Genomic DNA, 57,671 nt, shown 5'->3' on the forward strand with positions numbered 1-57,671 from the left:
CACATCTGCAGTTCCAGCTGGCGACATCAATATGCGTTTAAAAATTTTGACCCGTAATGCATCATAACGTTGATTAGCACTCCAAAAACCATCTAAACCTTTATTATACTGCAAAGATAGAATTGGAAACTTGTTTCTTATCGGGGTTCGTTCTAAGTTGCGGTAGTAGAATTGCTCTCCTGGAGCCCATCTCAACTTAATCTGAATATCGTTGGTATTAATACCGGCAAGCGTATCTGGTGAAATACCCCCTGTGACAAATGAAAGGGTGCCTGCTGTTGCTCGCTCATGTCGCGTAATGGCTGTGCTAATGCTAACGTGATTGCCGAACTCGATCAGGTGCTCGAGTTTAAAAATATCATTTCTTAACCATTTCGTGGGTTTATTTTTTCGGAACGATTGAAAAAAGCCATCTCCTTTCAAATAGCTTAAGCCACGCCCTGGTTCCATAACATCATGCTGTATTGTTGCCGAAAGGTAATGCGCAGGAAACTGGACAATTGATTTTCCATTTAGGGTATGGGCAACATTCAAATAGTACTTTAACTCTTGATCTTTGGTACCGTATGCGGCATAGCCTTCTAAAAAAAACTTATCCGATAACAGTTCTGTTGTACGTCCACCTAACCGAATCCTACTTCCTTCTATCTCATTAAAACTATAGGTATACTCTAATGGTCCAAATTCAAATTTGCCCACATTGTAATAACTTTTTGCTAAAAAATAACCTACTGCCATTAAGCGATTAATGGACTTCATATCCGATAATGAATCAATATTGGTATAGGTATTAGCCTCGGTTTTTGTCAACGGAACGACCCTTACTTTATCCCATATAATGGAATCTTTATTTTCAAGGTAGCGCTTCTCAATTGGAATACCCGCAAAAATGACGTCATCAATAGGGTCATCTTTGTATTTCGAAAAATAGGTCTCTTTCTTTCCATATAATGCATTCCCTTTAGTAGTACCGAACAAAATCTGGAGATTGGCTCGTTTAGGCAACATCTGCCCCGCTGGGTGCTTCTCAAATTCTAAGCCGACATTGATGGCATTCACCCAATTGATATTTGCTTCTTCTCCGAGTTGCATATCGGCATGGTAGACGGCATAGCGATCATCATCGGAAACCCATAGTGACCCCTTAAAAAGTACATCCATTTTTGATTTTGCTTCAAATCCCAACTCGATAAAACGTAATCCTTGATGTACTATGGTGTCTTTAATTGTATACTTATAATAGGTAGGTGCATTGCCTGCAATGGGGCTTAAAAAGGTTTTACTAATGAGCTGAATATTATTCTCATAAAGATCAATATCTCGAAATTGATCTTGAAAATAGCTCTGGATATTGGCATTGTTAATATAGCGCTTGTTCAGCTCCGTTACCTGATGCCCTATAATTATTTTTTTCTTGCGGGAAGGCTTGAATGTAGAATATACCTCTGATACATTTTCTTCTAGATAAAAGGGTAGAATGGAGCTCCCGGGTATGCTTAAGGTATCTTTATTCTCAAATAAGAACCGCAACTTACTTGGTAACTTATTCGTCTTTACTTTTAAATCTATGGTTCCAAACTGTGATTTTTCATATTCTTCGTATTGGATCTGCTTTAATCTAGAAATATGATTCGCATCCTTATGTGCGATTACCTTTTCGATCAACGCAAGCGCAGGATCTTTATATTTCTTACTCTTACGCTCCACAAGAACTTCTCCAATATGAGTATTCTTCGCAAAAAGTAAAATATTCAGAACGGAATCTTTGGTGACATTTAGATCTACTATTTTTGCTTCATATCCGACTGCTCGAAAAACAAGCTGATCAAACTCTAATCGCAAGAAGAGATTAAAATTCCCTAATGTATCGGCCGAAGTTCCAGCCGTATTACCACTCCACGAAATACTGGTTAAAGGAATTCCTTTACCCGTATGACCATCGATCACTTGACCTTTTATATTTCGTTGTGCAAAACCTAGGCTTGTTAAAATACCCAGCACAACAGCAATAATAAATAGTCTTTTTATTGTAGTTATAATCGGCATTTTTAACATCATGAATATCAGCAATTACTTATTCTATTGACAATATACAATTTGTCTTTAAATTACAAGGCATGAAATTAAAAATAAAAATGCATCGTTTATTCAAACGATGCATCTCCTATATTTACTTATTACTCCGTCTAAATTAACTGCATCAGGCAATTTGGGTAGACACCAATTAAAATGGTCAGAACGGTGGTTACAACAAAGAGAAAAACATAATTGCCGTTTATAGCGACCGGCTTATCTTCGCCAGTCCTGAAGTACATCGCGACAACAACCTTTAAATAATAATATACGGCAATTGCTGCATTTAAGACAGCAATCAGCAACAGTACAATATGATACTGCTCCATCACAGCACTGAACATCATGAATTTACCAATAAAACCAGCTGTCAAGGGAATCCCTGCTAAAGAAAGCATCGCTATGGTCATTACAGCTGCTAAATAGGGGTTCTTTTTCGCCAGTCCATTGAATGATTCGAAATGATCTGAACCAATTGTCCTTTTCACTAGAATCAGTCCTGCAAAAGCCGTTAATGTTGCCAATGAATAGGCTGCACCATAAACGAAAACAGCATTTGCTGAATCCGGACCTGCAGCAACAACTGCAAATAATAGGTAACCAGCATGCGAAATACTGGAATAAACCAACATACGCTTAAAAGATGATTGCATTAAGGCTGAAAGATTACCAATAAATAAGGTCAATACGACAACGCCCAAGAAAATCGGTGTCCAGAAATCTTGTAAAGGTAAAAGTGAAAAGGTAAACAACCTCAATAATCCCGCAAAGGAGGCTATTTTAACAACAGTACTCATAAAGCTCGTAATCAAGATAGGGGCACCGTCATAAACGTCCGCAGTCCAGAAATGGAAAGGAGCAGCACCTACTTTGAATATCAGACCGATCATCATCAAAAGTACACCGCCATAGAACAAGGGGGATACTTGATCTGGATGATCGACGACATAATGTTTGATTTCTTCAAGGTCAAATGATCCAGATGCACCGTATAATAAGGTGATACCAAAAAGTAAAAAACCGGTAGAAAAGGCGCCCATAATGAAGTATTTCAGAGCAGCCTCATTGGACGCAAGATCTTTTTTACGTATGCCTACTAGAATATAAAGTGCAACAGACATAATCTCTATCCCTAAAAACAGCAGGGCTAGGTTATGATAACTATTGACTAGGACTGCTCCTAGTAAAGAGAATAATAATAACGTATAATATTCGGCCACATGATCGCTAGAAGAAGTGAAATACCCCTTTGAAAGTACTAGAACGAGTATGGTTACAACGGTACAGAGTACCGAAAAAGCTATTGCGTAATGATCGAATAAGATCATCCCGTTATACAAAGGGTTTGCTTCAACTGTCCAATCTCGGACCAATAAGCCTACCACAACGAGTAAACCCACTATAGACACCGGTAATAATGCTTTGTTTGCTTTAAATAATCCTAAATAAAGTACCAATAATGCTAATATTGATAATGTAATAATCGCCCCCATAATCGAATCTATTATTCGTAAAGTTTAAGTCTGTAATTATCTTCCTAAGAACGTAGCCAAGATGGACACGGACGCTGAAGAAATATGCAATAAGCTGTTTGGAAAAATTCCTAAATAAATAATTAATGCCGAGATAATCACTAAGGTATACAGTTCGACTCCCGCAATATCACTGAAGTTTTCTGTACGCTCTGAAGTAGTTCCCAACATGGTTTTTTGATATAATCGGAGCATATATACTGCCGCTAAAATAAGTGTCAAGCCACCAAAAACAGCATACCAAACACCATATTCGTAAATTCCTTTGAGCAATAAAAATTCGCCAATAAACCCATTTGTCAATGGCAGACCAATGGCGCCCATGATAATGATTAAAAAAACTAGGGCTAAGCGTGGCGCCTTTTTAGCGATGCCGCCCAAATTCCTTAAGTCTCGTGAGCCTGTTCGGTCCTGAATGATATCGAGCACAAAAAATAATCCGACAACAGATATACCATGGTTCACCATCTGCATCATAGCACCACTCAGGCCTGTGATATTCCATGCAAAAACTCCGGCACTGATCAACCCAACGTGAGCAATTGAAGAGTAAGCGATAACGCGTTTGGTATCTTGCTGTTGAATGGCGATGATGGATGCATAAACTACTGCGAAGACACACAAAATCATAACCAATTGACCGTAGCTAGCGGCGGCCTCTGGCACCACTGGCAAAAGCCAACGCATCAAACCATATACGCCCATCTTCAGCATAATACCGGCTAGTAGCATCGTTCCTGCTGCTGGTGCATGCGTATAGGTATTAGGCTGCCACGTATGAAAAGGAAAAATAGGTATCTTAATAGCAAAAGCAATAAAAAAGGCCCAAAATATCCAACGTTGTGTAACCGCATCCAAATCGAGTGAAACAAATGAGTGCCATTCAAAATCATTGGTCGCGACCTGCTGGTGCAGGTATAAAATGGCGACCAGCATAAGTAAGCTACCGAGAAATGTGTAGATGAAAAATTTTAAGTTGACGCGGATGCGATCTCCATCGCCCCATAATGCGCATATAAAATAAATCGGAATCAAAGCAACCTCCCAACCAACATAAAATGTAAAGGCGTCCAGCGCTGAAAAAACCAACATCAACCCACTTTGCATGAAAAACATCAGTGCATAAAAATTACCCTTAAAGGGTTTTCTAAAAGTCGTCAGTACAATGAGTGGAACCAAAACATTGGTCAACACCAATAATGGTAAACTAATCCCGTCGATTCCAATATGAAAATTTACACCTAAAGCAGCAATCCATGGATATGACTGCTCATAATTAAAGTCACCTGAAGCATCGAATTGACAAATAAAAGGAACTGTCAGACCCAACGTGATCAAAGACAAAATCAGTGCTGCTTTTTTTGCTATTGCATGTTGACATACAAATAGTAAAAATAAAGCACCAATAATAGGAGTTAAAATAAGTAAAAATAGGTTATCCATTGATGATCAAATAGCTATTACAATGTTAAAAACTCAATAAACCGTATATAAAGATGGCAATCGCTCCAACGACCATCAGTAAAAGATAGAAACCAACATTTCCACTTTGTAAAAGACGAACTCCTTTTCCTGTCATAAAGGACGATTTGCCAATCCCGTTGACCAAACCATCAATCCCTAAATCATCGACAACTCTTGCGAAAAATACCGATAACCTATTGATTGGTTTTACGAGCAATCGATCATAGATTTCATCGACATAAAATTTATGATAAGAAAGCTTAGCTAGACCAGTTCTTTCAACTTGATCATGTTCTGGTACGACGGCCTGCCTTACATATTTATTGTACGCGACAAATGCCATAACCAAAACGCCAACGATAGACACTCCCATCAACATGTACTCGGTACTATGTGTAATCGTATGTGCGTGCTGTAGATTTGCACCGTCAACAAACACGGGCGACAGGAAGTTTGCCAACCAGGCATTACCTCCCAAAGCTTCAGGAAGATTGAGTACACCACCGAAAATAGACAACACGGCCAATACAATCAAAGGAAGGGTCATGGAGGTTGGAGATTCGTGTACATGCTGCTTTTGTTCTTCACTTCCTCTAAACGTGCCAAAGAAAGTCAAATAAATCAATCTGAACATATAGAAAGAAGTCATCAAAGCTCCTATGAACCCCAAAACCCAATAAATCGGATTTGCAGCAAAAGCATGTGCTAAAATTTCATCTTTAGAGAAAAAGCCCGAAAAAGGTGGGATTCCGGAAATGGCGATGGTGCCAATCATCATCGTTATATAGGTAATAGGCAAAGCTTTTTTTAAACCGCCCATTTTTCGCATATCCTGCTCATTGCTCATACCATGGATAACGGATCCCGCACCTAAGAATAATAAAGCTTTAAAAAATGCGTGTGTCAATACATGAAAAAATGCTCCTGTGAATGCACCTACTCCTAATCCTAAAAACATATACCCTAACTGGGAAACCGTTGAATAGGCTAAGACCTTCTTGATATCATTCTGTGTCAATGCTGTAGCAGCAGCAAACAATGCTGTGCAGACACCTATTACCGCGATTATCTGGAGTGTCAAAGGAGAAAGTATGAATAAAATATTAGAACGCGCAATCATGTAAATTCCTGCAGTTACCATGGTTGCCGCATGGATCAATGCTGAAACGGGTGTTGGTCCAGCCATGGCATCTGGTAGCCATGTAAACAATGGAATCTGGGCAGACTTACCGGTGGCTGCTACAAAAAGTAAGAGTGTAATCGTTAATATGGTCACATCACCTACCGGAAAGTTCTTGGCTGATTGAAATACCGTAGCAAATTCTAAAGAACCAAAAGCACTAAATATAAAGAAGACTGCGAGTAGAAAACCCAAATCTCCAATACGATTCATCACGAAAGCCTTCTTAGCCGCTGCGCCATAATCACTGTTTTTATACCAAAAACCAATAAGTAAGTAAGAACAAAGTCCTACACCTTCCCAGCCGATAAACATGACCAAGTAATTGGACCCCATCACGAGTAGCAACATGAAAAAGATGAAGAGATTCAGGTAAGCAAAATATTTTGCGAAACCTGCATCTTGCTGCATATATCCAATGGAATAAATATGGATTAAAAAGCCTATGCCTGTCACAACAAGTAACATAATCGCACTTAAAGGATCCACCAGAAAGGAAAGTGAAACCTCTAAACTTCCGATTTTAATCCAATCGAAGATATGTTGCGTTATCACACCTGTTTCCCCTAGGGCTCGTGCCTGATAGATAGCTGCAAAAATACTACAACTCAACAGAAAGGAAACAAATACGGTAGCACTACCGATAAAACCTACCAAACTTTTTGAAAGCAATTGTCGACCAAGCCCATTGATCAGGAAACCAATCAAGGGTAATAAAGGAATTAACCAAATTAAATCACGCATAGCTACTATCTTTCTTTTTTTTAATGCTGTAAATTACCATCGAAGTTTATGAAGAGAATCAATATCTACTGACTTCGTATTTCGATATACCATAATAATAATAGCCAAGCCCACCGCCACTTCTGCTGCTGCTAAAGCCATAATAAAGAATACGAAGACCTGCCCTGAAGCATCTCCATGTTGTACTGAAAATGCAGCTAAAAGTAAATTAACGGCATTCAGCATCAATTCTATCGACATCATCATGATGATGACGTTACGACGAATAAGTACTCCGACCACACCAATGACGAAAATTAGGCTGCAAAAAATCAGATAATGATTTATAGGAACACCTTGTAATTGTTGAATTGCTGTTTCCATTATACTTTTCTTGTTTCTTTTTTCGCTAATAAAACTGCTCCAATCATCGCCGTTAATAATAGAATTGAAGACAATTCAAACGGGAGCAAAAACTCTTTAAATAATACCTTTCCCAAATTTTTCACTAACCCAATATCTGGATTTTTGGCGACCAAGGGACTTGATATTTCAAATACACGAAAGGCTCCAAAAAAAACGACTACCATACAACAACCTGCTATCACACCCATCATTTTCACCAATTTTGATTTCATCGGTTCGGTGTCCTTATTGAGATTCAAAAGCATCAATACAAATAAGAAGAGGACCATGATGGCTCCCATATAGACGATGAAATTGACAACTGCTAAGAACTGGGCATTTAATAGAATATAGTGAATGGTAAACGTGAAAAATGTAATTACAAGGTATAAAACGCTGTGCACAGGATTTTTCGTGAAGATGGTCATCAGCGCGAAAAATAGCGATAGAAAGGCAACTAAATAAAAAACAGTCATAGATTTTTGGTTAACTATTCAATTTTGTAATATCAAATTTTGGTTCTACCAATTTATCTTTCCCGTAAATAAAATCTTTACGGAGATAATCGGCCGTCACATGTGGGCCGTCCAAATAAATGGCTTCTTTAGGACAGGCTTCTTCACATAAGCCACAAAAGATGCAACGGAGCATATTGATTTCATATACTGCTGCATACTTTTCCTCTCGGTACAAATGCTTCTCTTCATTTGTACGTTCTGCAGCTATCATCGTGATGGCTTCTGCAGGGCAGGATAACGCACATAACCCACAGGCTGTGCAACGCTCTCGTCCCTCTTCATCACGCTTCAACGAATGTTGCCCTCTAAAATTCTTAGAATATGGTCGCTGCTCCTCCGGATATTTAATGGTCGGTATTTTCTTAAAAAAATGTCTCAAAGTAATCGATAAACCTTTTATGATAGCAGGAAAATAAATCCGCTCCATAAAGTTCATCGGTTTTTGGTCTAATACTTTTTTTCTATTACTTAATGGTTGCATAACTGTTCCCTTCTATGAAAAATATGTATCCTTAATCAATGTAATAATTCCTGTCAAAACAATATTCGCGATAGCTAAGGGGATCAACATCTTCCACCCTAGATTCATCAACTGATCATAACGGAAACGCGGTAAAGTCCAACGTACCCACATAAAGAAGAAGATAAAAGCAAATATTTTAATAAAGAAGGCCAATACTCCTAATATCGTAATCCAATTTTCCGAAAGACCTAAGTCATTCATAAAAGGAAAATTATACCCTCCAAAATATAGAGACGCCATTAACGCTGAGGAGACGAACATATTGATATATTCGGAAAACATGTAGAGTCCCAATTTCATAGACGAATATTCGGTATGATAGCCCCCGACTAATTCAGTCTCACATTCAGGCAAGTCAAAAGGAACACGGTTACACTCTGCGAAGGCACATACCATAAAGATGATAAAACCCAATGGCTGATACCAAATATTCCAATTCACAAAACCAGACTGTTGCGCGACAATCTCTTTCAATGAAAGAGACCCGGTGATCATTAATAATGCGATAATCGATAAACCCATGGCAATTTCATAGCTGATACTCTGTGATGCAGCACGAATAGCACCCATTAGGGAGAATTTATTATTCGACGCCCATCCCCCCAACATGATGCCGTATACGCCCAGCGCTATAACACCAAACATGTACAGGATACCCACATTCACATCTGCAACTTGCAACGATATGACACGATCGCCAATGGTCAACGATTGTCCCCAAGGAATCACTGCAGAACTAACACAGGCCGTGATAATCGCTATTGTCGGTCCTAGAATAAATAATGTTTTATGTGCTCCTGCTGGAATAATCTCTTCTTTAAAGAAAAACTTACCTCCATCACATAATGGTTGTAATAATCCGAAAATACCCGCACGATCTGGACCATAACGATCTTGCATAAAACCAGCTATCTTACGTTCCGCCAAAGTAGAGTACATGGCAATCACTAGTGTGATCACAAAAACTAGGGTTACTAGGGCGAATTTTTCTATGACAAATGACCACTCCATATTATTTCAATTTTTCTGTTCTAGCCAATTGTTCTAAATTTTGTTCCTGCAATACGGGATCGAGTTCGATAACAGCTGGTGGATTAAAGCGTGTGTAATGATTGGATGCAATAACGGATTGGTCGTTGATTGGAGTTGGTTCTTCCAATTTCCAATCTCGGGTTTCCTTTTTATCATAGCGGCAGGTATTACAGATAAACTCCTCAACCTCTCCATACTCATCTTTACGTGCAGTCACCCGTATCACATCTGCCCCTTTATACCATAGGGTCACTTTGCCCGAACAAGTAGGACAATCACGATGTGCATCAACGGGTTTTGTAAACCAAACCCGATTCTTAAAGCGGAAAGTTCTATCCGTCAACGCCCCCACTGGACATACGTCAATTACATTCCCCGAGAAGTCATTCTCAACTACATTCTGGATATAGGTCGAAATTTCGGAATGATCTCCACGTCCAATAATACCGTGTACACGTTTGTCTGTAATCTGATCGGCGACAAATACACAACGATAACATAAAATACAGCGGTTCATATGCAACTGTATTTTATCTCCGATATCGACCCGTTCAAACGTTCTTCTATCAAACTCATAACGGGTCTGGGCAGAACCATGCTCAAAACCTAAATCTTGCAACTTACATTCTCCAGCTTGATCACACACGGGACAATCCAATGGATGGTTGATGAGCAACATCTCGACAATAGCCTTACGTGCATCCACAACATCAGGGGAAGTAATATTCTCGACTTCCATCCCATCCATAACAGTTGTTCGACAGGATGCCACCAATTTGGGCATAGGACGAGGGTCTTTTTCAGATCCCTTTGACACTTTGACTAAGCAAGTACGGCATTTACCTCCTGTACCCTCCAATTTAGAGTAGTAACACATGGCTGGAGGAACAATGTCCCCACCAATTTGGCGTGCCGCATTCAAAATTGTTGTCCCTGGTGCTACTTCAACAGGAATACCATCTATAATAACTTTTAATTTTACCTCTTCTGCCATCTTCGTATCTCGTAAACCACAATCTAATTAAGAAACAACCGGTACTAAAGGATCCGCATAATGTGCCAATCCATAATTACGTATCAAAGCATCCGCTGGATGCTTGATATGCCATTCAAACTCATCTCTGAAATGACGAATAGCAGCTGCCACAGGCCATGCTGCTGCATCTCCTAAAGGACATATGGTATTTCCTTCTATACGCCTTTGGATATCCCAAAGCAATTCTATATCGGACAGATCACCATGTCCATTTTCTATCTTATGCAACACCTTCTCCATCCAGCCGGTTCCCTCGCGACAAGGAGAACATTGACCACAACTCTCATGATGGTAAAAACGACTGAAATTCCAAGTATTGCGCACAATACATTGATCTTCATCAAAAACGATAAACCCACCAGAACCCATAGAAGATCCTGTTTGGAATCCTCCATCAGCCAATGATTCATAGGTCATCAAACGGTTATTGCCATTTGCGGTTTTCAAAATCAAATTGGCCGGTAAAATAGGAACAGATGAACCGCCTGCGACCACAGCTTTCATTTTTTTACCATTGGCGATACCTCCACAATATTCGTCCGAATAAATGAACTCTTCCACTGGAAGACCCAATTCAATCTCATATACACCAGGTTTCACCAAATTTCCACTTGCGGAAATCAACTTAGTTCCTGTGCTCCGCTCAATACCGATCTTTGCATATTCTTCTCCACCATCATTGATTATAGGAACAGTTGCTGCAATCGATTCAACATTATTCACAACCGTAGGACACCCATATAATCCTGCTATAGCGGGAAAAGGTGGCTTTATTCTTGGATTACCTCTTTTACCTTCTAAGGATTCTAATAAGGCCGTTTCTTCACCACAGATATAAGCTCCTGCTCCTGGTTGAACATAAATTTCCAAATCATAACCCGAACCCAATATATTTTTACCTAGAAACCCTGCGGCTTTCGCTTCCTGTATGGCACGTTCCAGAATACGAATCTGTGGCATCATTTCTCCTCTCACATAAATGTAAGACGTATGAGCACCTAATGCATAACTGGAAACGATCATACCTTCTAACAGGGCATGAGGAATATGCGTCATTAAAAAACGATCCTTAAATGTCCCAGGTTCAGATTCATCGCCATTACAGACGAGATAACGAGGAACACCTTCTGGTTTAGCTAAGAAACTCCACTTCATGCCTGTCGGAAAACCTGCTCCTCCCCTTCCTCTGAGACCTGATTTTTTAACTTCTTCGACTACATCATCTGGAGACATTGTTTTGAGTGCTTTTTCCACCGAACGATAACCTCCATTTTGACGGTAAACATCAAAAGTTTGAATCCCTGGAACATCTATATGCGTTAACAAAAGTTTACGTGCCATATTAAATCGTTTTTGAGCTTAAATCATCTATTAATTGGTCGACACTATCTGCTGTCAAATTCTCATAAAAAGTATACGCTGGACCTATCTGTAGCACGGGGCCATAGCCGCAAGCAGCGAGGCACTCCACACCTCTCCAAGAGAATAAACCGTCTGGTGTAACTTCACCTTCTTTAACACCTAGTTTATGCTCAAGATGTGCCATGATTCCCTCGGCACCTACCAAACAGCAGGGACCTGTACGACATACTTCCAGCACATATTTACCTTGTGGCTGCAAGAGGTACATCGTGTAAAAAGTAGCAACCTCAAATACTTCTATAGGCTCAATACTTAAATAATAAGCCACTTTATTCATCGCGTCGGGACTTAACCAACCGAATTCAGCTTGCACCAAATGCAGTATAGGTAACAATGCTGATTTCTGCCTTCCTTCTGGAAAACGTCCGACTATATCAGCAAATTGATTTAGCAATGTTGAAGAAAATTCAACAACTTCATTGTTTTTGACACTAAGCATCTAATTCTCCTGCAATAACGTTAAGACTACTCATATTTAGTATAGCATCCGACAGCAACATTCCTGCACTCATCGGAGCAAACATTTGATAATTTATAAAGGACGGTCTCCTAAAGTGTAAACGATAAGGAGTGCGTCCTCCATCGTGAACCAAGTAAAACCCCAACTCTCCATTGGCTCCTTCCACTGCATGGTAAACTTCTGCCTTAGGCGTATCGACTTCTCCCATCACAATTTTAAAATGATAGATCAGCGCCTCCATATTCGTATAAACCTGTTCTTTTGGAGGTAAGTAGAATTCTGGTACATCGGCATGGAAAATACCCTTGGGTTCTTTTTCTATTTTTTCCAATGCTTGTTCTATAATCCGTAAGGATTGCCACATTTCTTCATTACGCACCATGTAGCGATCATATACATCACCTTTCGTTCCTACTGGAACGTCGAAATCAAACTCTTCATAAGAGCAGTAAGGATTTTGTACCCGAACATCATAATCAATACCTGTCGCCCGTAAAATTGGGCCTGACCAACTATAATCTATTGCCTCTTCCGGTGTAACTGCAGCAATGCCCGAAGTACGCTCTATAAAAATGCGATTACGATCAAACAACTCCGTAAACTCGGTCAGAACTGGTGGGAATCTTTTCAAAAATTCAGCAATTTTTGCAAAAGCAATGTCATTAAAATCTCTTTCAAAGCCCCCTATTCGACCAATATTAGTGGTTAAACGTGCACCACATATCTCTTCAAAAATCTCATAGATAAACTCCCGCTCTTGCATCAAATATAAGAAACCGGAGAATGCACCTGTATCAACACCAAGAATACCGTTGCAGATAATATGATCTGCGATCCGAGCCAATTCCATCACGATTACACGCATGTACTGTACCCGTTTTGGAATCTCTATTTTCAAAAGCTTCTCCACGGTCATGTGCCAACCCATATTATTGATGGGAGCTGAACAATAATTCAATCGATCCGTTAGCGGTGTTATTTGATAGAAGGGTCTATGCTCTGCAATTTTTTCAAAAGCTCGATGAATATAACCGATTGTTGAAACCCCACTCACGATACGTTCTCCATCAATTTGAACCACATTTTGAAACACACCATGTGTTGCAGGATGTGTTGGTCCAATATTTAAGGTGATCAACTCATCTTGTGGGTCATTATCGTCGTATACAGGTTTATTGGGAGATATATTGCTAATAAAATCGTTCATAACTGGTTTACTTTTTTAGTTTTAACGTCCAAAATAAAGATCTTTTTTGTCGACCCTATTGGGGTCTTCTAAAGGATACTCTTTCCGCATCGGGTAGACTTCCATATCGTCCACATTTAAAATGCGTCTCAAATCTGGATGACCTAAAAAACGAATCCCATAAAAATCATATGTTTCCCGCTCCATCCAATTGGCTCCTTTCCAAATGGTAGTTGCTGTTGGAATCTCTGGATCAACCCCAGCAACCTGAACCTTGACGCGAATACGTATATTATGAACCAAACTATGCACATGATAGACGATTTCAAAAGCCTTTACTTGTAGGGGATAATGAACCGCCGTAATATCTGTCAAATGAATAAATCTTAAATCCTCATCTTGTTTTAAAAAAATTAGAACAGCTGTAATGGCTTCCACTTCAACATGAATCGTTAACAGATCATATCCGTCTGCAACCTGTGAAACATCACTTCCAAATTTAGTTGCCAATTTTTCCCACAAAGAGGTGTTTTCTAACTTATCCATAAGTTTCTATTCCATATTTTTCTAATAACGCGCGATATTCAGGCGTGTTTCTTCTATTTAAGGATTCATTCTTTACAATATCTTGCAAACGTAAAACCCCGTCTAATATCGCTTCTGGTCTTGGCGGGCAACCTGGTACATATACATCTACGGGGATTATTTCGTCTATTCCCTGTAAAACAGAATAAGTATCGAAAATACCGCCACTAGATGCACAGGCGCCAACTGCTATTACCCAGCGTGGTTCGGCCATTTGTATATATACTTGCTTTAAGACTGGAGCCATTTTTTTTGCGATAGTGCCCATAACCAACAACATATCTGCTTGACGAGGAGAGAAACTCGGACGCTCAGCACCAAAACGGGCCAAATCGTAAGTTGAACCCATCGTAGCCATAAACTCGATCCCACAACAAGAAGTTGCAAAAGGTAATGGCCATAAAGAATTTGAACGCGCCAAACCAATCACTTTATCTAAACTCGTGGCAAAAAAACCAGCGCCCTCTACACCCGCGGGTGCTTTGGCCAACTTAATGTCGCTCATGGAAAATATAATTTAAAGTGGTTTATAGTTGCGTGCCTTCGCACATATCAAAACTAACATTTTCTTGGTAAATACCAAGCATTTAGCATAATTTAGAACAATTCTAATCCCAGTTTAATGCCTTCTTTTTAATCCCGTAGATAAAGCCCAAAAGCAACATCCCCATGAAGAGAAACATTTGAATTAAGCCTTCAAAACCAAATTCTCGAAAATTTACAGCCCAAGGATACATGAATATAACCTCTACATCAAAAATCACAAAGAGAATCGCAACAAGAAAATATTTGATTGAAAATGGCTGCCTGGCATTACCGATAACTTCGATACCAGACTCGAATGAACTCAATTTATTTTCTGTCCTAACTTTGGGTCCAATTAAATGCGTAATGATGATTGTGCCGATACCGAATCCAGCAGCAACAATGAATTGAAATAAAATTGGCAAATAGTCAATAGGTGCACTAGCACTAACTTGCTCCATATCAAAATGTTTATATTGGTAAAACCTAAATTTAGCAAAAAATCAGGTAAAAACAAAAAAGGGGGAAACAAATGTTTCCCCCTTTTTGTAAAAATTAACAAGCTTATTTTAAAGCATCCAAATAAGTGATAGCACTTTCATTTTCAGGATCTAATTTTAATACTTCTTGAAAACTAGCTTTTGCCTTTGCTACATCATTTTTGAAGTAGTGGTAAAAACCGATATAAGTGTTAGCATCTACTAAATATGCTTTATTCTTTTCTTGTGTACCTCTTTCATTGATTGTTACGATCAACTTCTCGAAAGGAGCTACGAAATCGCCTTTAGGTTCAACTAAATTATCAGCCGTCAAAGAAGCAAATGCTTTGTAATAAAGAGCTGAAACCAAGTATTTATCCAATACTTCTGGTTTAGTTGCATTTTCGATAACACTCAAATCTGCTTGTGCTTTCACCAAGTTAGCAATTGCCTCATCACGTAATGCTTGATTGATCACATTACCTTCTTCATCTTTACTCTCTTGATCTTTTTTGAAACCGATTTGATAATTACCTTCTCCAGCATAATAGTTTGAATCAAAATAGTAATCCGTATCTGGGTATTTAGCAATGATTTCAAATAATGCTACTGCTGTAGCAGTCTCTTGATCTTGATATTTTGCAAATGCTGTTTCTGCAACCTCTGCTAATAACTCTTTATCCTGATCAATCGCTTTTTGGATAAAAACAATACCAGATTCAACTTTATTATTGGCTACATCCGATAGACCTGCATACATGTTATCCAATGGAATAACGCGTAATGTATCCATCTTCGCAAACATTTTTTCTAAATTTTCAGATGCTTTCGAATATTCTTTATTTCTAAAAGCATTGTATGCTAAATAACGATAGATTTTTGGATCTACATCTGGATTTAAAGCTAACTCTTCAGATACAGCACCTAATTCATCATACTGTCTTGCATATACTAAGAAATCTGCATAACGAATCTTTGCTTCCAAAGAATTATCACCGTTTACTTCTAAATACTTTTTATATTGCTCAACACCTTTTTTATTCAACTCAACATATTTCTCTTCAGAAGTACCCGGAGCTTTCGACCACATATTATAGGTTTCCGCAAGCTCACGATAAGTTGGAGCATAATCTGGGGACTCTGTTGTAATTGCCGTTAATTGAGCTACCGCCTCATCAAAGGCTTGAGCTCCACGAACGATAGTTGCTAGACCGATTTTAGCACGGTTTGAATTAGGGTCTAATTCGATAGCATCACTATAACTTGTATAAGCGCTACTTGCTTCTTTTAAACCTCTATACGCATCCCCTAACGCTAATGGAATCGCTGCATCCTTTGTGTTTTTAGCTTTTGCCTGCGTTAGATAATCCAATGCTTTAGCATAGTCTGGCTCTGGAGCCTTGATATAAGCACGGCCGATTTCCAACAACTCTTCATAATCTTTTTTCTTAAGATTAGCGTTTGCTGCTGAAAATTTAGACTCTGCTGCTGCCTTATCCTTTTTCAATAAATCAATATAGCCTAAACCAACATTATTGATTAAAGATTTTGGATCAGCGGCTAAACCTTGATTAAACATAATCGCAGCTGAATCGGCTTTATCGTTAACCAAATAAATTTGACCTAAATAGAAGTAATTATCACCAACTTTAGCTTGTTTACTTACTAATTGTTGCAAAATTGTTTTTGCTTTACCGTAGTTTTCTGTTTCGATAGCCGCTCTAGCATCCTTTAAACTTTGTGCACTTGCAGTGCCAACAGAACCTGCTAATAACAGACTAAATAATAATTTACTGTTTGTCATAATCTATTGTTGTACTTTTTTATATTTTATTTTAAACTATTTTCTTCTCTAAGAACTATTTCCCGTCCTGGCATCGTCGCGGGCAATAATCCCGATTTTAAAACGATTCGCTGTCCGCGATCACCCTTTAAAAATGCACTAAATCCTACGCCTAAGCCTATGTTTGGTTGATAATTCAACACATAAATGGGTCTCGAAAAAGGATAAAGGCCTAAAGACAGATTAGACTGGGATGGTTTATAAAATAAACCATCTTTCTTATCCCCTAAGGCATTTTCAACGCTCAATGTACGAATTTTATTCAATAAATTTGATTTTTTTTGAGCAAATTCCAAAATCCAATTGTATCCGACAATACCGATTGTACCTTTATTTTCACTGACATATTTAATCACTTCTTCGTTATTGTCAAGTGCTGAAATTGCTGATGGATCAATCTTTTCTACCGATAAATATTCTTTTAGAAACCGTAACGTACTGGAATTAGCATTATCAAATACAACTTTATACTTACCCTTTAAACCACCGTTTAACAATGACTTAACGTCGGAAAGTGTAATGGTAGTATCTGCATCACCAATATTATTTATTAAAGAAACAGCATCCGTTGCAATTTGATACTCTTTTGGTATAATTTGACGATTCTTAAAACTCTGTCCTTCTGCTTCGGTTAGCTTTCTGGTCAAAATAATAATGTTTGCCGTATCAGCCAATAAAGCATTGATAGCTTTAATTTCGGGCTTAGCTAATAATTCAATTGTCGCATCGGAATAGGAGCTTTGAAAAACCTCAACTTGCTCCTTAATAATAGGGTATACAGTTTCATCTACAAGGATATTAACCTTACCACGAAGAATATCTTGACTTGGAGCGTTATGCTCTTGTTTATTTTTATGATTACAACTAACTAAAATTGAAATCCCTAAAATGGAGAATAGCGTTATTTTTAAGCTGCTTTTCATATTACAATAAATAAACTGGTGAAAATATAGAAAATTGATTACTTAAAATTATTGAACCACAATCTAACAAAACGTAGAAAAGAATAGACAATAAGGACTACACCAAATAAGGTTCTATACATAGGGTTGATTTCCAAAGGGAAATCTTTCCAAAAAATAACCAATAGGCCTAACGAAAAATAGAGGCCGAACATAAATAGTCCCAAAATGGACAGAAATCGCTTTAGAGGCGATTTCTGTCTGTAATTTGTATTATTTGAATTAAGATTCGCCATTAATTATTAATGCTTAAACGAATCGGCAATGTGTAAGCCACACGTACCGGACGACCATTTTGAACTCCTGGTCTCCATTTCTTCGCTTTTTTCAATAATCTAACAGCTGCATCTCCTGCGCCGTATTTAAGATCTCGTTTAACACTTATATCTGTTAACTGACCATCTTTTTCGACTACAAAAGAAACTTCTACTACACCGTTGATTCCATTTTCCAATGCAGCAGCTGGATACTCATAAGTAGCACCTACCCATTTCATAAATGCTGCCATCCCTCCAGGAGGTTCAGGTTGCACTTCTACCGAGGTAAAAGAAATCAATCCATCAGGATCACCATTTGGATCTCCTTTAGCAACACCAGTGATAGCACCATCTTGCTTTTTCGTTCCAAATTCACCTCTTGCTACTGAAGAACCTGCTGCACTACCCTTTAAAGTAATACGCGCTGGAGTTTTTTTATCATCCTTGAATTCGTCTTGAGCAGCAACTTCTTCTTTCACTTGAGCTGCTGGCGCTACTTTAGGCTCTGGAAAACGTACCAAATCTTCTTTTGGTATATCCATTGCTACCTGTTGAGGCTTTTCTTCCTCAATCGGAAGAGGTTCTTCTTCTTCTGGCTCAGGTGGTTTAATCTCCTCCAAATCCTCTAGAGTCACTTCAGTAATAACTGGAGCGGCTTCAATAGGTTTATCAGGAAATAGGCTACCTCCGAATAATCTAAGAAGACTCAATAGTACTACGGCAACTACAACTGCCAACAAACCAATGTTGGTAGCCTTAGGAGCAAGTTTACGAAGCTCATAAGCTCCATACTCCTTGTTTCTGCCTTGAAATACTACATCAAGCCATTCCTTTTTAAAAATATCTAATTTTGACCCAATCATATTTCTATAGTTTTCGCGATTTCTATAATAACTAACTTAGTCATTATAAATATTATCACGTTTTAAAACATCTATTTCTTCAGGACTGATTTTCGCAATCATATAGCGTTTAATATCTACAATCTTCATCTCGTCAAGAATATCAACAAGATCTTTCTGCGTAGACATATCACTAGGCCTGATAATTACGATTACATCTTTTCCGCCTGCAACACGAGGAACATAAGCTTTTTTCTCAATCAAAGCTTTACGTATTCCAGCTGCGCCGAACCCTGTAACCGTAGGACCTTCTATTGGTGCATTTATTTGTCCATAATACCAAGAAACTTTGTTGTCAGACCCTAATAAAATTGTTACTGAACGATTATCTGCAGTTAATATATCAGACTGTTCATCTTTAATTTTATTTTTATCAGGCCAAGCAACGTCCATTGCTTGTGGTTTATTTAAAGACGTAGTCAACATGAAGAAGGTAATCAATAAGAATGCTAAATCTACCATGGCTGTCAAATCGACTTTACCACCGTTTTTCTTAGCTCTTACTTTTCCGCCTTTTCCGCCCTTACCACTGTCTTGATTTAATTCTGCCATTTATTTGTTTTTATTAAATCAACATTATTTATCTTCTGCACGTAAACCAGTAATGAAACTGAATTTATTTTGCTTCTGATTACGTAATGTTTCGATTATAGCACTAATTGAAGGAAACTTCTCCGCAGCATCAGCTCTAATAGCAATTTTCAATGGTCCTGGATCAACAAAATTTTTGTTATTTTCCTTTTCCTTATTCAATTCTGCAGCAGCTAAACGTGCGGTTTGTACCCAATGGTATAATTCATTCGACAATGTTTCTGTACTATCTACAGGAACACCATTCTGAATACCTGGGGCAAGACGTTGGCTCGGCTCCATTGCCAAAACCTGCTTGATTGTTTTCATTGGTGTTCCAACATTTTCCATTAACGCAAATTGGTCATAATCTTGTTGAGAAAACTTCAAGCCGTATCGTGTCGACATTTTCTCTAAAGTCTTAACCCTAACATCCCGATCTGTTGTACCGAAGAATATTTTACCGTTGTCGCCAACCGTGATAATAGCCACGTTGGAATCTGGTAATTTATCTTTCGTTGTAGACGCTGGCGTATCAACCTCAAATGCTTCAGGTTGTTTTGCCGTTGATGTCAATACGAAGAATGTAAGAAGCAAGAATGATACGTCACACATCGCGGTCATATCAATGGATGTACTGGCTCTTTTTATTTTTGCTTTACCCATTTTAAACTTCTTTATAAATTAATTATTCAATCTCTTTAATATATGATGCAGTCGAAACTATTATTCCATAAAAAATAATTTCAAAGATCATAAAATTACTATTTGTGGTTCGCAGCGTATGTTTGTACGATTGAGAAACCAGCTTCGTCGATTGAATATGTTAATTTATCAATTTTAGCAGTCAAGATATTGTACATAACAATCGCAATTGTTGACGTACCGATACCTGTTGCTGTATTGATTAGGGCCTCAGAAATACCATTTGCTAATTTAGCTGAGTCAGGACTACCACCTGCTGCCAATGCACTGAAGGCCTTGATCATACCTGTTACTGTACCTAATAAACCTACTAATGTACCGATAGAAACTAATGTAGCGATAACGTTTAAGTTTTTCTCTAACATCGGCATTTCTAATGCTGTAGTCTCTTCGATTTCTTTTTGAATTGCAATTGTTGCTTTCTCTGTATCAACAGCGGTATCAACAGAAACTTCTTTGTATTTCACTAAACCAGCTTTGATAACGTTTGCAACAGAACCTTTTTGTTTGTCACACTCAGCAATAGCTGAATCCAAATTACCACCGTTAATTAATACTTGTACTTTTCTTACGAAATTACCAACATTTCCTGTTCCAGAAGCTTTTCCAATTACGATGAAACGCTCAATAGAGAACACCCATACCATTAAGAATAAGCCTATTAAAACCGGCACTACAGCACCTGCGTGATAAACCATACCCATATAGTTACCTGGTAAAGGTTGGTTCTCTGGATTACCTTCAATAAAGTTTGAAGGACTACCCATCACAAATTTCCATAATAGGTAACCGAGAATGAAACAAATGATAATTGCAGCTTGTGCAAAGAAAGAACCTGAATTATTGCTCTCTTGTTTTGCAGCAGGACTTGTTTTAGGTGCGTTTGCCATTTTTCTAATTTTTTAGTTTTTTACTGTTGTTAAATATAATATGTTTTTTTTAATTATATGCTTTTGTAATGGTATCGTTTTAAAATTTGTCAAGCAAATATAGTCTTTTATGCTATATTTAAAATGTTAAAGCGAAATATATTAGAAATATAAAAGATAGTTCATATTCTCTTTACAATCTCTTAATATTCAGTTATCACCTCAGCGGTTCCGACTTTTTTTAGCAATACTGTCATGCTCCTTTCAGAACAAAGCAATAAATATTTTACAATGAAAACCATTTTTTTTTTGATATGCAAGAAAACGAACGATTTAATTGCAAATTCAAGTAACCGCTCACTCACCTCTACCTATATCAAACAAACCAATTCTTCAAAGTTTAAACAATGATTATCGATTAATCTTCAACCATTTACAATAGACTCAGCTGCCAGATAAAACGAATTTTAGCTTAAAATATGCCAATACTATCCTCCAACCAATTTCACTTTGTATCCTTCGGAAAGTAACAAGTCGGCTATTTTTTGTTTAAAGTCTCCTTGAATTATAATCTCTGCATCCTTAGCACTTCCTCCTACCCCACACTTTTGCTTTAGTAATTTTCCTAAGGCTTCCAGATCTTCCTGTTTACCTTTATAACCGGTAACTAACGTCACAATCTTCCCTTTCCGCATTTTACGATCCAACTGAACTTTAAGTTGCTGCTGTTGATTAGGAAGTGTCTCCAGGTTTTCAATTTCGTCTGAAAACTGATATTCAAAACTACTATCAGTTGAATATACAACGCCCTCAAACTGCTGTTTCTTACTTTTAGTCATAACTTTAATTTAACAAATAACTTTTAATGCCTTTGGAATAATTCCAATATCGAGACAATCCCCTAAGTCAACTGGCTCACCATCAATATGAACAATCGAATTTTCTACCGCTTCTATTCTAATATTTTTTCCTGGTATTATCTCCACATAATCCGACTGATCTGCCGATTTATTAAAGAGATGAAATAACATTTTAGGCAAAATATAAAGCGGAAATTGATGCACAATACACACATCTAAAATCCCGTCATTAACGGATGCCTGAGGAGCAATATATGCGTTATTACCATATTGCGGAGAATTTGCTACAGAAATCATAAATGCCTTACGCTCATACTCCTTACCATCTATCCAAAGTTTATAATCGCTAGGTTTATATTTACTTAATACGTTTATTGCTGATTTCAAATAGCCCAAAGGGCCGCGTATATTTTCATTGGCAAAATTTTCGCTTACTGAGGCATCAAAGCCTAATCCGGCGATATTAAAAAATTTTCTATCGTTAATCGTACCGCAATCAACCTCTACAAATTCAAATCGATTGATTCTGCGAATAGCTGCCGTCTCATTTAGAGGAATACCTAAATATAACGCAAGCCCATTACCCGAACCTTCCGGAACAATCCCTAAAGGGATACCACTTTCCGCTAAAGCAGAGCCAAGCTCATTTATTGTACCGTCCCCCCCAACTGCAATTACTGCATCATACTTTTCCTTGACAGCGCGCAAACCAATTTCATAAGCATGATTTGCATATGAAGTTTCCTGAAAAGTAGGATCAAACTTCTGCATATCAAGCACATCCAAAACCTGTTTCTTGAAGGATGTTTTACTCTTCCCTCCAGAAATAGGATTGATAACAAACAGTATCTGTCTACGTTCTCCCATAGACCAAATATACAGTAATTCACTAATTTCTTAAAACAATGTCAAAATTCTTAAAGATGTCTTGTCTTCCTCGGTAATTTTAAAACAATTGTGCAAGAAATCTTTAATCTTAACAGAAAGTATTGTAGTTTTGTATCGACAATAAAAAATGTGGACTGATTTGCGTAGTTTATTCTGAATGAGAATATAACAGGAGATTGCAACCACAGTAAAAAAGTGCTAAAACCATCATATAGCTAGGCTATTTAGCACTTTTCTATTGTAGCATCCTCTCCACCGCAAATCCTTTATAATATTAAAAAAGGTAATATGGCTTACTTATTTACGTCCGAATCTGTTTCAGAAGGACATCCAGACAAAATTGCTGATCAAATTTCAGATGCATTGATTGACAATTTTTTAGCTTGGGACGAAGATGCGCGTGTCGCAATCGAAACTTTAGTGACAACTGGACAAGTTGTACTGGCGGGAGAAGTGAAATCAAAAATATATCTAGACGTCCAGAAAATCACACGATCTGTAATTGAAAGAATTGGTTATACCAAATCAGAATATATGTTTGAAGCGAACTCGTGTGGTGTATTATCTGCAATTCATGAGCAATCAGCAGATATTAACCAGGGTGTGGATCGCAAATCTAAACAAGACCAAGGAGCAGGCGATCAAGGGATTATGTTTGGTTATGCAAGTAATGAAACCGATAACTACATGCCTCTAGCATTAGATTTATCACATCGTTTGCTATTTGAGCTAGCGGCATTACGTCGTGAGAACAAGGAAATCACCTATTTACGTCCCGACGCTAAATCTCAAGTAACACTAGAATATACAGAAGATCATAAACCGTCTCGAATCGATACTATTGTAATCTCTACGCAGCATGACGATTTCTCTACAGAAGAAGAAATGCGTGAAAGAATTACAGCTGACATCAAAAACATCTTAATACCAAGGGTTAAAGCACAATTGAAACCTGAGCTTCAAGATTTGTTTAATGATGAAATCAAATTTCATATCAACCCAACAGGTAAATTCGTTATTGGTGGGCCTCACGGTGATACAGGCTTAACTGGACGGAAAATCATTGTTGATACCTATGGTGGTAAGGGTGCACATGGTGGTGGAGCTTTCTCCGGAAAAGACCCATCAAAAGTAGACCGTTCTGCAGCTTATGCGACACGTCATATTGCTAAAAATTTAGTTGCAGCTGGTATTGCGGATGAAATTTTAGTTCAGATTTCATATGCAATAGGTGTAAAAGATCCAATGGGAATTTATGTTAACACTTATGGAACGAGCAAATTAGCTATTGATGATAGCCAGATCGCTTCTAAAATATCTGAAATATTTGACATGACTCCTTATGGTATCGAAACAAGGTTAGGCCTTAGAAACCCTATCTATTCTGAAACCGCAGCTTATGGTCATATGGGAAGAACTCCTAAAAAAGTAATCAAAGAATTTGAAAACTCTAATGGTGAGAAAAAAGTAGTTGAAGTTGAACTATTTACATGGGAAAAACTTGATTATATTGATAAAATAAAGACCGCATTCGGTCTATAAAAAATAAAAAAGGAGGTCAGCGTTGACCTCCTTTTTTGTAAATATTCTATTTGTTCCTACATTCCTTATTCAGCAATACTAGCTGCAGAAGTCTGTACTTGGCGATTTACCTTCTTCACCAACCCTTGTAATACATTACCTGGGCCGACTTCGACAAATGCCTCTGCACCGTCTGCAAGTATGTTTTGAACGGTTTGGGTCCATCTCACAGCACCTGTTAACTGAGCAATTAAATTCTTCTTAATTGTTTCGGCATCACGATATGGTTTCGCATCTACATTTTGATAGATCGGGCAGGTAGGTACTTTTATTTCAACTGCTTCAATAGCAGCCTGCAATTCAATCTTAGCAGGTTCCATCAATGGGGAATGGAATGCACCACCTACATTTAATTTTAAAGCACGTTTAGCTCCAGCCTCTGTCAATAGTGCACAAGCCTTATCCACACCGGCAATAGATCCAGAAATCACCAACTGACCAGGGCAATTGTAATTTGCTGCTACAACGACATCATCTACCTGGGCACAAATTTCTTCTACCACACGATCTTCTAACCCTAAAATAGCGGCCATAGTAGAAGGCTCTAATTCACATGCTTTTTGCATAGCATTTGCACGTTGTGCCACTAATTTCAAGCCATCTTCAAACGATAAAGCACCAGCAGAAACTAATGCCGAAAACTCCCCTAAAGAGTGTCCTGCGACCATGTCTGGTTTGAATTGTTCACCTAAAGCTTTCGCTAAAATCACAGAATGTAAAAATATCGCGGGTTGTGTAACGTTCGTTTGTTTCAATTGTTCATCCGTTCCCGTAAACATGATATCTGTAATACGAAATCCCAATATATCATTTGCTTTTTTAAATAAAGCTTTAGTTTCTTCATTCAGATTATAGAGGTCTTGACCCATTCCAACGAATTGGGCTCCTTGACCAGGAAATACATATGCTATTTTCATATTTAAAATTATCTATTCTAATGCACAAACTTATATAAATTGTATTTTATATACAAAACATTGCGTTGAATATAAAATCTATGAGTGCCTCTTTACGCTTTAAAGAACCTCTCCATATATCCGGATTCTAACCTCTAAATTTAATCCTCAGGAACAAAACTTAAGGATGTCATACGAGACGGATCAAAAATATCTCTTGAAATCTGCAATAAATCAGGTGCCGAGATTATTTTTATTTTCTCTATTATCACATCCAATTCAATAATATGATTATAATCCATCACATTCTTTGCTGCGGCAATAATCATACTCATTCTATTTTCTTCTGAAAGTGCAATCTGTCCAATGAATTTACGTTTTGCTTTTTGCAACGTCCCTGCAGTCATTTCTTTTTCGCACAGCTTGTTTAGCTCTTTAAAAACTAATTTCTTCGCCTTCTCTATCTTTTCTTCATCGGTGCCTAGATAGATACTAAATAATCCCGAATCCGAGAACATGCTATAATTAGATTCAATTGTATAGGCTATCCCATGCTTTTCTCGAATAGAAAGATTTAATATAGAACTCATGCCCATCCCGCCCAACATATTATTCAGCAATAAAAGTCCGGTCTTACGTTCGTCAAGATAGCTATACGCGTGAGCTCCTAACATATAGTGTACTTGATTGATTGGTTTTGGAGTTTCTACGTGCATGACTTCAATCGGAGCTACATCATTCCTTACTCTAGAAATTTTATTTTCAGCAACTGAAGCGAAGATTTTATTCGCAAGGCGTTCAACCTGCTTAAGGGTATAATTACCTGTAATTGAAATGACGATTTCATTGGTGTCATAATTTGACTGGATAAAATCATGAATATCATTTTTTGTAAGGGCCAATAATTGTTCTTCTAAACCTAAGATATTATGTCCCAAACCAGACCCTTTGAATAAAAGATCTTCGAAATCATCCACGATCGACTCTTCGGGACTATCCAAATAAGAAGCCATTTCATCAACAATAACAGACTTCTCTTTGTCAAGCTCTTCTTCCGGAAAAGTAGAGTGGAAAAAAATGTCTTCAAATAAATCTAAAGCTTTGTCTAAATATGGCGTCAAAAAAGAGGCATGCACACAGGTATATTCCTTTGTTGTATAAGCATTAAGATCTCCACCAACGGCTTCCAAATGATTTAATATCTGATTCGTACTTCGACGCTCTGTTTTTTTAAAAAGTAAGTGTTCGATAAAATGTGCAACTCCAAACTTACCTTCCTCTTCATCTCTAGAACCTGCGTTAATTAAAATGCAGGCATGTGTAATTGGCAAATTTTGCGGTTGAAAAACCACACGTATACCATTGGATAGACGTATTATTTCGTATTCCATATTTTAATTGGGAAATTCTTTTAATTATTTTTAATGCTATAACGCATTATATTTCTGGGATGAAAATCAAAACCTTGATTTTCATATAACTTTTGTGCAGGCAAATTATGAGGCTCGACTTCTAATAAGACTAACTTACACCCTACTTCTTGTACATATTCTTTAATAAATTGAACCGCTTTCTTCCCTAGCCCCTTACCTCTAGCATCAGCGCTGATGTATAATTCATCTAATAGGGCTACTCTTCCTTTAAATTCAAAGCTAAAGAAATAAACAACAATAATATAGCCGAGTACTAGATCATTTTCTTTGATCAACCACGATTGTCCCAAATTTTCATCTTTAAGGAATACTTCAAAATTTTCACGACTAACAACAGGGTCAATATCATATCCGTCAATCGCATAAAAATCTTGCATCATCGCAACAATTGTATCTATATTATTATGTGTTAATTTTTCAAATGTGAGCATAAGGGATTTTTTTAATCACAAAAATAAGTAATTAAACATAGTGATAATCAAAACCGTTAAAAAAATGACGCTGATGAGATACTAAAAAAACAAGCGGTTCTGGTGATGTACCAGAACCGCTTGTTCATTCGTTTCAAAAAACGAATAATTCTACTACATACGAGGTGGGCGCATTCCTCCATGAGAACGATTATCATTTGATGGGGAACCTAAAGCAAATTTTTCAAATCGATAGGTAAATGTCAGCATAAAGTACCGCCCCAAGCGATTGGTACGACTATCAGCAATTAAAGACTCATTTAAGGTTCTTGTGATATTAGTCTGTTGGTTCAATAAATCGAAAGCCTGCAAACGCAATGTCGCTCGATTGTCTTTTAAAAATTTTTGTTCAACGTAGGTATTAATAATAAATGGATTCGAGTTTACAGCATACCCATTATTAAATGTTTTTGAAATATCAGCCCCATAAATTAAGGAAGAAGTAATATTTACGGACCCAATTAACGTCGGAGTCCATGAAGATACACTGGTAGCGATGCCCGTCAATGAATTTTTTGTGTAATCATAGACATAACGTATACCGGGATTTATTTCTAACTTTTCTGTCGGGTTGTATCGGAACATCACACCTTGATTAAACACCCAATTATTAGAATAATTTTTATCACCAAATAGCGCTAATGAATCTTCGGAAATATAACTGATATTTTTATTATAGCGAATACCTCCCATAAACATTAAATTATATGTTTTTTCTTTAAAAGATCTACCGTAATGATAGAATGAATTAAAACCATAGGTTGCATCTTCAGTCTCATTTAAATAATACGTATCTTGAATCATCCCAATCCCCTGTCTAAGGTATCGTTTTCTAAAGGTAACAATCTTGTCATTTGTTAAGTTAGCATTCAACATGGCAAAAAATGTTTTCCCTTTTTGAAAATCACCATTCCTATAGCGCACATTCATTTGATGTGTGAATTCAGGCACCAAATCAGCATTCCCAATGATAGAGCTTGTTTCATAGGTACTTATGTCAAAAGGCAATATTTGAGAAACCGTAGGTTCGGTGGAAGTACCTGAATAATTTAAAGTCAGATTACTTTGACGCGAAAATTTGTATTCAAATCGAGCAATAGGCATTATATTAAATGAATTTCGATGTATAGGCTCATGAATAGCAGAACTATACGCGTCACCCCTTAACTGAGAAGGTTGCACTGCTGCTCCAACAGAATATTTTATTTTGTCATTATTGAATGCATAATTTGCACCCATCCGATGTGTCGTAAATGAATAGTCGTAGTCATAATCGAAGTTTAATTTAGGCTTGTTTAATATCAAGTCTCCAAATTCATCAAACGTCGACTGTAAATTCGTATTATCATACGTATTTTTATTAAAATCATAGGTTAATTCGATTTTCCCATATGTACTGACAGGCTCAGTAAAATTAACCGATGCACCACCATTCCAACTTTTGTTATTTGCTTCTTGAAGTGCCTGCTGGTACAATGAATCCATTGAGGCTGTAGGATCCGTCTCATCAGCTGTCAATCGATCGAGTATATTTTCCTGATCCTTTTTAGTAGATGAGCTATTGAGATTCATGTTAAAAAATATATTTCGGCCGCGATCATTTAGCTTCCTGTTATAAAGACCGCTGATACCAAACCTTGGAGCGGTAGACATAGATGAAATTCGCTCATCCTCAGAATAATTAAAAACTTCACCAAAATAGGTTGACGACTGCGATAAACTATTAATCTCTCTCTTGTCATAACCAATCTGAGGCGTTATCTTGATATAATCATTGACAGATGGTTTCCATTCAATATTTGACTCAAATCGATGACTACCAGTGATTGTATTTGAATTAGCATTAATTTTATCGATTTGGTTACCACTTTTTAGGATATATTCGTTAATCGTTTGGGAAATTGTATTATTGTCATCATGACCATAGCTATAGCTTCCGTATACCGTTAGTTTATCATTGAAATCGCGACGAAAATTGACTCCAATTGACCCCGTATTGGTTAGACCGGTAGTATTGCCTCCAAATCCACCGCGTCGTCCACCGCCACCTTGTTGACGACGGGCACCACCGCCACTTGTACTAAAATCAAACAAAGGTGCATTGATATTATTCATATTTCCCAATACGGACAACATTGCCCCTTCTTTCATACCGGTCCACATTCCTGTCGCCTGATAGCGGTCCTCTGTACCATAACCCGCTCGTAAAGTTGCAATTTGACCTTTATTATATTTGGGGTCAATTTCAATATTTAGCACTTTTTCAGACTCACCATTCTTATTACCGGTGATATTTGCCATATCCCCGTAATCATCTACAATTTGCATTTTCTCAATAATATTGGCGGGCAAATTTTGTGTCGCTGTTTTAACATCTCCTCCAAAAAAATCTTTTCCATTAATACGGACACGCTTTACAGATTCTCCCTGAGCGGTTACATTTCCGTCTTTATCGACTTCAACACCTTGAAGTTTCTTTAAAGCATCTTCTGCTACAGATCCATCTCGAAGTTTTAAGTCCTTCATCGTGTATTCTACAGTATCACCTTTAACTACTACAGTCGGCACTCCATTTATAACGACTTCTTCCAATAATTCTGACGATGGCTTCAAAGTAAAACTTGGAATAATGTATTTCGTTTCTCCAGCTGGAAAAGTAAATTCTTGTTCAAATCTTTCAAAGCCCAAATTCGATACTGAAATTTTAAACGTTGTGCCTTTAACGTTTTCAAAAATGAAAATACCAGCAATTGACGAACTCGTAAGCATAGAATCCTGATCCGATATTAATTTAACTGACGCTCCTGCCACGACACGGACTTTATCATCTTTCAACATCCCTTGAACAGATTTCATTTGTGCCTGAGCTCCCAAGCTCAATAACATGCTCCAAAATAATAGTAAGGCTACCCTCATTATATTCATTTTTTTGTGTTTATCGGTTTCTTATTCGGGCAATGCCCGTTATTCCAAGTCATACTCCTCTTCGAGGGCAAGACATATTGAATGTTGTTCGACTCTAGATCCTACAGTTAGTTTAAAAGATCCAATACCCCTAACAAAGGTGTTACAAACAGCCTATCCTAAGTTGGAATTAAAATAACCTTACAAAAAAAGAGAATAGTATTGTTAATAAACGTAAATACTAAAATTTAACATAATAGTTACAATAAATCATGTTTAAACCAACATATAACATGACCTTAGAAACTAAAAAATCTACTTTATCAAATACTATCTCAAAGTTTTCTTCGTATACAATGGGAAATATGAAATACCTACATATTAATCAGGAGGGTATCGTTATTCATAATATATTGTATTTTTGCTGCTTAAATTTATTAATATGCTATTATCGTACTTTCAAGATGAGCTCATAGAGGCTGGATGTGATGAAGCGGGAAGAGGTTGCCTTGCTGGGCCAGTTTTTGCTGCTGCAGTGATTTTCCCTAAAGACTATCATCACGAAGTATTAAATGATTCGAAGCAGCTAAGTGCAAAAAAAAGAATGCAATTGCGTCATATTATTGAAAAAGAAGCTATTGCTTATGCGGTAGCTAGCGTTTCTGCAGAAGAAATTGATAGAATCAACATTCACAAGGCTTCTTATGTAGCGATGCACCGTGCATTGGATCAATTAAAAATAAAGGCCGAATATATTTTAGTAGATGGTAATAAGTTTATTCCTTATCAGGAAATTCCTCATAATTGTATTGTAAAAGGTGATGGAAAATATTTGTCCATTGCTGCAGCTTCAATATTAGCAAAGACTTATCGCGATGATTATATGGATAACATAGCCCAGGACTACCCCGATTACGATTGGCTAAATAATAAAGGCTACCCCACGGTAAAGCATAGAAGTGCCGTCCTATTACGAGGTATAACACCTCATCATAGAAAAACCTTTAAAATAACTGACCCACAGCTCAAGTTATTTTAAAGGTTTTACGAAAAATTTTATCAAGCAACGTGCTACTTAGTCGTTGCTTTTTTATTGGTATCCTTTTTTACAGAGAAGTAAATTGCTAATATTAAGCCCGCTCCCAAAATTATCGAAGCAATCAGTGTTAGTATTCCACCCAATTTATGCGACTCTGGATCAAAGATAAATTCAACTTTATGATTTCCACCAGGCAATTGCAATGCTCTCAAAATGTAATCGGCACGGATAATAGGAACTTCTTTACCATCAACATAAGCTTTCCATCCCTTTTCATAGTACACTTCTGAAAATACCGCTAATGCATCTGTTGGTGATGTATATTCATACTCCATCTTATCAGGATGGTAGGACGTTAATTTTATCGAGGCATTCGCAGGTATACCGAGGCGCTTTTCATCTAACTTATTTTTAAACTCTTCGTTTACGAAAGCTTCTTTTGATGGATTGAAACTACTAATTGCTTGCATCTCTTGTGCATTATCTTTCACAAAGGTTACTTGATCTACAAACCAAGCATTTCCTGCTGCGGAACTTCTCCGTTGGATACGTTGTCCTTTTTGTTGATCGCCTGTAATAACGTATCGAACATTGAACATATCCAGTACATCTTCATTAACTGCCCCATTAAATTGATTTTCTAGAATCTCTTGAAAGCGCATCAATTTTGCGGCATGATATCCGCCCAAAGATTTATGGTAATAAGAGGCCCCGGCATCAGAAAAGGGGTCTGTTGTTAAGTCAATCACACGATAGCTCAAATCTTTGTCCATGCGAATCAATTGATCAACTTCTCGTTCTTGAAACGCTTGACTCTTAGCTAAACGTTTCTCTACAAAAGATCTATCGTTTAAGAAACGTTTATCAACACTCCAAAGGTCAAATAGGAACACAACAGCCAATCCGATGATTAAGACGTTTGCTGAAAGCTTCTTCTTAATGAAAAACCAAACCGCTAAAAAGGTAATCAAAACGATTGCAAAAGAACGATAAGCATCTGCGCTTGCCACTGCTGAACGATCTTTTATTAAACTATTAGCCAATTGATTTGCCGCTGCCGGGTCACCAACCTGCTGTGTCAAAATTTCTACCAATTGTCCATGCTCTTTATTTTTAAAGCTTAAAAATAAATCTGGCACAAATGCAATAAGCAAACAGATGCCACCTAAACCAATAAACGTATAGAGCACTTTCTTATCCAATTTTTCAATTTTATCTGCTCTTGAAATCAACTCATCCAACGTTAACACAGCCATCAATGGAATCAGGATCGCAGCAATAACCAATATCGATTCGACTGCCCTGAACTTATTGTACATCGGGAAATAGTCAAAGAATAAATCCGAAATTAAAGTAAAGTTCTTTCCGAAAGACAGCAATAAAATGAGAACCGTTGTAGTAAGAATCCACCATTTAAGTCTATTATTGACAATAACCAATCCCAAAATGAAAAGAAACAATATCCCTGCACCAAAATACCAAGGTCCAGATGTAAAAGGTTTGTCTCCCCAATAAACAGGCATTCTACCTGCGTATTCAGCCACCTGAGCATTGGTCACTCCCTGTGCTCCTAAAGTAGACATTAAAAATTTTGCGACATTTGACTTTTCATCCAATACACCGCTTTGACCACCTCCATAAGCATTGGGAATCAAAAATGTCAACGTCTCACCAACTCCTTGACTCCATCGGTAAGCGTACTCTTTATCTAACCCTTTTTCTTTTGGTTCGTCGACTTTAGTAATATTGGCATGTCCACGCGTACTTAACTTACTATATTCATATGTTGGCAATAAAATAGATGCATTAACCAATATAGCAACAACAACCGCAGCTAGCTGTAGACCAGAAGCAACGAAAAACTGCTTTAACTTTTTATCACGAATCGCATATATTAACGCAAAAATCACATAAACCATTAGTGCAATAAGCATGTAATAGGTCATTTGTAGGTGATTGACACGAATCTCAAGGGCCATAAATAAAGCCAACAAAACTGGTCCCCATAATTTACTACCCCTAAAACACATAATCACTGCGCCAATTACTGCAGGAATGAAAGCAATGGCATAGGCCTTTGTTACGTGCCCGGCTTCGATATAAATAAAATTATAAGAAGTAAACGCAATAGCAATGGCTCCCAAAGCAGCCAACCACGGCCGAATACGTAGTACACTCAATAAGAAATAACCTCCTAATAAATAAAATAGAACGATATCTATGGGTTGCGGAAAAACGGTTTTAACAACCGCTAATATATACGTTCCTATATTGTTTTCACTCGCTGACCAGATTTGATATGTTGGCATACCACCAAACATAGAATTTGTCCACAAAGGAGCTTTACCATCTTGAGCTTTATAGTCAAACATTTCTTTTTGTGCGCCTTGTGCTTGCACAACATCACTTTGCGCCAAAATTTGACCTTGCCACACGGGTGTGAAGTAAAAGAATACAAGCGCTACAAAAATCGCGATAACAACGAGATGTGCTGAATTTTCTTTAAACCAATTTTTCATCTATATTATTAGGTTATTAAAACTTACGAAAACCAAAAATATACATTTGATTTTACAATTTATATTATTTTCCATTCCCACCTATCGAATAGGCTTATTCTCCTTTTTGGATCAGCTTATTAATATTGGATAATTCGCCAAAAAGAACTAAAATATCCCCCTCTTCCAGAAGTGTTTCAGAAGTTGCTATACCTGACGCTTCCTTAATTTCTTTCGTTTTCATATTGTCTTTGACCTCCGTTATCTTTAATGTCGTCATGACGATAACTTTGTAGATATTAGTGAGGTTAGCTTCTCGGAGAGTCATCCCTACATATTTTGCAGGTACTTTCGTCTCCACAATACTATATTTATCCGATACCTTGAATGAATCCACGATGTCGACATTGTCCAAACGCATGGCGAGCCTTTCTGCAGCTTCTTCCTCTGGCATAATATACTCTCCTATCTCCATTGCTTCGAGTACAGTTTTTTGAAGGTCGGACACAATTCGGCCAATAATCCGCTTTACCTTCATTTGTTTCATTAAAGCGACAGTGAGTAATGATGCCCCTTCGTCCTCTCCAATAGCAACAATAACAGCATGACAATCACGCAATGGTAATGAAGATACCGCTTCCCTATCAGTCGTGTCCAAGCAAACGGTATGTGTCACTTTATCTTTCAATTGCTCTACAATTACCAGACTTTTATCAGCTCCGATCACCTCATGTCCCAATTCGGTTAGGTGTACGGCAAGTGATCGGCCAAAATGCCCAAGTCCCAAAACAATATATTTCATAAAATTTTTCTTTAATAAAGTATCTTTTCTTCTGGATAGATGTAATTTTTTCGCGTTATATTTTTAATAAAAGCCACGAGGAGGGTCAATGTCCCAACTCGACCTACAAACATCGTCATCATAACAATAAATTTCCCTGCTACACTTAACGATGGGGTGATGCCCAAACTCAATCCACAAGTGGTATAAGCGGATACGGATTCAAACAGCAGGGCTTTAAAACTTTTATCTGGATCCGAAAACACCAACAACATAAAACTGACTCCAATCGTAAATAATGAAAGTAAAATAATGGCAAATGCCTTGTGTACGGATTCACCAGCAATACGTCTTTTAAACAGCTCTATATGTTCTTTTCCCCTTGCTAATGCAATGATATTCATCATGGCTACTGCAATCGTCGTTACTTTAACCCCGCCTCCTGTAGAGCCTGGTGAAGACCCTACCCACATCAAGAGAATTATTAACAAAACGGTGGGCATGGATACAAATGAAAGATCAACACTATTAAACCCCGCAGATCGAGAGGCATTAGCCATAAAAAATGAAGTGACCCATTCTCCTACCTTTCCTTGTTCTAAGGATAATGTTTTTTCTTTTTCCAATAGGAAAAAGAAAACTGTTGCCACAACAATAACAACGGCATTGCATACAAGAACTAATTTCGAATTGAAACTAAAACTCCAAGCCTTATGCTTATAGTTTTTCTTTGTAATAAAGCGGTGATACCAATAAATAGCGGATTCCTTTACGTAAGAGTAAATATTCAACACAATACCAAAGCCCAAACCACCGAGAATAAATAAGGAAGACAATGCCAATTGAAAATTGTAATTAAATTTATAAGCATTATTCGTTATACCATCTGTCAATATGGAAAAACCCGCATTACAAAAAGAAGATATTGAATGAAAAACAGCAAAAAAGATTTGATGTCCAACAGATGGGAAATTCTGGGCTTCTAATGTTCCAAAAATCAATACAGCTCCTAGAAACTCAAATAATAAAGTAATAAAAATAATGGTTAATAATGTTTTCACAACAGATCCAACTTTATTTTCTCCCAAAATCTCGCCAAACATCAACTGATTCTTAAAGGAAAATCCACCAGAGAAAAAATAGCCAAAAAAACCTGTAAACGTCATAATTCCCAATCCCCCGATTTGTATCAAAACAAGGATAATGGTCTGTCCAAAAAGAGAGAAATTCGTAGAAATGTCTGTCACAGATAATCCAGTTATACATACCGCGCTTGTTGCCATAAATAACGCATCTATGAAGCTTAGTGGCGCTTCAATAGTCGTCCTGGGTAACATCAATAAAACTGTTCCAATTAAGATCAGTGCAAAGAAACTGATTACAAATAAGATGGTCGGATTAAAATAGAAATTATCAAAAAAAAGTGTACTTTTCGACAGTTCTGCAATAAATACGATATAAATTCCTAAATAAATCCATTGATCCTTACCAAATAAATCAACTGTAGGGACGCTCGCTAATCTGGCAATTATTATTAAAATAAAATAAGCGAAAATTACCAAGCCCGAGTAATGCTCCACCTCTATTTTCTTTAATGCAAAAATGGAAGATGCTGTTCGGAGGCCCGTCATGATAAACAACACATAGAACATCGCAAGGATAATATGATCTAAAATCTGTGCAAGTTCAGGATCTCTCACATACCCAACGTTGAATATTACAGCTAAGGCACAAATCATGCTAACATAGAACATGACCTGGTCTACGATTCCATTTTTATACTTAAAAACGAATTTTAAAAAACTCAATATTGACCCCATCTGTCACAAACATACTCATAACTTAGGAAAATAACAGCGCTTAACCACCACTAATATTCCACGTGAAACCCCTCCTTATCTTAAAAGTTTTATTTGCTTATTTCTTTTTTTTATTTCCGTCAACCTTATCTTTTTTAAAGATTTTTGATAAAAATCCTTTCGTTTTTCCAACGGCAGTATTTGCTTTTTCTATGGTCTGTTGAGCACGATCAGCAGAACGCATCAATTTTTCTTCCCGTTCCTTACTAAGACCAATACATTGTTTGATTCCGTCTAAGAGACTTTGCCAAACTGTCTTAAAAAAGGTGTGATTTGGATTTCTATGCCAATTAACCTTTCCAGTAATATACTCTCCGGAAAGATTTGGGTTACTTCCATTAACCAAAAGCTCATTGATTAATAAAGAAACAAGACTTTTATTTTTATGCGTCCCATCTGGATTCTTTTCAAGAATATTAACTTTAAGATTATCATAATCAAACTTAAGTTGTCCCCAATTTCTGTAATCATTAGCTTCTATATCAAAGGCAATTTTTTTGATATTTCCGGAAGCAATCTCAACATTTAATAATGGTCGTAAAATCTGATTGAACGCAGGAGCCTGCATGGCCCCTAACGTTCCTTTATAACGATGAAAACCTTTGGTAGAGGTCATATCAAAATCGAATAGAACATGCAATTTACCGCTATTCATAACCTGAGTAAGGAAATCGACATGCATCCATTTATTTTGAGCAAGACGTGTAGCGTCGTTTGTCATATTCGTGATAGTCGCATAGCTTTTATCAAAAGTAATCTTCCCCACTTGGTTGAATTTCCCACTCAGTTCGGAATAACTAATATGCGCATTTTGAAGCAATAAGGTATCAAAAGCCAATTGCGTTTTCATATGTTGTAAAGCTTGATGCGGAGATTTTCCAATCTTATTTAATGGCGTGGCTTTATAATGTTTATCTGTATAAATGTCTAAAATTCCATCTTTCAATTGTGCTTTTGCAGCATAAATCTTTTTATCTCGCAATAATTTATTAAAATCAAATGCTTCGAAACGAACAGTATCAAATTTCATTACGACATAGCTTCCTCCTTTGCCCTTTGCTTTATAAAAGGCTGATTTATTCAAAAGAGGTTGATAGGCCACTTTTGTCAACAATATATTACGTTCCTTTGTATTGATTTTTAACTTATCAAAATCAACTTTATAAAAACCATCAGGTGTTTTATAAGTAAAACCAGGAACTTCAATATCGACCATTTTCGTATGGTAAAATCTTGTCGCATCTGATATCGAAGTGGAGTCTACCAAAACATCTTGAATTTTGACATTTACTTTCTTTATTTCAAAATCTTGATTTATATTTTTTTGTCGCTGCGAATACTTAAAGTTCACACCATTCATGGCTATTCCATCTATCTTAATCCTCTTTAATGAATTCTTAATCTTATCATATAAAGGTTTACTTTTCTCTGTCGACGCAGTATCATTATAAGAATGGTATTCATTTATCATATGGATAACGGGTGTATCTAATACCACATTTTTCAAGTACAGCTCTTTATTCATCAGCATATCCCGAATAGAGAAATTACGAAATTTCAATTTGCTAACTTCGATTTGAAATCGATTATCTGGTGCTTTTCTAACTCCTTCAAGCTGGCGGTATACATTACTATCCGACTTTAAGACAAGATTCTTGACAGTAACATCGCCTAGAGCGAGGTTAATATCTAAATCATCATAGTCTACGGTATATAAACTATCGGTAGAAGCCATTACTAAATCTTTAAATTTTTGATCTATTATAGGCTTCCAATGCATACTAAAATACCAGACGATACCCCCTAAAACAATCGACAATATAACGACGATGCCAATTATCCATTTCCAAAATCCCTTCATTAAAACACGCTTTTTAGTAAAAACATTTGGTTATTTTTAACTTAAACAAAACAACTTATGGATACTTTTGTTTGATATTCAATAAAAAACTTATTTTTCCTTATTTCGAAGTCCATGTTATCAACAAAAATAAAATTGCTATTCGGTATATCACTGAGCATAATATTACTCATTTCTTGTCAAAACAAAAAACATGATATCGGTTTCTATTATTTGAATTCGATTTATAAACCGGACACTGTATCTCAAAAATTAGTAGGGGAACTAAAAGCCAATTTGTTATTTGTTCGTTTTATGAATATTGATTTTAAAGACAAAGGAATAGAGCCCGTTTTATTATCTCCAGTGTCTTTCGAACAGACCGTAGACCATAATCAAGAAATCATACCTGTGGTAACCATTCAACAGCGGATATTTACCGAACTGGATAGTTTACAAATAAGAGGTCTTGCTCATAAAATAGTTCCATTTATTACTGATAAGATCAAACAGGGTGGTCAAGATTTCTTTAAAGAATTGCAGTTGGATTGTGACTGGACTACAAATTCTCGTGATAAGTTCTTTTACCTACTCGAATATTTACAAAGTGTTCCTGAATTAAATGAGGTTACAGTAACTGCGACATTAAGACTCCAGCAGATAAAGGATATTCAATCCAATGGGATACCTCCAGTAAAAAAAGCAACATTGCTGTGTTATAATACCGGAAACATAAATCAATTTGGCAATCATAACTCGATTTTAAATCAGCAAGATTTAACAACTTATCTAAGTAGCACATTAAAAAACTATCCCCTACAACTGGACATTGTTTTACCTTTATTCGATAGATATGTAGCCTTTCGTGACCAAAAATATATCGGAATATCCAATCATTTCAGTCGCCACGATTTAAATGATAAATCTTTGTTTATTAAAAACCCAAAAACAGACTTATATATTTTAAAGCAAGATCTAGGAAAAGACAATCTAAAAAAAGGAGATGTTATTAGACATGAATTCGTTCCTAACGAACAATTGGTCGCAACAGCAAAATTTATAAGCAAGGCGCTTGATGGAAAGCAAAATAGTATCATATTTTTCCATTTGGCACCAGAAGTTGTATCTAACTATGAAACTGTAGATTTACAGAAAATTATTTCCGCATTTTAGCGCAGCATTTCACTCAATTTTAGTAAAAATTGAGTGAAACATCACTTCAGGTCCGGAATATTCGTATACGCTGTTATTCAGCTTTTTTTTTATTATCCCTCAGCCCAAACCCTCCTAGTTCGTTAAAGGGTATTACCCATTTTGCATGATTTACTGGAAAGAATCATGTTACATCCGATTATTTTCATTATGATAGATACTGAGATAGCTATCGTAACGAGATGATTCAATAGTACCTTCTTCAACAGCTTCCAAAACAACACAACCAGGTTCACTGATATGCCTACAATTATCAAATCTACACTGATTCATCAGGGCGCGCATTTCAGGAAAGTAATGTGATAATTCTTGTTTCTCAATATCAACAATCCCCAATTCCCGAATACCTGGAGTATCAATCAATTTTCCGCCAAACGGTAAATCATACATTTCCGCAAATGTGGTGGTATGCTTTCCCTTATCAGACCAATCTGAAATATCACCAGTTTTAACAGCATATTCGGGCACAATAGCATTGATTAAGGTAGACTTGCCGACACCTGAATGGCCTGAAATTAGGGTGGTTTTGTTTTTTAGTAAATCTTTTAGCAGCTCGATATTAATGCCATGTAGAGCTGATACTTCATAGCAGGGATATCCTATACGTTCGTATACTCCTTTATAGTCTTGTAAAATAGCAAGTCCCTCATCACTAAACAAATCTAATTTATTGAAAATCAAAACAGCAGGAATACTATAGGCTTCCGTTGTGACCAAGAAACGGTCGATAAAGCCAAGGGAAGTCGGTGGCGAAGCCAATGTAACAACTAGAAATGCCTGATCCAGGTTAGCCCCAATAATTTGCGTCTGCTTCGAAAGGTTTACAGACTTACGGATAATATAATTACGTCTTGGCTCCAAGGTATTGATAACAGCACTTTCAAGGTCTGGCTCTACTTCAAAATGTACCCAATCTCCAACAGCAATAGGATTTGTACTCTTGATCCCCTTAGTTCGAAATTTTCCTTTTATACGACAATCATAGCGTTGGTTATCTTCGCCCAATACTTGATACCAACTACCCGTAGATTTGGTCACTAATCCTCTCATATAAATTCCTTTTGTGCATATTTCATCTTACAAAAATCGGAAAAATTTATTAAACTTAAGGTTTATCGTTTTTATTACCTTTGTAAGAGTTACCTTAAAATTAGAATTCGTGAAAAAACTATTTCTTTTATAATATAATATTTTGCACCTTTGAAATACCTTTAATGCTATTTAAACGCATATTGTGTTTTATAAAAAGGGTTAAAAATTGGCACTAGGGTATCTAGTTGGGTATCTAGGCAGACACATAAAATATAAGAGAAATGTTAGAAAAAAATAGGTTACAAGGCATAGGGAACGTATATTTAAAGACTACCAATCCAGTCAGCAAAAAATGGTATATTTGTTTTAAGTATAAAAATAATTTAAATGAGCCTAAAATCTATCAAAAAACATATGATTTGAATGAAAAGCCCTATGTTATTAATGGTGTTGTGAATGACAAAACAACAGTCTTAAAAGCAAGACTAAAAAGAGGGAATGAACTTGTAAGAGAATTACAAGATATGCTAAATGATGTTGAATTTGATGTTAACAGAGGTGTATTCGTAGAGGATGCAAAAGACATTCTTTTTACTAAATATCTAAATAATTTCATAAAATGGAAAAGTAATAAGGTAAAAGCTAGTAGTTTGGAAGCTTACCAATCTGTAGTGAATGAAATAATAAAATATTTGAATGATACCAATCAACAAAATGTATCACTAAAAAAAGTAGATATCTACTTAATAGAAGATTTGGTAAATGAAAAACAAAAGTTATCCAACACCAGAGCTAATTACTATTTAACTGTACTATCCAACTTTTATTCGAAATATCTAATCAAGTATTTAGCAGTACTAAAACAAGATGAAAATGTAATAAGTAGGTTAGACAGATTTCAGGATGATGACATCACTAAGCACGCACTATTTGCAGATGTTTACAAAGTATTTAACATACTGACAGAGCACAAATATTATCTAGGTTTTATGGCTAAAGTAATATTTTACACGCTACACAGGATGGACACCATTACACAATTACAATTTAAAGATTTTGACTTAGAGCAAGGGATAATTAATATCCCATCATCCAAAATAAAGACATCCAAAAAGTTAACAATTAGAATATCCAAAAACATTTTAACAGACATTAAAGATTATGTAAGGTTGCACCAAACGCAACAAAATGATTACTGGTTTGGATACAATAATATGATTAAGAATAAAAAAAATAAAGACAGTTACAATATTCAAATGTTCGGAAAATACAAATTACCATCTTACACTATTTCCCATCATTATGATGAATTTAGAAAGTTGCAAACAACTGATAAAGATATATTCACGCCTAATCATACCTTGTACGGGTTCAAAGCAAATGGTTATAGATTTTATAAAGATGGTGGTGATAGTAAGAAATTTATGCTTACAGATGAACAAATTATTAAAATAACTGGACACAGTAACACAGATATTTTAAAAAAATATAGTCGAGAGTATGAAGCAACAATATCTAAAGAAATATGGGATAGTTTATAAACTATAAAACCTTGTAATAACTCCCTTTTATTAGTATTTAACTACCACATTTAGCCCTAATTAAGGGCTTTTTTTACCCCCTTACACTAGGTATCCCCCTACTTAATCCCCCTGGAACGCTATTACGCCCACACATGTAAGGGCTACATTACTGAATCGCTCATAAAAATTTTCTATAATTTTTTTCATAGCCATACTAACCCTTTTTAAGCCCTTATTTCCTGAGCCTACAACTTATGTTACGCTTATATTTAAATACTTTAAAAAGCTGACCTATAGCCTTATTTATGCTTCTATACATTAGAATATCACAACAATAATAATATCAATAAAGTATATCCCAATACTCAAATATTCATAATTGAATAAATAACATCATAAAAGATTAATTTCAGACAATTAGGCTAAAACAATACGACTATATATCAGTAAGTTATAAAATAGTTTGAATTTCAAACTTGGTAAAAAACACTTCTTACACTACATTTTATCTTGCAAGCTTATGCCACAATACAAGCTAAAAAACAATTAAAATAACATACAATAGGGTCATTAGCATTTGCTACTTGATTCTATCAGTATAAAAAAACTATGTAAGAAATAAAGATGTAACAAAAATTATTAATAAATAGATGGTAAAAATAACAAGAAATATAAGTAGGAAATTAAGTAGTAAAATATATGGAATAAACATGCTACACAGTAATACAATAAACAAAAGTAAAGATAATTGTATTGTTACTATTAATGATATAAATACAAAAACAAATACGCTATACGCTAAAGGTTATAGAGGTATGTATCAGTACGGCTTATGCATTTTTAACAGTAAACTTAATATAGGGAAAAGTAAGAAATATAATACCTTAGATGAGGCTAAAGAAGCTAAAAGAATCAGTACAAATAAGAGTAGATTAAAGCATTATAACAATAATAGAAAACAGTATAAGAAAGATATAGATAAATCGTTATCCCAAATCAATAACAAAAAACTTAGTTGGATATTAGCTAACTTCTTATCAACACATTACCAATTCAATTATTTTACTACACTTACACTAAAACAAATAAGGTTCACCAATAAAGAGATATTTTTTACAATAAATGATTATGACTATTTAATACAACAAGATTATATACAAAATCAAAAAGATAGCACATTAGAATTTGTGCAACAATGTGTTAACAATTACTTAGATAATATTAAATATAAAGGTGTTGGTCTAATAGATTATTATGTTGTCACCTTCGAAAAAAGTATTAAAGGTAATTGGCATGCTCATATAGCAATTAATATTACCAATACTAGTAAAGAGTACTGGACATCATATCTAACAAAATATTGGAATTTAGGTATAGGAAAAACAAAAAAGATACGAGTAAATACGGCTACAAAAAAGAACACAGTTAATGTTATCCATTACCTCACAAAAGATGTTAATCACAAAGATTTAGATATTATAACTTGGGATACAAATATTGATAAGGATAGCAAAAGAATATTCATAGATGGTGATTTAGATTCTTTAGAAGATATTCAGTATTGGTTAAACACAAATAATGTAGAATAAGTACTTAACTTATTGCCTCACTTACCTATTACACATAAAAAAATTGCCTAAATACTACAACTACATTGTTATCAGCCCCTTAATATAGGGGCTTTTTTATTGGGTAAAGTTTTTACTTTTACCATTGAAAAAATGTAGTGGTCTAAAGTAAGAGAGTATATACTTCTATAATTAGACGTCATCTTCATCCAGAAGTTCCTTAGCTTTTATCTCCAATATATTAGCGATATTGAATATGATAGATACGTTTGAGTTAACTATGCCTCGTTCCATCCTGCTGATTTGCGAATAGTCTAGGTCTAGTTTGTCTGCAAGTTGTTGTATCGTCCAACCTTTCAACTTTCTATGCTTACGGATATTTTTGGATAAAACATTAATTCCATGCTCGTTACGCTTATGCTTTCTATCTTTAGACATCTATACAAGAAAAGAAATACATGCACTTGCTGAAAGGGATTAAAATCCCTATTTTTGTACTGAAAAGAAACTACGTCATTAAATTAATCCTTTTTTAAAATGTTAAAATCAATTATTTTTAAGTTTTTCGTTCTTGTTATGTTTTCAACGTTCGTCGGTTGTTCAAAGGAAAAAACTCCTGTAGAAGATGGCGAAAAAGAAAATATTATTGTTGTAAACGATATTCGTTTTGAATCTCAAAGTGGTAAAGCTATTATCAGTTCTAAAGTTCAATTAACAGTGAAGGTATTTCCAGAAAATGCAACGAATAAAAAGGTAAAATGGGAGTCAAACAATCATAATGTCGCTACAGTCAGCCAAGATGGTCTAGTGACGACATATAAAAAAGGGATAGCTGAAATAACAGCTACTTCTGAAAGCGGTAGCAAGTCTGCCGTTTACAGACTTGATGTAAGTTTAGTAGCTGTAGAGCAGATTTTTACTTATAGTAATTTTTATACAGTTATGGTAGGTGACAAAGAGCCAATTGAGGTTAAAATCACTCCCGAGAATCCTGAAAATCCTAAATTAATTTGGGAAAGTTCGGATGCGAGAATAGCATCCATTGGAGAGGATGGAATAATTAGTGGAATTGCGAAAGGAGCTACCAAAATAAAAGTATCGTCACAAAGCAATCCTGATATCTTTAAAATTGTTGAGGTCTTTGTAATTCAAAGCCCAAATGAACTAATTGAGTTAGATTTACAAAATATAAATTATAAAAGCAATAATGGTTATATAACGGGAACATGTGAACTTTTAATAAAGCCTTATATTCATTTTGTGGACAATGTAAGTAATTGTGAATTAAGTATTTTTGATGGGAATGATGTATTGGTAAAGAAAACCAACATAAAACCAATTGGTGGTTCTATGACGATTCAAGGAATTAAATTTGATTATACATATAAGCCGTATTTTAGCATTAAATATACTTATCGAGGTAAAGAATATGTCAAAACACTGAAAATTAATTAATATGTATCGAAATCAGGATTAAAATAAAATATTCCATTAAAATTTAAAAAATGAAATCAATTAAATACATCTTTATTATATCTCTTTTAATGTCCGTCTTTGCATGCTCTAAGAGCAGTGACAGTAAAGAAGATTCAAATCCATTAATTGGAACGTATAGGTTAGAAAAAACTGGCACGAACCATTATGAAAAAGGAAAGATAGTAAAGCGAGACATTAGCACGGAAAAGATAAACGGGGAAATGACATTATTAGCTGATAAATCTTTTCGTATCGTATTCGTTGCTGATGGGGAAAGTGAAGTTGCGATTGGCACTTATAACTCCGTAAATCAGACGTTTACTATTCAGCAAGGTGGGGATTTTAAGAAAACATCTTATTTTTTTGAAGACAATTACTTAGTTCTAATCACTGAAGATAATGGAGACAGTAAAGATGTAGGTTATTTTAAAAAGAAATAGAAAACATCATTATAAAAAATTATAAGCTCCTACTTAAGGAGCTTTTTTTATATATAATGATTTAAGATTCAAAATGTAAATAACAAGCAGATAGTATAAATATCCCCTTAAAAAATAGCAACAAATTGGGTTATAAATATTAAAATAACATGGCATTAATTACAACTATATTTCATTATACATCTACAAACACAATAATAATACGCAGTTAGAATACTAATATATTAATTTTTTTATCCTAACTTCATTGTAAATAATTGATTTTAAGCAATTAAATTAATAAAGATGCGGTGATATGCATATCTGTATCTTTTACCTGTCTGACATTAAATATGGCAAATTGAATTAAATATGAAGCGCCAAGATGGCGCTCTAACAGTATAATGTCATTATATTTGTGTAATGAAAAAAGTAATACATAATCTTTTAGCCCCATCAGCTCATTTATTTTTAATATCAAAATATCTTAATAAAGATGAACTTAATAAATTAGTATATAACTTGATAAATGAAGATTATCTTTTAATTTTAGAATACTTAGATAGTCTAATAATACAGATAAAAGAAAAAGATATAAAGGATAGAAATGAGGATGAATTATATTTATCACTCCTTATTACTAATTTCAAAGAATCAGTTAGAGAAATTTATATAGATTATCAGCATTTAGAATATCATTATGAAGCCCAAAAAAGCCTATCTGTTTTTAAAATAATTGAGGATACATTATCTAAATATAATATCACCAATTCATCTACAATAGCAAAAGAGGTGATAAAAGAATACAGTAATGCACAAGATGAGATTAAAATTGCTGATAGGATATATTCAAACATTCTAAAAAAAGATGATACACCTACGCCTAAAAGTACAAAAATAAGTACAAAAGAAAGTGCAAGAGATAAGGTACGAGGCAAGGCACTAGAAGATAGCTTAAAAGCAAAAAGGGACAACTAGGGTATCTAGTTGGGTATCTTACAACATCAATAAAACTTTAATTACTTAAAAATGAATGACTTAAACACATATACTAAAAAACTATTTCTTCTAGATGGAATGGCCCTTATTTATAGAGCCTACTTTGCATTAAGCAAAACACCCCGTATTACTTCAAATGGTTTGAATACTGGTGCAATAATGGGATTTACCAATACTTTGTTGGAGATACTAAAAAATCAAAAACCATCCCATTTAGCTGTAGTTTTTGACACCGAAGCTCCAACAGCGCGTCACATTGAGTTTGAGGCGTACAAGGCTCACCGTGAAAAAATGCCTGAAGATCTTTCGGCTGCTATACCCTATATTTTCAAATTGATTTCTGGCTTTAATATCCCCATCATTACCTTGGATGGTTATGAGGCTGATGATATCATAGGAACATTAGCTAAAAAAGCAGAAAGCAAAGGATTTACGGTATACTGTATGACGCCCGATAAAGATTTTGGACAGCTCGTGTCTGAAAATATTTATATCTACAAACCGGCTCGTATGGGAAATGGTGCAGAAATACAGGGTGTAAAAGAAATTCTTGAAAAATGGGAAGTAGAAGATGTCAATCAAGTCATCGATATATTAGGCCTGTGGGGTGATGCTGTTGACAATATACCAGGAATACCTGGAATTGGCGAAAAGACAGCTAAAAAATTGATTCAAGAATTTGGCTCAATGGAAAACATCATTGCTAATGCCGATAAATTAAAAGGCAAACAAAGGGAAAATGTAGAAAATTATGCGGAGCAAGGTTTAATTTCTAAAAAATTAGCCACAATACTATTGGATGTTCCTGTTGAGCTCGAAGAAGAAAAGTTAATCATTGAAGAGCCCAATAAAGAAATCTTAGAACCTTTATTTATTGAATTAGAATTCAGAACACTAGGTAAGCGTGTTTTTGGAGAAACGACCGCAATAGCTGATAATCCAAAAAACTCTAATGGACAAATGGATCTGTTTTCATTACCCCCGGAATCTGATACGAAGGAAGAATTGTCCTATACTGGCCCTGTAAATAGTTTGGAGAATACTCCGCATGAATACATGCTCGTGAATACAAGGACCGAGCAAGAAGCATTAGCGAATCAATTAGCATCACTTAGCAGCTTCTGTTTTGACACCGAAGCAACAGGATTAGATGCAAATCTTGCAGATATAGTAGGTCTTTCATTTTCATTCGAAAAAGGAAAAGCGTATTATGTCCCAACTCCAAAAGATCGTCAAGAAGCACAAGAAGTAGTATCTATCTTCAAATCTGTATTGGAAGATGAACAGATAGAAAAAGTTGGTCAAAATATAAAGTATGATATCTTACTGCTCGCTAGATATCAAGTATCAGTGAAGGGTCCCCTCTTTGATACGATGCTCGCTCATTATCTAATCGACCCAGATACAAGACATGGCATGGACGTTTTATCTGAAAACTACCTAAACTATAAACCACTCTCTATAACAGAACTTATAGGTGCTAAAGGAAAGAAACAAGGTAACATGCGAGATGTTGATCTTGAAATAATAAAAGAGTATGCTGCTGAAGATGCAGATATTACATTGCAACTTAAAGAGATTTTCACCCCTTTATTACTCGAAACAAATACTTTCAACTTAGCGAATGAGGTTGAATTCCCACTGATCTATATACTAGCGGAAATAGAAAGAAATGGTGTCCGAATTGATATTGATGCTTTACAACAATTTTCAAAAAATCTGGAAATAGACATCCGTCAATTGGAACAGACCATTTACGAAAAGGCTGGGGTAAATTTCAATATCGCTTCCCCTAAACAACTGGGAGAAGTACTCTTTGATAAATTAAAATTAGACCCAAAGGCAAAAAAGACGAAAACAGGACAGTACAAAACAGGAGAAGATGTCTTGTTGGCTTTAGCTTATAAATCAGATATTGTACAGGATATATTAAGTTTTAGACAGCTTCAAAAGTTAAAATCTACTTATGTAGATGCTTTACCCGAATTGATCAATCCAGAAACTGGACTAATTCACACCTCTTATAACCAAGCCGTAGCCGCTACTGGTCGATTAAGTTCAACTAATCCCAATTTACAGAACATTCCAATTCGAACAGAACGTGGTCGTGAAGTTAGAAAAGCATTTATCCCTCGTCACGAAAACAATGTTATACTTTCTGCCGATTACTCCCAGATTGAATTACGTCTCATTGCCGAACTGAGCAAGGACCCCAATATGATGGAGGCATTTATTTCTGGCCATGACATCCATCGTGCGACAGCAGCAAGAGTATATGGCTTAGACTTAGAAGAAGTAACATCGGATCAACGTAGAAATGCAAAAGCTGTAAACTTTGGTATTATCTATGGACAATCTGCCTTCGGACTCTCACAAAGTTTAGCGATTCCCCGTAAAGAAGCTGCAGAAATTATTGACCAATATTTCAATCAATATGTAGGTATTAAAAAATATATGGGCGAAGTATTAGATTTTGCAAAGGAAAACGGTTATGTCGAAACAATCCTTAAAAGACGACGTTATTTAAGGGATATCAACTCGGCAAATATGACAGTTCGAGGTTTTGCAGAACGCAATGCTATTAATGCGCCAATACAGGGGTCAGCTGCTGATTTGATTAAGATCGCGATGCTTGGTATTCAAAAAGAAATTAAAGACCAGGGATTAGCTGGTAAGATGATCATGCAAGTACATGATGAGCTGGTCTTTGACGTTCCTGAAAACGAGATTGATATCTTCAAAAAAATCATTCAGGATAAAATGACGTCTGCAATAAAGACTGAGATTCCTTTGGTAGTAGAAATTGGTCAAGGCAAAAACTGGCTTGAAGCACATTAATAAAACAGTATAAACGAGAATTATGAGAAAATTTCTGTTCATATTAATATCCTTTATCTTATTTGTAAACGTTGTTTATGGACAAGAAAAAGCAACCTATTATGAAAAAATAGATAATAATACTTTTCGATTCTTTTTCGACAAGAATTATTATCTATCGGACAAATCTTGTGAGTTTAAATCGATAGAACGAGTAGCAACTTTAAACCCAAAAACGCAAAAATTTGATGGCCCATTTAAAGACTTTAATAATAATGGGCGAATGATTTTAGAGGGTGTCTACAAGAATGGGGTAAAAGAAGGTCTTTTTCAAGCCTACCATGCTAACGGCGATTTAAAATGGTCCGCAAACTTTATGAATGATATACCAAAAGGAGAAGTAACCCATCGTTACCCTAATGATCAAGTAGCCCTGACCCTATTATATACAGATAGTATCATCTTGATACAGGATTATTGGCTTCCTAATGGCACACAAAAAATAAAAGATGGAGAGGGAACCTACTCATTTCCAATTCCATTTGAAGGTTTTAACGAATATGGTTTTGAATTCTATGTTGCAAAAGGAAAAATTAAAAATGGCAGACAAGAAGAAAAGTGGCAAATATTTGGTTATAACAAAGGACAAAAAGAAATATTGCTTGCTTTAGAAAATTATCAAAACGGAAAACTCTTAGTTGGAAACGATTATTATTCTGACAGTTCCTACAGGAGAAGCAAATTTGGAATAATACCTTACGATAATTTTTTCAGGGCGGAATCACTCACATTCAAAACCTGTAGTTTTGACGATTTCTCTGATTTTAACATGTTTATTGGTATGGATTTAACAAATACGATGAGCCGTATGAATGCAGATGGATTTACTGAAGATAGTTTTGAATACCAGATTAAATTGGATAAATCTGGAAGACCCTCAAAAATAAATTATATCAAAATGACCTCATCAGATTACATTAATAAGGTGCTCGCACCTTTACTGAAGGACATTACCTTTTACTATCCCTCATTAGAAAATGGTGTCCCTGTAGCTGATATACTTACAGTAACAGGTAAAATGTATAAGAATTCTGAGGGGAAAATAACCGTCTTACCAATAATAATTCATCGAGAAAAAGGACAATAAGACTATTTGATTATATTTGCAAAAAAATTATAGGCATGAAATTTCACAAAGAGGGATATACAAGTTTGGCTATTACTGTGTTAGTAATATTAGTTGCAAATGCAGTTGCAGACTATTATGATGCTCCTAACGTTATTAAATGGATTATTTATATCCTTTCAGGGTTTCTTTTCATAACAATAGTCCAGTTTTTCCGAAGTCCAACAAAAAATATTGTTATACAAGAAGGAACTATTCTATGTCCTGCTGATGGAAAAGTTGTGGTTATTGAAGAAACTGAAGAAAATGAGTATTTCCACGAAAGAAGGCTTCAGGTTTCGATATTCATGTCACCAATCAATGTACACGTAAATCGTAATCCAATTAGTGGGATTGTCAGCTACTTCAAGTACCACCCTGGAAAATTTCTAGTTGCATGGCATCCAAAATCTTCAACAGAAAATGAAAGAACAACAGTAGTGGTCAAAAACGCGAATGGCACTGAGGTTCTTTTCAGACAAATTGCTGGCGCACTTGCGCGTCGTATTGTATGGTATGTGAAAGAAAATGACAATGTTACGCAGGGTTCGGAATTTGGATTTATAAAATTTGGATCTCGTGTAGATTTGTTCTTACCGATTGGTACACAGATCAATGTCAATATCGGAGACACAGTAACTGGTGGAAAAACAATCATCGGAAAGTTTTAATAATTTATTAATAAGGAATAACTAACTTAGGCTTTAGTAAAATACTAAAGCCTTTTTTATACATATATGAATTTTAGACAACTGGTTTTAAACTGTTCTCTAGCGGTGGGGCTAGCAATCTCTGCAGTCAGCTTCTACTACCATGCTAATTGGAAATCATTTCTAATTATCTTTATAATATCAAGCCTTGTCAGTTTTCTTATGTTCAATTTTGTATTCGAACGTTACATCTATAAAAGAATCAATACGATGTACAAATTGATACATAACTTAAAGTTGGGGAAAGATTTAAAGGATGCGTTAGGCGAGCATGTTACGGCAGATCCTATAGGCGATGCAGAAAAAGAAGTTAAGGCCTGGGCAATAGCAAAAAGAACAGAAATTGAGCAACTTAAATCACAGGAAAAATTCCGTAGAGAATTTTTATCCAATGTTTCACATGAATTCAAAACACCACTCTTTTCAATACAAGGCTATATCGAGACGCTAAAAGACGGCCTTATGGAAGAGGATTTGGAAATGGCAACAACATTTTTGAATAAAGCATCTAAAAATGTAGATCGCCTTAATTACCTCATTCAAGATTTAGACGAAATATCAAAATTAGAATCTGGAAAAATGGTTTTGAATATTGAGAAATTTGATATTGTTGAACTCATTAGAGACACTAAAGAATCGTTGGATGATAAAGCAATCGCTCATAATATAGAGATTCAACTAAAAATCAAACCTGGTAGCTCGTATTGGGTCAAAGCCGATAAGTATAAAATAAGTCAGGTTCTTGTCAATTTAATTGAAAATTCTCTTAAATATGGAAAAAGTGGAGGTAAAAGTCAAATCCGAATCTTCTCCTTATTTGAGCAAGTTTTAATTGAAATAACAGATGATGGTTATGGAATTGAAGAGAAAAATTTAAATCGTGTCTTTGAGCGTTTTTTCAGAATTGACAAGAGCCGTTCAAGGGGTATTGGTGGATCTGGACTTGGTTTATCCATAGTCAAGCACATCATTGAAGCACATCAACAAAATGTCAATGTGAGAAGCACAGAAGGTATAGGGACAACATTTGGATTTACATTAGAAAAGGTTTCTCAACTCTAATGTTAACAAATAAAAACTTAACATTACCAAAAGCTTAACATTAACTTAACATTAACTTAGTAATTTCGCAAAAAATAATTAATAATGATATGTCATTAAATAGCATTTTTCAATATTTCATTCCTAAGGATAAAAAGTTTTTTCCTTTATTTGAACAAGCAGGTAGTAACTTGATTGAGATGTCTCTGTTACTAAAAGAAGCCGTTAATGCAAGCGACTCTGAAAAACGTAAAGAAATTGTTCGTAAAATTGAAGATTTAGAACATAAAGGTGATAATATCACCCATCAAATTCATTTAGAATTAGGTAAAAACTTCATTACCCCGTTTGATCGTGAAGATATTCATGCATTAGCAAGTTCACTGGATGATGTTGCTGATTTTATTAATGGCGCTTCAAACAAAATGGATCTGTATAAAGTCCAAAAAGCGACAGAGCCAATGATTGAAATGGCTGATTTAATTGTTGAGGCTACAGATCATGTCGCAAAAGCAATTTTTGAATTGAAGGATCTAAAAAACATCCGTAATATCACAGATGCTTGTGTTCGCATTAATAGCGTTGAAAATAAAGCTGACTATATCTTTGACAAAGCCGTAGCTGATTTATTCGAGTTTGAAAAAGATGCTATTACATTGATCAAACACAAAGAAGTATTGTCTGCAATGGAAGACGCTACAGATAAATGTGAAGACGTAGCAAACGTATTAGAGAGCATCTTGGTTAAAAACGCATAATTGCGCATTTAACATATTAACACATTCATATTATGATGTCAACATTATTAATTGTTGTAATTATACTAGCGATTGCTTTTGACTACATTAATGGTTTTCATGATGCTGCCAACTCAATTGCTACTGTTGTTTCAACAAAAGTATTAACTCCTTTTATGGCGGTTTTATGGGCTGCGATTTTCAATTTCGCTGCTTATTTTTACTTCACCGACCATAAAGTCGCGAATACAGTCGCAAAAACTGTATTAGAGGAATATATTACATTGGAAGTTATTTTTGCAGGCCTTTTAGCTGCAATTAGCTGGAACCTTTTCACATGGTACTACGGCGTTCCTTCAAGCTCTTCACATACACTGATTGGTGGATTTGCAGGTTCTGGAATGGCATATGCTTTTATCGTAGGTGGAGATCCAATACATGCCATTAACATTGATGCAACATTAAAAATTATTGCATTCATTGTACTCGCCCCCATTATAGGGATGGTTATATCCATTATACTTACCCTCATCATTATTAATATAGCTAAAAACTCCAGACCTGCTGTTGCAGCAAAATGGTTTAAAATTTTACAATTGGTATCATCCGCTGCATTAAGTTTTGCTCATGGTGGTAACGATGCACAAAAAGTAATGGGTATTATCTTAGTGGCGATGGTGGCAGGTGGTTATTTACCGAATACCGAGCACATGCCAGAGTGGATTCCGTTAACTTGTTATTTAGCGATTTCATTAGGGACGATGAGTGGTGGTTGGAAAATTGTTAAAACGATGGGTACCAAGATTACGAAAGTAACACCATTGGAAGGTGTTGCTGCAGAGACTGCTGGTGCTTTGACCTTAGGTCTTACAGAGCACTTCGGTATCCCAGCTTCTACTACACATACCATTACCGGTTCAATTATAGGTGTTGGTGTTGTTAAAAGAGTATCTGCTGTACGGTGGGGTGTTACCATCAGTTTACTATGGGCTTGGGTATTAACAATTCCTGTTTCAGCATTACTTGGAGCGATTACATTGTTTATTATACACTACATATTGTAATAATTAACATTTTTTTCTAAAAAAAACATAAAGTAAAACAAAAATTTGGTACATTCGTCCGGATTTTTGTTTTACTGCTTTGCAATAAAAGCAAGAAAAAAGAGTTTATATTATAATATGAATTAAAACAATTGATCCATTTTTAATTTCGGCACGGTGTTTGATTATTTCAAACCGTGATTGCATTTTAAACAATTGCATACAAAACTAGAACAATTAAAATTTAATAATAACCTTAAAACAAGAGTATGAACTATTCTACAATTAAAAAAACAGCTGTTGCTGCTTCCTTAGTTGCCGCTTTAGGCTTCGCTGATGTAGCACAAGCTCAAACTGTATTTGGTGGAAGATCACAATACAGAACTTGGTCAATCGGTGTGCAAGGTGGTATCACTACGCCTAACGCTTTGATCGGTGGTAGTAACGCTTTCGGTCAGAAAGTTGGATACTTCCAAAACAAAGTAGGTGAGTACTACGGATTAACAGTTCGTAAACAATTTTCTCACTTATTTGGTTTAGAAGTTGAAGCTAACCGTGGTAAAATCAAAACATTTAACAAAAACAATGCTGTAGAAAATAGCTTTGGTGCAAAATCTGTAGAAACAGAAGTAAACTGGGCAGCTAGCTTAAATGGTGTATTCCAATTAGGTACTATCGATTTCTTAAGAAGAGAAAATGCAGTTAATTTCTACGCTAAAGTTGGTTTAGGTGTTATGGCTTATAACCCTGTTCAATTCGCTAATAACGAATTCGGCGGTGGAGAAGTATTTAATAAAAAAGGTAGCTGGGGTGAAGAAGGTGTAGTTGGTGGTGACCGTGTATACACTGGTGACAAAGATTACCGTTTAGGTATGTATGTTCCAGTTGGTGTTGGTGCTAAATTCAAATTATCTGAAGTTGTTGCATTAAACTTAGGTTACACAATGAACTTCACTGACGAAGGTTTATTATACGGACCAAACAGACAAGGTGATGCTAAACAACGTTTCTCAAATGTATACGGTGGTTTAGAATTCACTTTAGGTTCAAGAGACAAACAAAACTTGACTTTTGCTAACCCTGTTGCAACCATGTATGATGAATTGAAAGATCCATCTTTACGTAACGAAGTTGAAGCATTAAAACAACGTGTATCTACTTTAGAAGGTACTGTTAGCGCTTTAAATACGGATACTGATGGTGATGGTGTTTCTGATAGATATGACAAAGAGCCTAACTCTCCTGCAGGTGCAGTAGTTGATGGATCTGGTCGTCAAATCAAATTCCCTGAGCCTACTTCTTTCACTGATAACTCATCTACAGGTTATGTAGCTCCAATTCAATTTGAATTTGATAGTTCAGTATTGAAAACTCAATCATACTCTACTTTAGACAAAGTTGCTAAAGAAGTACGTGATAACAATTCATCTATCACTTTAGATGGTTATGCATCTGCTGAAGGTACTGAAGCTTACAACGTTTCTTTATCTAAAGACCGTGCTAATGCAGTAAAACAATACTTAGTTAACGCTGGTGTTGCTTCTTCAAAAATCACTGCTAACGGTTACGGTGAGGCTAATCCAGTAGCATCCAATGCAACTGAAGAAGGTCGTGTTCAAAACCGTCGTGTTGAGATCAAAAAATAAGTATAGCTAAGCTATAATAATATTGAAAGCCGATTCGTAAGAATCGGCTTTTTTATTTTGCATACTTTAATCCGTATCTTTGTTAAATGAAAATTAATTTTGTTAGTAAATTAATTAGACATAGTTATTAAAAATCACTATTTTCAGCTTAGTTGAGTTTATTGATAGATTATACAAGGATGATGGAAGAGGAATTTGATTTTGAATCTCCTGAGGAAAGAAAAAACTCAGTTGATCGCTATGAAGAAATGATAAGGAATGAAGACCAATACTTCTTTGATTCTAAAGCTTTCGAAGGCATTATAGACTATTATATTGAGAAAAATGACCCTATAAAAGCATTGCAAGTGGCCGAATACGCAATGAATCAACACCCTTTTGACATAACATTTTTACTCAAACAAGCACAATTATATTCAGCAACACAGCAATTTGATAAAGCACTAGACGCCTTATCAAAAGCAGAACTATTAGAGCCATCGGAAGGTGATATCTTCTTTATTCGCGGTGGTGTATATGGTGCTAGAGGGCAATTTGACGAAGCAAAAGATCAGCTATTTCAAGCTTTGGCTGTATCAGACAATAAAGACGAAATTTATTTCCATATCAGTGTAGTATATCAAGGTGAAGCCGATTTTGAAAAGGCGATTTACTATTTGAAAAAAGCGCTTGAATTAAATATGGAAAATCAAGAGGCGCTGTATGAACTGGCCTACTGTTACGATATATTAGATAGACAAGAGGAAAGCGTAGCGTTTTACAAAAAATACATCGATTCTGAGCCCTATTCCTATTATGCATGGTACAATCTTGGCAATGCATACCACAAGTTATCTAAGTACCCTGAGGCAATTGATGCTTACGACTACGCTATTCTAATTAAGGAGAATTTTTCTTCAGCATATTTCAATAAAGGTAATGCATTAGTTAATCTAGATCGCTACCAAGAAGCACTCGATGTCTATAAACAGACGTTCGAATACGAGAAACCAAGCGCCGACACTTATTGTGCCATTGGTGAATGCTTGGAAAAACTGGAGCAGATGGAAGAAGCTCGCGTCTTTTATAAAAAAGCTGTTAAAATGGATGGGGATTTAGCAGATGCTTGGTTTGGCATTGGCGTTACCTTAGACTTTGAAGAACGTCATTTTGAATCTTTGCATTTTTACAAAAAAGCATTAGAACTGGATGACTCAAACCCAGATTTTTGGTTCGCAATAGCTGATGCTCGTTACAAGCTAAAGCAAATTGAGCTAGCTGAAGAAGCATATGCCAAAGTTGTCGAGTTGAACCCCTTGGATATTGATGCGTGGTTAGATTATTCTTCAATTTTCTTTGAACAAGATAAAGTCGATCAGGCAATCGAAATTATAGCCGAAGCTATCACGAATAATCCCGAAGCAGCGGAGCTCTATTTTAGAATGGTTGCTTACTTATTTGCAAATGGTAAATATAATGATGCAATCATATACCTTGAATTGGGACTCGCAACAGATCCGGACAAACATTATATCCTTTTCGATTATCTTCCCCAACTGCAAGGAAATCACATTATTTCTGAAATAATAAAAAAATACTCCCCTAAATAAATGAAAAAATTAGGACTTATTGGTTATCCACTTGGACACTCCTTCTCTAAAAAATATTACTTAGAGAAATTTACAAAAGAAGGCATTACAAATGTAAATTATGATCTATATAGTATGGAGGATATTCGTGAATTTGAAAAATTGTTTAACAATAAAGATTTCTATGGCGTTAATGTAACCATACCTCATAAGATCAATGTATTGAGCTATCTAAATGAGCTGTCTGCCGAAGCAAATGCCATCCAAGCGGTAAACTGTATTCAAATAAAACATCAAGCAGATGGACCATTTTTAAAGGGCTTTAACACCGATGTATATGGTTTTACAGAATCATTGAGACCCTTATTAGAGAATCATCATAAAAAAGCACTTATACTAGGAAATGGTGGAGCAG

Annotated in this window: 50 protein-coding genes (2 of these 50 only partly in view); 17 read left to right on the forward strand and 33 right to left on the reverse strand. The window is 35.7% G+C overall.

What is annotated here, in order from left to right:
• The 23 genes from KO02_RS22300 to KO02_RS22410 all read right to left on the reverse strand — a co-directional run.
• Positions 1 to 2,046 carry the 5' portion of a DUF5686 family protein gene (locus KO02_RS22300; RefSeq protein ID WP_038703224.1) on the reverse strand. It extends 480 nt beyond the left edge of the window, so only the first 2,046 of its 2,526 coding nucleotides appear in the window; its start codon is at positions 2,044 to 2,046; its stop codon lies off the left edge, out of view.
• A 140-nt stretch (positions 2,047 to 2,186) separates the two neighbouring features.
• Positions 2,187 to 3,566 (reverse strand): NADH-quinone oxidoreductase subunit N, encoded by a 1,380-nt coding sequence (locus KO02_RS22305; protein ID WP_038701806.1) that lies wholly within the window; start codon positions 3,564 to 3,566, stop codon positions 2,187 to 2,189.
• Positions 3,567 to 3,602: 36 nt separating this feature from the next.
• Entirely contained in the window at positions 3,603 to 5,048 is a 1,446-nt protein-coding gene (locus tag KO02_RS22310) for a NuoM family protein (RefSeq protein ID WP_038701807.1), read from the reverse strand.
• A 25-nt stretch (positions 5,049 to 5,073) separates the two neighbouring features.
• Positions 5,074 to 6,993: an NADH-quinone oxidoreductase subunit L gene (gene nuoL / locus KO02_RS22315; RefSeq protein ID WP_038701808.1), complete on the reverse strand. Its 1,920-nt coding sequence runs from the start codon at positions 6,991 to 6,993 to the stop codon at positions 5,074 to 5,076.
• A 33-nt stretch (positions 6,994 to 7,026) separates the two neighbouring features.
• A complete protein-coding gene (nuoK, locus tag KO02_RS22320) occupies positions 7,027 to 7,356 on the reverse strand; it encodes an NADH-quinone oxidoreductase subunit NuoK (RefSeq protein ID WP_038701809.1) in 330 nt (109 codons plus the stop codon).
• Positions 7,356 to 7,853, reverse strand: coding sequence for an NADH-quinone oxidoreductase subunit J (locus KO02_RS22325; RefSeq protein ID WP_038701810.1), 498 nt, complete (start codon positions 7,851 to 7,853; stop codon positions 7,356 to 7,358). Before KO02_RS22325 ends, nuoK begins: the two co-directional genes overlap by 1 nt.
• A 10-nt stretch (positions 7,854 to 7,863) precedes the next feature.
• Positions 7,864 to 8,376, reverse strand: a complete 513-nt coding sequence (locus tag KO02_RS22330; RefSeq protein ID WP_038701811.1) for a NuoI/complex I 23 kDa subunit family protein — start codon at positions 8,374 to 8,376, stop codon at positions 7,864 to 7,866.
• A 12-nt stretch (positions 8,377 to 8,388) separates the two neighbouring features.
• On the reverse strand, positions 8,389 to 9,429 hold the full coding sequence (gene nuoH / locus KO02_RS22335; RefSeq protein ID WP_038701812.1) for an NADH-quinone oxidoreductase subunit NuoH: 1,041 nt from the start codon (positions 9,427 to 9,429) through the stop codon (positions 8,389 to 8,391).
• A 1-nt stretch (position 9,430) separates the two neighbouring features.
• Complete coding sequence (locus KO02_RS22340) at positions 9,431 to 10,444, reverse strand: 2Fe-2S iron-sulfur cluster-binding protein (protein ID WP_038701813.1); 1,014 nt, start codon at positions 10,442 to 10,444, stop codon at positions 9,431 to 9,433.
• Positions 10,445 to 10,471: 27 nt separating this feature from the next.
• Positions 10,472 to 11,827 carry an NADH-quinone oxidoreductase subunit NuoF gene (nuoF, locus tag KO02_RS22345; RefSeq protein ID WP_038701814.1) on the reverse strand — a complete coding sequence of 452 codons (1,356 nt, stop codon included), beginning with the start codon at positions 11,825 to 11,827 and terminating at the stop codon, positions 10,472 to 10,474.
• A 1-nt stretch (position 11,828) separates the two neighbouring features.
• Positions 11,829 to 12,347 (reverse strand): complex I 24 kDa subunit family protein, encoded by a 519-nt coding sequence (gene nuoE, locus KO02_RS22350; RefSeq protein WP_038701815.1) that lies wholly within the window; start codon positions 12,345 to 12,347, stop codon positions 11,829 to 11,831.
• Positions 12,340 to 13,575 carry an NADH-quinone oxidoreductase subunit D gene (locus tag KO02_RS22355; protein WP_200878590.1) on the reverse strand — a complete coding sequence of 412 codons (1,236 nt, stop codon included), beginning with the start codon at positions 13,573 to 13,575 and terminating at the stop codon, positions 12,340 to 12,342. The genes nuoE and KO02_RS22355 overlap by 8 nt, the downstream gene beginning before the upstream one ends.
• Positions 13,576 to 13,596: 21 nt before the next feature.
• Positions 13,597 to 14,100 (reverse strand): NADH-quinone oxidoreductase subunit C, encoded by a 504-nt coding sequence (locus KO02_RS22360; protein WP_038701816.1) that lies wholly within the window; start codon positions 14,098 to 14,100, stop codon positions 13,597 to 13,599.
• Positions 14,093 to 14,644 carry an NADH-quinone oxidoreductase subunit B gene (locus KO02_RS22365; RefSeq protein WP_038701817.1) on the reverse strand — a complete coding sequence of 184 codons (552 nt, stop codon included), beginning with the start codon at positions 14,642 to 14,644 and terminating at the stop codon, positions 14,093 to 14,095. Before KO02_RS22365 ends, KO02_RS22360 begins: the two co-directional genes overlap by 8 nt.
• Before the next feature lie 103 nt (positions 14,645 to 14,747).
• Positions 14,748 to 15,125, reverse strand: a complete 378-nt coding sequence (locus KO02_RS22370) for an NADH-quinone oxidoreductase subunit A (protein ID WP_038701818.1) — start codon at positions 15,123 to 15,125, stop codon at positions 14,748 to 14,750.
• Positions 15,126 to 15,228: 103 nt separating this feature from the next.
• Positions 15,229 to 16,947, reverse strand: a complete 1,719-nt coding sequence (locus KO02_RS22375) for a tetratricopeptide repeat protein (RefSeq protein WP_038701819.1) — start codon at positions 16,945 to 16,947, stop codon at positions 15,229 to 15,231.
• 26 nt (positions 16,948 to 16,973) lie between these two features.
• Entirely contained in the window at positions 16,974 to 17,909 is a 936-nt protein-coding gene (locus KO02_RS22380; RefSeq protein ID WP_038701820.1) for a PstS family phosphate ABC transporter substrate-binding protein, read from the reverse strand.
• Positions 17,910 to 18,183: 274 nt separating this feature from the next.
• A complete protein-coding gene (locus tag KO02_RS22385) occupies positions 18,184 to 19,068 on the reverse strand; it encodes an energy transducer TonB (protein WP_038701821.1) in 885 nt (294 codons plus the stop codon).
• Between the two features lie 36 nt (positions 19,069 to 19,104).
• Entirely contained in the window at positions 19,105 to 19,659 is a 555-nt protein-coding gene (locus KO02_RS22390; protein ID WP_038701822.1) for an ExbD/TolR family protein, read from the reverse strand.
• Between the two features lie 24 nt (positions 19,660 to 19,683).
• Positions 19,684 to 20,343 carry an ExbD/TolR family protein gene (locus KO02_RS22395; protein WP_038701823.1) on the reverse strand — a complete coding sequence of 220 codons (660 nt, stop codon included), beginning with the start codon at positions 20,341 to 20,343 and terminating at the stop codon, positions 19,684 to 19,686.
• 98 nt (positions 20,344 to 20,441) lie between these two features.
• Positions 20,442 to 21,272, reverse strand: coding sequence for a MotA/TolQ/ExbB proton channel family protein (locus KO02_RS22400; RefSeq protein ID WP_038701824.1), 831 nt, complete (start codon positions 21,270 to 21,272; stop codon positions 20,442 to 20,444).
• A gap of 467 nt (positions 21,273 to 21,739) precedes the next feature.
• Positions 21,740 to 22,090 (reverse strand): translation initiation factor, encoded by a 351-nt coding sequence (locus KO02_RS22405; RefSeq protein ID WP_038701825.1) that lies wholly within the window; start codon positions 22,088 to 22,090, stop codon positions 21,740 to 21,742.
• 9 nt (positions 22,091 to 22,099) lie between these two features.
• Positions 22,100 to 22,978, reverse strand: a complete 879-nt coding sequence (locus KO02_RS22410) for a diacylglycerol/lipid kinase family protein (RefSeq protein ID WP_038701826.1) — start codon at positions 22,976 to 22,978, stop codon at positions 22,100 to 22,102.
• A gap of 309 nt (positions 22,979 to 23,287) precedes the next feature.
• On the opposite strand from KO02_RS22410, the gene metK reads away from it, so the two are divergent.
• Positions 23,288 to 24,541, forward strand: coding sequence for a methionine adenosyltransferase (gene metK / locus KO02_RS22415; protein ID WP_038701827.1), 1,254 nt, complete (start codon positions 23,288 to 23,290; stop codon positions 24,539 to 24,541).
• 65 nt (positions 24,542 to 24,606) lie between these two features.
• Here the strand turns inward: metK and fabD are convergent, their stop codons facing one another.
• From fabD to KO02_RS22435, 4 genes are all read right to left on the reverse strand, one after another.
• On the reverse strand, positions 24,607 to 25,497 hold the full coding sequence (fabD, locus tag KO02_RS22420) for an ACP S-malonyltransferase (RefSeq protein ID WP_038701828.1): 891 nt from the start codon (positions 25,495 to 25,497) through the stop codon (positions 24,607 to 24,609).
• A gap of 140 nt (positions 25,498 to 25,637) precedes the next feature.
• Positions 25,638 to 26,867, reverse strand: coding sequence for a M16 family metallopeptidase (locus KO02_RS22425; RefSeq protein ID WP_038701829.1), 1,230 nt, complete (start codon positions 26,865 to 26,867; stop codon positions 25,638 to 25,640).
• Positions 26,868 to 26,887: 20 nt separating this feature from the next.
• Positions 26,888 to 27,340: a GNAT family N-acetyltransferase gene (locus KO02_RS22430; RefSeq protein ID WP_038701830.1), complete on the reverse strand. Its 453-nt coding sequence runs from the start codon at positions 27,338 to 27,340 to the stop codon at positions 26,888 to 26,890.
• 153 nt (positions 27,341 to 27,493) lie between these two features.
• Positions 27,494 to 30,304, reverse strand: coding sequence for an outer membrane beta-barrel protein (locus KO02_RS22435; RefSeq protein WP_038701832.1), 2,811 nt, complete (start codon positions 30,302 to 30,304; stop codon positions 27,494 to 27,496).
• 421 nt (positions 30,305 to 30,725) lie between these two features.
• Between KO02_RS22435 and KO02_RS22440 the strand changes: the two genes are divergently transcribed.
• Positions 30,726 to 31,322, forward strand: a complete 597-nt coding sequence (locus tag KO02_RS22440; protein WP_038701834.1) for a ribonuclease HII — start codon at positions 30,726 to 30,728, stop codon at positions 31,320 to 31,322.
• Between the two features lie 32 nt (positions 31,323 to 31,354).
• On the opposite strand, the gene KO02_RS22445 is transcribed toward KO02_RS22440, so the two are convergent.
• The 4 genes from KO02_RS22445 to KO02_RS22460 form a co-directional block, all read right to left on the reverse strand.
• Positions 31,355 to 33,841: a YfhO family protein gene (locus KO02_RS22445; protein WP_038701836.1), complete on the reverse strand. Its 2,487-nt coding sequence runs from the start codon at positions 33,839 to 33,841 to the stop codon at positions 31,355 to 31,357.
• Positions 33,842 to 33,935: 94 nt separating this feature from the next.
• Positions 33,936 to 34,622 (reverse strand): potassium channel family protein, encoded by a 687-nt coding sequence (locus tag KO02_RS22450; RefSeq protein ID WP_038701837.1) that lies wholly within the window; start codon positions 34,620 to 34,622, stop codon positions 33,936 to 33,938.
• Positions 34,623 to 34,633: 11 nt separating this feature from the next.
• Positions 34,634 to 36,421 (reverse strand): TrkH family potassium uptake protein, encoded by a 1,788-nt coding sequence (locus KO02_RS22455; protein ID WP_235212312.1) that lies wholly within the window; start codon positions 36,419 to 36,421, stop codon positions 34,634 to 34,636.
• A 97-nt stretch (positions 36,422 to 36,518) separates the two neighbouring features.
• The gene (locus tag KO02_RS22460) at positions 36,519 to 38,321 is read right to left on the reverse strand and encodes a hypothetical protein (protein ID WP_038701839.1); all 1,803 of its coding nucleotides are present in this window, start codon (positions 38,319 to 38,321) and stop codon (positions 36,519 to 36,521) included.
• Between the two features lie 114 nt (positions 38,322 to 38,435).
• Here KO02_RS22460 and KO02_RS22465 point away from each other — a divergent pair, with 114 nt between their 5' ends.
• The gene (locus KO02_RS22465; protein WP_038701840.1) at positions 38,436 to 39,473 is read left to right on the forward strand and encodes a hypothetical protein; all 1,038 of its coding nucleotides are present in this window, start codon (positions 38,436 to 38,438) and stop codon (positions 39,471 to 39,473) included.
• Between the two features lie 168 nt (positions 39,474 to 39,641).
• Here the strand turns inward: KO02_RS22465 and rsgA are convergent, their stop codons facing one another.
• On the reverse strand, positions 39,642 to 40,562 hold the full coding sequence (rsgA, locus tag KO02_RS22470; RefSeq protein WP_038701842.1) for a ribosome small subunit-dependent GTPase A: 921 nt from the start codon (positions 40,560 to 40,562) through the stop codon (positions 39,642 to 39,644).
• A gap of 263 nt (positions 40,563 to 40,825) precedes the next feature.
• On the opposite strand from rsgA, the gene KO02_RS22475 reads away from it, so the two are divergent.
• On the forward strand, positions 40,826 to 42,085 hold the full coding sequence (locus KO02_RS22475) for a site-specific integrase (protein WP_038701844.1): 1,260 nt from the start codon (positions 40,826 to 40,828) through the stop codon (positions 42,083 to 42,085).
• Positions 42,086 to 42,717: 632 nt separating this feature from the next.
• Positions 42,718 to 43,656, forward strand: coding sequence for a hypothetical protein (locus KO02_RS22480; RefSeq protein WP_038701846.1), 939 nt, complete (start codon positions 42,718 to 42,720; stop codon positions 43,654 to 43,656).
• A gap of 171 nt (positions 43,657 to 43,827) precedes the next feature.
• Here KO02_RS22480 and KO02_RS22485 read toward each other — a convergent pair whose 3' ends face one another.
• The gene (locus KO02_RS22485; protein WP_038701848.1) at positions 43,828 to 44,073 is read right to left on the reverse strand and encodes a helix-turn-helix domain-containing protein; all 246 of its coding nucleotides are present in this window, start codon (positions 44,071 to 44,073) and stop codon (positions 43,828 to 43,830) included.
• Positions 44,074 to 44,172: 99 nt separating this feature from the next.
• Between KO02_RS22485 and KO02_RS22490 the strand changes: the two genes are divergently transcribed.
• The 12 genes from KO02_RS22490 to KO02_RS22545 form a co-directional block, all read left to right on the forward strand.
• On the forward strand, positions 44,173 to 45,090 hold the full coding sequence (locus KO02_RS22490; protein ID WP_038701850.1) for an Ig-like domain-containing protein: 918 nt from the start codon (positions 44,173 to 44,175) through the stop codon (positions 45,088 to 45,090).
• 50 nt (positions 45,091 to 45,140) lie between these two features.
• Positions 45,141 to 45,551, forward strand: coding sequence for a hypothetical protein (locus KO02_RS22495; RefSeq protein WP_144243395.1), 411 nt, complete (start codon positions 45,141 to 45,143; stop codon positions 45,549 to 45,551).
• 402 nt (positions 45,552 to 45,953) lie between these two features.
• The gene (locus KO02_RS22500; protein ID WP_038701852.1) at positions 45,954 to 46,508 is read left to right on the forward strand and encodes a hypothetical protein; all 555 of its coding nucleotides are present in this window, start codon (positions 45,954 to 45,956) and stop codon (positions 46,506 to 46,508) included.
• A 51-nt stretch (positions 46,509 to 46,559) separates the two neighbouring features.
• Positions 46,560 to 49,367: a DNA polymerase I gene (gene polA / locus KO02_RS22505; RefSeq protein WP_038701853.1), complete on the forward strand. Its 2,808-nt coding sequence runs from the start codon at positions 46,560 to 46,562 to the stop codon at positions 49,365 to 49,367.
• A 22-nt stretch (positions 49,368 to 49,389) separates the two neighbouring features.
• Positions 49,390 to 50,493 carry a toxin-antitoxin system YwqK family antitoxin gene (locus KO02_RS22510; protein WP_038701854.1) on the forward strand — a complete coding sequence of 368 codons (1,104 nt, stop codon included), beginning with the start codon at positions 49,390 to 49,392 and terminating at the stop codon, positions 50,491 to 50,493.
• Positions 50,494 to 50,528: 35 nt separating this feature from the next.
• Positions 50,529 to 51,182: a phosphatidylserine decarboxylase family protein gene (locus KO02_RS22515; protein ID WP_038701856.1), complete on the forward strand. Its 654-nt coding sequence runs from the start codon at positions 50,529 to 50,531 to the stop codon at positions 51,180 to 51,182.
• A 66-nt stretch (positions 51,183 to 51,248) separates the two neighbouring features.
• Positions 51,249 to 52,283 (forward strand): sensor histidine kinase, encoded by a 1,035-nt coding sequence (locus KO02_RS22520; RefSeq protein WP_038701858.1) that lies wholly within the window; start codon positions 51,249 to 51,251, stop codon positions 52,281 to 52,283.
• Between the two features lie 89 nt (positions 52,284 to 52,372).
• The gene (locus tag KO02_RS22525) at positions 52,373 to 53,020 is read left to right on the forward strand and encodes a DUF47 domain-containing protein (RefSeq protein ID WP_038701860.1); all 648 of its coding nucleotides are present in this window, start codon (positions 52,373 to 52,375) and stop codon (positions 53,018 to 53,020) included.
• Positions 53,021 to 53,052: 32 nt separating this feature from the next.
• Positions 53,053 to 54,063, forward strand: a complete 1,011-nt coding sequence (locus KO02_RS22530; protein WP_038701862.1) for an inorganic phosphate transporter — start codon at positions 53,053 to 53,055, stop codon at positions 54,061 to 54,063.
• A 248-nt stretch (positions 54,064 to 54,311) separates the two neighbouring features.
• Positions 54,312 to 55,688, forward strand: a complete 1,377-nt coding sequence (locus tag KO02_RS22535; RefSeq protein WP_038701864.1) for an OmpA family protein — start codon at positions 54,312 to 54,314, stop codon at positions 55,686 to 55,688.
• Positions 55,689 to 55,870: 182 nt separating this feature from the next.
• Positions 55,871 to 57,277 carry a tetratricopeptide repeat protein gene (locus KO02_RS22540; RefSeq protein ID WP_038703227.1) on the forward strand — a complete coding sequence of 469 codons (1,407 nt, stop codon included), beginning with the start codon at positions 55,871 to 55,873 and terminating at the stop codon, positions 57,275 to 57,277.
• Positions 57,278 to 57,671, forward strand: partial view of a shikimate dehydrogenase family protein gene (locus tag KO02_RS22545; protein WP_038701866.1) — the 5' portion only. The gene runs 350 nt beyond the window's last position; only the first 394 of its 744 coding nucleotides appear in the window; its start codon is at positions 57,278 to 57,280; its stop codon lies beyond the right edge, outside the window. It abuts the gene before it with no gap.

This window comes from Sphingobacterium sp. ML3W (genome assembly GCF_000747525.1).
Lineage (GTDB): Bacteria > Bacteroidota > Bacteroidia > Sphingobacteriales > Sphingobacteriaceae > Sphingobacterium.

What these genes read in the sequence shown, in the direction of transcription:
- KO02_RS22305 (WP_038701806.1), bottom strand. Translation starts at nt 3,566, where the DNA reads ATGGGGGCGATTATTACATTATCAATATTAGCATTATTGGTACTTTAT.
- KO02_RS22310 (WP_038701807.1), bottom strand. Translation starts at nt 5,048, where the DNA reads ATGGATAACCTATTTTTACTTATTTTAACTCCTATTATTGGTGCTTTA.
- nuoL (WP_038701808.1), bottom strand. Translation starts at nt 6,993, where the DNA reads ATGCGTGATTTAATTTGGTTAATTCCTTTATTACCCTTGATTGGTTTC.
- nuoK (WP_038701809.1), bottom strand. Translation starts at nt 7,356, where the DNA reads ATGGAAACAGCAATTCAACAATTACAAGGTGTTCCTATAAATCATTAT.
- KO02_RS22325 (WP_038701810.1), bottom strand. Translation starts at nt 7,853, where the DNA reads ATGACTGTTTTTTATTTAGTTGCCTTTCTATCGCTATTTTTCGCGCTG.
- KO02_RS22330 (WP_038701811.1), bottom strand. Translation starts at nt 8,376, where the DNA reads ATGCAACCATTAAGTAATAGAAAAAAAGTATTAGACCAAAAACCGATG.
- nuoH (WP_038701812.1), bottom strand. Translation starts at nt 9,429, where the DNA reads ATGGAGTGGTCATTTGTCATAGAAAAATTCGCCCTAGTAACCCTAGTT.
- KO02_RS22340 (WP_038701813.1), bottom strand. Translation starts at nt 10,444, where the DNA reads ATGGCAGAAGAGGTAAAATTAAAAGTTATTATAGATGGTATTCCTGTT.
- nuoF (WP_038701814.1), bottom strand. Translation starts at nt 11,827, where the DNA reads ATGGCACGTAAACTTTTGTTAACGCATATAGATGTTCCAGGGATTCAA.
- nuoE (WP_038701815.1), bottom strand. Translation starts at nt 12,347, where the DNA reads ATGCTTAGTGTCAAAAACAATGAAGTTGTTGAATTTTCTTCAACATTG.
- KO02_RS22355 (WP_200878590.1), bottom strand. Translation starts at nt 13,575, where the DNA reads ATGAACGATTTTATTAGCAATATATCTCCCAATAAACCTGTATACGAC.
- KO02_RS22360 (WP_038701816.1), bottom strand. Translation starts at nt 14,100, where the DNA reads ATGGATAAGTTAGAAAACACCTCTTTGTGGGAAAAATTGGCAACTAAA.
- KO02_RS22365 (WP_038701817.1), bottom strand. Translation starts at nt 14,644, where the DNA reads ATGAGCGACATTAAGTTGGCCAAAGCACCCGCGGGTGTAGAGGGCGCT.
- KO02_RS22370 (WP_038701818.1), bottom strand. Translation starts at nt 15,125, where the DNA reads ATGGAGCAAGTTAGTGCTAGTGCACCTATTGACTATTTGCCAATTTTA.
- KO02_RS22375 (WP_038701819.1), bottom strand. Translation starts at nt 16,947, where the DNA reads ATGACAAACAGTAAATTATTATTTAGTCTGTTATTAGCAGGTTCTGTT.
- KO02_RS22380 (WP_038701820.1), bottom strand. Translation starts at nt 17,909, where the DNA reads ATGAAAAGCAGCTTAAAAATAACGCTATTCTCCATTTTAGGGATTTCA.
- KO02_RS22385 (WP_038701821.1), bottom strand. Translation starts at nt 19,068, where the DNA reads ATGATTGGGTCAAAATTAGATATTTTTAAAAAGGAATGGCTTGATGTA.
- KO02_RS22390 (WP_038701822.1), bottom strand. Translation starts at nt 19,659, where the DNA reads ATGGCAGAATTAAATCAAGACAGTGGTAAGGGCGGAAAAGGCGGAAAA.
- KO02_RS22395 (WP_038701823.1), bottom strand. Translation starts at nt 20,343, where the DNA reads ATGGGTAAAGCAAAAATAAAAAGAGCCAGTACATCCATTGATATGACC.
- KO02_RS22400 (WP_038701824.1), bottom strand. Translation starts at nt 21,272, where the DNA reads ATGGCAAACGCACCTAAAACAAGTCCTGCTGCAAAACAAGAGAGCAAT.
- KO02_RS22405 (WP_038701825.1), bottom strand. Translation starts at nt 22,090, where the DNA reads ATGACTAAAAGTAAGAAACAGCAGTTTGAGGGCGTTGTATATTCAACT.
- KO02_RS22410 (WP_038701826.1), bottom strand. Translation starts at nt 22,978, where the DNA reads ATGGGAGAACGTAGACAGATACTGTTTGTTATCAATCCTATTTCTGGA.
- metK (WP_038701827.1), top strand. Translation starts at nt 23,288, where the DNA reads ATGGCTTACTTATTTACGTCCGAATCTGTTTCAGAAGGACATCCAGAC.
- fabD (WP_038701828.1), bottom strand. Translation starts at nt 25,497, where the DNA reads ATGAAAATAGCATATGTATTTCCTGGTCAAGGAGCCCAATTCGTTGGA.
- KO02_RS22425 (WP_038701829.1), bottom strand. Translation starts at nt 26,867, where the DNA reads ATGGAATACGAAATAATACGTCTATCCAATGGTATACGTGTGGTTTTT.
- KO02_RS22430 (WP_038701830.1), bottom strand. Translation starts at nt 27,340, where the DNA reads ATGCTCACATTTGAAAAATTAACACATAATAATATAGATACAATTGTT.
- KO02_RS22435 (WP_038701832.1), bottom strand. Translation starts at nt 30,304, where the DNA reads ATGAATATAATGAGGGTAGCCTTACTATTATTTTGGAGCATGTTATTG.
- KO02_RS22440 (WP_038701834.1), top strand. Translation starts at nt 30,726, where the DNA reads ATGCTATTATCGTACTTTCAAGATGAGCTCATAGAGGCTGGATGTGAT.
- KO02_RS22445 (WP_038701836.1), bottom strand. Translation starts at nt 33,841, where the DNA reads ATGAAAAATTGGTTTAAAGAAAATTCAGCACATCTCGTTGTTATCGCG.
- KO02_RS22450 (WP_038701837.1), bottom strand. Translation starts at nt 34,622, where the DNA reads ATGAAATATATTGTTTTGGGACTTGGGCATTTTGGCCGATCACTTGCC.
- KO02_RS22455 (WP_235212312.1), bottom strand. Translation starts at nt 36,421, where the DNA reads ATGGGGTCAATATTGAGTTTTTTAAAATTCGTTTTTAAGTATAAAAAT.
- KO02_RS22460 (WP_038701839.1), bottom strand. Translation starts at nt 38,321, where the DNA reads ATGAAGGGATTTTGGAAATGGATAATTGGCATCGTCGTTATATTGTCG.
- KO02_RS22465 (WP_038701840.1), top strand. Translation starts at nt 38,436, where the DNA reads ATGTTATCAACAAAAATAAAATTGCTATTCGGTATATCACTGAGCATA.
- rsgA (WP_038701842.1), bottom strand. Translation starts at nt 40,562, where the DNA reads ATGAGAGGATTAGTGACCAAATCTACGGGTAGTTGGTATCAAGTATTG.
- KO02_RS22475 (WP_038701844.1), top strand. Translation starts at nt 40,826, where the DNA reads ATGTTAGAAAAAAATAGGTTACAAGGCATAGGGAACGTATATTTAAAG.
- KO02_RS22480 (WP_038701846.1), top strand. Translation starts at nt 42,718, where the DNA reads ATGGTAAAAATAACAAGAAATATAAGTAGGAAATTAAGTAGTAAAATA.
- KO02_RS22485 (WP_038701848.1), bottom strand. Translation starts at nt 44,073, where the DNA reads ATGTCTAAAGATAGAAAGCATAAGCGTAACGAGCATGGAATTAATGTT.
- KO02_RS22490 (WP_038701850.1), top strand. Translation starts at nt 44,173, where the DNA reads ATGTTAAAATCAATTATTTTTAAGTTTTTCGTTCTTGTTATGTTTTCA.
- KO02_RS22495 (WP_144243395.1), top strand. Translation starts at nt 45,141, where the DNA reads ATGAAATCAATTAAATACATCTTTATTATATCTCTTTTAATGTCCGTC.
- KO02_RS22500 (WP_038701852.1), top strand. Translation starts at nt 45,954, where the DNA reads ATGAAAAAAGTAATACATAATCTTTTAGCCCCATCAGCTCATTTATTT.
- polA (WP_038701853.1), top strand. Translation starts at nt 46,560, where the DNA reads ATGAATGACTTAAACACATATACTAAAAAACTATTTCTTCTAGATGGA.
- KO02_RS22510 (WP_038701854.1), top strand. Translation starts at nt 49,390, where the DNA reads ATGAGAAAATTTCTGTTCATATTAATATCCTTTATCTTATTTGTAAAC.
- KO02_RS22515 (WP_038701856.1), top strand. Translation starts at nt 50,529, where the DNA reads ATGAAATTTCACAAAGAGGGATATACAAGTTTGGCTATTACTGTGTTA.
- KO02_RS22520 (WP_038701858.1), top strand. Translation starts at nt 51,249, where the DNA reads ATGAATTTTAGACAACTGGTTTTAAACTGTTCTCTAGCGGTGGGGCTA.
- KO02_RS22525 (WP_038701860.1), top strand. Translation starts at nt 52,373, where the DNA reads ATGTCATTAAATAGCATTTTTCAATATTTCATTCCTAAGGATAAAAAG.
- KO02_RS22530 (WP_038701862.1), top strand. Translation starts at nt 53,053, where the DNA reads ATGATGTCAACATTATTAATTGTTGTAATTATACTAGCGATTGCTTTT.
- KO02_RS22535 (WP_038701864.1), top strand. Translation starts at nt 54,312, where the DNA reads ATGAACTATTCTACAATTAAAAAAACAGCTGTTGCTGCTTCCTTAGTT.
- KO02_RS22540 (WP_038703227.1), top strand. Translation starts at nt 55,871, where the DNA reads ATGGAAGAGGAATTTGATTTTGAATCTCCTGAGGAAAGAAAAAACTCA.